Origin of the sequence: uncultured Campylobacter sp., assembly GCF_938030145.1 — a bacterium.
GTDB lineage: Bacteria > Campylobacterota > Campylobacteria > Campylobacterales > Campylobacteraceae > Campylobacter_B.
Genome location: NZ_CALHGM010000040.1, coordinates 57,672 through 114,680 on the forward strand (window position 1 = coordinate 57,672; position 57,009 = coordinate 114,680).

The 57,009-nt window shown below is 44.5% G+C and carries 58 protein-coding genes, 3 tRNA genes, 1 other RNA gene and 2 pseudogenes (2 of these 64 running past the window's edge); 25 read left to right on the forward strand and 39 right to left on the reverse strand.

From position 1 onward, the window contains the following. From ruvB to panB, 3 genes are all read right to left on the reverse strand, one after another. Positions 1–363, reverse strand: the beginning of a protein-coding gene (ruvB, locus tag Q0323_RS08660) for a Holliday junction branch migration DNA helicase RuvB (RefSeq protein ID WP_298053556.1). It extends 654 nt beyond the left edge of the window; 363 of the gene's 1,017 nt are visible here — the first part of the coding sequence; the start codon lies at positions 361–363; its stop codon lies off the left edge, out of view. 973 nt (positions 364–1,336) lie between these two features. Continuing rightward, positions 1,337–2,014 (reverse strand): hypothetical protein, encoded by a 678-nt coding sequence (locus Q0323_RS08665; RefSeq protein WP_298053558.1) that lies wholly within the window; start codon positions 2,012–2,014, stop codon positions 1,337–1,339. Between the two features lie 416 nt (positions 2,015–2,430). Beyond that, entirely contained in the window at positions 2,431–3,228 is a 798-nt protein-coding gene (gene panB / locus Q0323_RS08670) for a 3-methyl-2-oxobutanoate hydroxymethyltransferase (protein ID WP_298053561.1), read from the reverse strand. Between the two features lie 98 nt (positions 3,229–3,326). Between panB and ssrA the strand changes: the two genes are divergently transcribed. The 8 genes from ssrA (at position 3,327) to Q0323_RS08710 (ending at position 6,995) form a co-directional block, all read left to right on the forward strand. Further along, positions 3,327–3,688, forward strand: a transfer-messenger RNA (tmRNA) gene (gene ssrA, locus Q0323_RS08675). 276 nt (positions 3,689–3,964) lie between these two features. Continuing rightward, the gene (locus tag Q0323_RS08680; protein ID WP_298053565.1) at positions 3,965–4,366 is read left to right on the forward strand and encodes a hypothetical protein; all 402 of its coding nucleotides are present in this window, start codon (positions 3,965–3,967) and stop codon (positions 4,364–4,366) included. Between the two features lie 31 nt (positions 4,367–4,397). Then, on the forward strand, positions 4,398–4,721 hold the full coding sequence (locus Q0323_RS08685; protein ID WP_298053567.1) for a hypothetical protein: 324 nt from the start codon (positions 4,398–4,400) through the stop codon (positions 4,719–4,721). A 24-nt stretch (positions 4,722–4,745) separates the two neighbouring features. Continuing rightward, positions 4,746–5,090 carry an Imm40 family immunity protein gene (gene imm40, locus Q0323_RS08690; RefSeq protein ID WP_298053570.1) on the forward strand — a complete coding sequence of 115 codons (345 nt, stop codon included), beginning with the start codon at positions 4,746–4,748 and terminating at the stop codon, positions 5,088–5,090. A gap of 123 nt (positions 5,091–5,213) precedes the next feature. Beyond that, positions 5,214–5,615, forward strand: coding sequence for a hypothetical protein (locus Q0323_RS08695; RefSeq protein WP_298053572.1), 402 nt, complete (start codon positions 5,214–5,216; stop codon positions 5,613–5,615). Further along, positions 5,593–5,928: a DUF3969 family protein gene (locus Q0323_RS08700; protein ID WP_298053575.1), complete on the forward strand. Its 336-nt coding sequence runs from the start codon at positions 5,593–5,595 to the stop codon at positions 5,926–5,928. Before Q0323_RS08695 ends, Q0323_RS08700 begins: the two co-directional genes overlap by 23 nt. Positions 5,929–6,420: 492 nt before the next feature. Beyond that, positions 6,421–6,720, forward strand: a complete 300-nt coding sequence (locus Q0323_RS08705) for a type II toxin-antitoxin system RelE/ParE family toxin (protein ID WP_298053578.1) — start codon at positions 6,421–6,423, stop codon at positions 6,718–6,720. After that, entirely contained in the window at positions 6,717–6,995 is a 279-nt protein-coding gene (locus tag Q0323_RS08710; protein ID WP_297964786.1) for an addiction module antidote protein, read from the forward strand. Before Q0323_RS08705 ends, Q0323_RS08710 begins: the two co-directional genes overlap by 4 nt. Positions 6,996–7,029: 34 nt before the next feature. Here Q0323_RS08710 and Q0323_RS08715 read toward each other — a convergent pair whose 3' ends face one another. Continuing rightward, on the reverse strand, positions 7,030–7,650 hold the full coding sequence (locus Q0323_RS08715; protein WP_298053582.1) for a restriction endonuclease: 621 nt from the start codon (positions 7,648–7,650) through the stop codon (positions 7,030–7,032). After that, positions 7,650–7,895, reverse strand: a complete 246-nt coding sequence (locus tag Q0323_RS08720; protein ID WP_298053584.1) for a hypothetical protein — start codon at positions 7,893–7,895, stop codon at positions 7,650–7,652. Before Q0323_RS08720 ends, Q0323_RS08715 begins: the two co-directional genes overlap by 1 nt. A gap of 207 nt (positions 7,896–8,102) precedes the next feature. Between Q0323_RS08720 and Q0323_RS08725 the strand changes: the two genes are divergently transcribed. The 8 genes from Q0323_RS08725 to Q0323_RS08760 all read left to right on the forward strand — a co-directional run bounded on the left by Q0323_RS08725 (position 8,103) and on the right by Q0323_RS08760 (position 16,094). Beyond that, a complete protein-coding gene (locus Q0323_RS08725) occupies positions 8,103–8,447 on the forward strand; it encodes a hypothetical protein (RefSeq protein ID WP_298053586.1) in 345 nt (114 codons plus the stop codon). Between the two features lie 145 nt (positions 8,448–8,592). Continuing rightward, positions 8,593–8,838, forward strand: coding sequence for a hypothetical protein (locus Q0323_RS08730; RefSeq protein WP_298053588.1), 246 nt, complete (start codon positions 8,593–8,595; stop codon positions 8,836–8,838). Between the two features lie 612 nt (positions 8,839–9,450). Next, positions 9,451–11,199, forward strand: a complete 1,749-nt coding sequence (locus Q0323_RS08735) for a hypothetical protein (protein ID WP_298053591.1) — start codon at positions 9,451–9,453, stop codon at positions 11,197–11,199. A gap of 3 nt (positions 11,200–11,202) precedes the next feature. Then, positions 11,203–11,664, forward strand: a complete 462-nt coding sequence (locus Q0323_RS08740; RefSeq protein WP_298053594.1) for a hypothetical protein — start codon at positions 11,203–11,205, stop codon at positions 11,662–11,664. Further along, the gene (locus tag Q0323_RS08745; RefSeq protein ID WP_298053597.1) at positions 11,661–12,746 is read left to right on the forward strand and encodes a zonular occludens toxin domain-containing protein; all 1,086 of its coding nucleotides are present in this window, start codon (positions 11,661–11,663) and stop codon (positions 12,744–12,746) included. The genes Q0323_RS08740 and Q0323_RS08745 overlap by 4 nt, the downstream gene beginning before the upstream one ends. Continuing rightward, the gene (locus tag Q0323_RS08750) at positions 12,691–13,869 is read left to right on the forward strand and encodes a type II and III secretion system protein (protein ID WP_298053600.1); all 1,179 of its coding nucleotides are present in this window, start codon (positions 12,691–12,693) and stop codon (positions 13,867–13,869) included. Before Q0323_RS08745 ends, Q0323_RS08750 begins: the two co-directional genes overlap by 56 nt. A gap of 105 nt (positions 13,870–13,974) precedes the next feature. Further along, positions 13,975–15,207, forward strand: a complete 1,233-nt coding sequence (locus Q0323_RS08755) for a hypothetical protein (RefSeq protein ID WP_298053603.1) — start codon at positions 13,975–13,977, stop codon at positions 15,205–15,207. An 11-nt stretch (positions 15,208–15,218) separates the two neighbouring features. After that, positions 15,219–16,094, forward strand: a complete 876-nt coding sequence (locus tag Q0323_RS08760; protein WP_298053605.1) for a tyrosine-type recombinase/integrase — start codon at positions 15,219–15,221, stop codon at positions 16,092–16,094. Positions 16,095–16,136: 42 nt separating this feature from the next. On the opposite strand, the gene Q0323_RS08765 is transcribed toward Q0323_RS08760, so the two are convergent. From Q0323_RS08765 to Q0323_RS08795, 7 genes and pseudogenes are all read right to left on the reverse strand, one after another. Next, positions 16,137–16,211 (reverse strand) — tRNA-Met (locus Q0323_RS08765). Between the two features lie 37 nt (positions 16,212–16,248). Continuing rightward, positions 16,249–16,323 (reverse strand) — tRNA-Gln (locus Q0323_RS08770). A 269-nt stretch (positions 16,324–16,592) separates the two neighbouring features. Beyond that, complete coding sequence (locus Q0323_RS08775) at positions 16,593–17,039, reverse strand: type II secretion system protein (protein ID WP_298053606.1); 447 nt, start codon at positions 17,037–17,039, stop codon at positions 16,593–16,595. Between the two features lie 280 nt (positions 17,040–17,319). After that, positions 17,320–17,514 (reverse strand): annotated as a pseudogene (locus Q0323_RS08780) (apolipoprotein acyltransferase); the annotation flags it as partial. 396 nt (positions 17,515–17,910) lie between these two features. Next, positions 17,911–18,570, reverse strand: a pseudogene (locus tag Q0323_RS08785) (nitrilase-related carbon-nitrogen hydrolase); the annotation flags it as partial. A 20-nt stretch (positions 18,571–18,590) separates the two neighbouring features. Next, the gene (locus Q0323_RS08790) at positions 18,591–19,583 is read right to left on the reverse strand and encodes an agmatine deiminase family protein (RefSeq protein WP_298053608.1); all 993 of its coding nucleotides are present in this window, start codon (positions 19,581–19,583) and stop codon (positions 18,591–18,593) included. Positions 19,584–19,636: 53 nt separating this feature from the next. Next, positions 19,637–19,713 (reverse strand) — tRNA-Arg (locus Q0323_RS08795). 326 nt (positions 19,714–20,039) lie between these two features. Between Q0323_RS08795 and Q0323_RS08800 the strand changes: the two genes are divergently transcribed. From Q0323_RS08800 to Q0323_RS08810, 3 genes are all read left to right on the forward strand, one after another. Further along, a complete protein-coding gene (locus tag Q0323_RS08800; RefSeq protein WP_298042383.1) occupies positions 20,040–20,351 on the forward strand; it encodes a hypothetical protein in 312 nt (103 codons plus the stop codon). Between the two features lie 171 nt (positions 20,352–20,522). Beyond that, positions 20,523–21,146, forward strand: coding sequence for a hypothetical protein (locus tag Q0323_RS08805; RefSeq protein ID WP_298053612.1), 624 nt, complete (start codon positions 20,523–20,525; stop codon positions 21,144–21,146). A gap of 159 nt (positions 21,147–21,305) precedes the next feature. Further along, on the forward strand, positions 21,306–21,548 hold the full coding sequence (locus Q0323_RS08810; RefSeq protein ID WP_298053615.1) for a hypothetical protein: 243 nt from the start codon (positions 21,306–21,308) through the stop codon (positions 21,546–21,548). 1,278 nt (positions 21,549–22,826) lie between these two features. Here Q0323_RS08810 and msrB read toward each other — a convergent pair. After that, the gene (gene msrB, locus Q0323_RS08815) at positions 22,827–23,900 is read right to left on the reverse strand and encodes a peptide-methionine (R)-S-oxide reductase MsrB (RefSeq protein ID WP_298053617.1); all 1,074 of its coding nucleotides are present in this window, start codon (positions 23,898–23,900) and stop codon (positions 22,827–22,829) included. A gap of 56 nt (positions 23,901–23,956) precedes the next feature. On the opposite strand from msrB, the gene Q0323_RS08820 reads away from it, so the two are divergent. Continuing rightward, positions 23,957–24,115, forward strand: coding sequence for a hypothetical protein (locus tag Q0323_RS08820; RefSeq protein ID WP_298053618.1), 159 nt, complete (start codon positions 23,957–23,959; stop codon positions 24,113–24,115). Positions 24,116–25,520: 1,405 nt separating this feature from the next. Here the strand turns inward: Q0323_RS08820 and purH are convergent. The 26 genes from purH to Q0323_RS08950 all read right to left on the reverse strand — a co-directional run bounded on the left by purH (position 25,521) and on the right by Q0323_RS08950 (position 52,757). After that, on the reverse strand, positions 25,521–27,059 hold the full coding sequence (gene purH, locus Q0323_RS08825) for a bifunctional phosphoribosylaminoimidazolecarboxamide formyltransferase/IMP cyclohydrolase (protein WP_298053620.1): 1,539 nt from the start codon (positions 27,057–27,059) through the stop codon (positions 25,521–25,523). Positions 27,060–27,075: 16 nt separating this feature from the next. Then, positions 27,076–27,663, reverse strand: a complete 588-nt coding sequence (locus Q0323_RS08830) for a hypothetical protein (protein ID WP_298053621.1) — start codon at positions 27,661–27,663, stop codon at positions 27,076–27,078. A gap of 479 nt (positions 27,664–28,142) precedes the next feature. Continuing rightward, entirely contained in the window at positions 28,143–29,174 is a 1,032-nt protein-coding gene (locus Q0323_RS08835; RefSeq protein ID WP_298053625.1) for a hypothetical protein, read from the reverse strand. A gap of 418 nt (positions 29,175–29,592) precedes the next feature. Beyond that, positions 29,593–30,603, reverse strand: coding sequence for a molecular chaperone DjiA (locus Q0323_RS08840; RefSeq protein WP_298053630.1), 1,011 nt, complete (start codon positions 30,601–30,603; stop codon positions 29,593–29,595). Positions 30,604–30,606: 3 nt separating this feature from the next. Further along, positions 30,607–32,802: a phosphoribosylformylglycinamidine synthase subunit PurL gene (purL, locus tag Q0323_RS08845; RefSeq protein WP_298053632.1), complete on the reverse strand. Its 2,196-nt coding sequence runs from the start codon at positions 32,800–32,802 to the stop codon at positions 30,607–30,609. Between the two features lie 64 nt (positions 32,803–32,866). Then, positions 32,867–33,622, reverse strand: a complete 756-nt coding sequence (locus tag Q0323_RS08850; protein WP_298053635.1) for a glycosyltransferase family 2 protein — start codon at positions 33,620–33,622, stop codon at positions 32,867–32,869. After that, complete coding sequence (locus Q0323_RS08855) at positions 33,619–34,410, reverse strand: polysaccharide deacetylase family protein (RefSeq protein WP_298053638.1); 792 nt, start codon at positions 34,408–34,410, stop codon at positions 33,619–33,621. The genes Q0323_RS08850 and Q0323_RS08855 overlap by 4 nt, the downstream gene beginning before the upstream one ends. Further along, positions 34,407–35,651, reverse strand: a complete 1,245-nt coding sequence (locus Q0323_RS08860; protein WP_298053641.1) for an O-antigen ligase family protein — start codon at positions 35,649–35,651, stop codon at positions 34,407–34,409. The genes Q0323_RS08855 and Q0323_RS08860 overlap by 4 nt, the downstream gene beginning before the upstream one ends. Positions 35,652–35,965: 314 nt before the next feature. Then, positions 35,966–36,199, reverse strand: a complete 234-nt coding sequence (locus Q0323_RS08865) for a hypothetical protein (RefSeq protein ID WP_298053642.1) — start codon at positions 36,197–36,199, stop codon at positions 35,966–35,968. Between the two features lie 118 nt (positions 36,200–36,317). Next, positions 36,318–37,550: a glycosyltransferase gene (locus tag Q0323_RS08870; RefSeq protein WP_298053645.1), complete on the reverse strand. Its 1,233-nt coding sequence runs from the start codon at positions 37,548–37,550 to the stop codon at positions 36,318–36,320. Further along, positions 37,547–38,359, reverse strand: a complete 813-nt coding sequence (locus Q0323_RS08875) for a polysaccharide deacetylase family protein (protein WP_298053648.1) — start codon at positions 38,357–38,359, stop codon at positions 37,547–37,549. The genes Q0323_RS08870 and Q0323_RS08875 overlap by 4 nt, the downstream gene beginning before the upstream one ends. Further along, positions 38,356–38,535, reverse strand: a complete 180-nt coding sequence (locus Q0323_RS08880) for a hypothetical protein (protein WP_298053651.1) — start codon at positions 38,533–38,535, stop codon at positions 38,356–38,358. The genes Q0323_RS08875 and Q0323_RS08880 overlap by 4 nt, the downstream gene beginning before the upstream one ends. Continuing rightward, complete coding sequence (locus Q0323_RS08885) at positions 38,532–39,608, reverse strand: glycosyltransferase family 4 protein (RefSeq protein WP_298053654.1); 1,077 nt, start codon at positions 39,606–39,608, stop codon at positions 38,532–38,534. The genes Q0323_RS08880 and Q0323_RS08885 overlap by 4 nt, the downstream gene beginning before the upstream one ends. Then, positions 39,605–41,038, reverse strand: coding sequence for an ELM1/GtrOC1 family putative glycosyltransferase (locus Q0323_RS08890; protein WP_298053656.1), 1,434 nt, complete (start codon positions 41,036–41,038; stop codon positions 39,605–39,607). The genes Q0323_RS08885 and Q0323_RS08890 overlap by 4 nt, the downstream gene beginning before the upstream one ends. Further along, positions 41,008–41,889: a lysophospholipid acyltransferase family protein gene (locus Q0323_RS08895; protein WP_297883321.1), complete on the reverse strand. Its 882-nt coding sequence runs from the start codon at positions 41,887–41,889 to the stop codon at positions 41,008–41,010. Before Q0323_RS08895 ends, Q0323_RS08890 begins: the two co-directional genes overlap by 31 nt. A 59-nt stretch (positions 41,890–41,948) precedes the next feature. Continuing rightward, on the reverse strand, positions 41,949–43,697 hold the full coding sequence (mnmE, locus tag Q0323_RS08900; protein WP_298053660.1) for a tRNA uridine-5-carboxymethylaminomethyl(34) synthesis GTPase MnmE: 1,749 nt from the start codon (positions 43,695–43,697) through the stop codon (positions 41,949–41,951). Positions 43,698–43,699: 2 nt separating this feature from the next. Then, entirely contained in the window at positions 43,700–44,455 is a 756-nt protein-coding gene (locus Q0323_RS08905; protein WP_298053662.1) for a Jag N-terminal domain-containing protein, read from the reverse strand. Then, positions 44,452–46,095, reverse strand: coding sequence for a membrane protein insertase YidC (yidC, locus tag Q0323_RS08910; RefSeq protein WP_298053665.1), 1,644 nt, complete (start codon positions 46,093–46,095; stop codon positions 44,452–44,454). Before yidC ends, Q0323_RS08905 begins: the two co-directional genes overlap by 4 nt. Continuing rightward, entirely contained in the window at positions 46,095–46,439 is a 345-nt protein-coding gene (gene yidD, locus Q0323_RS08915) for a membrane protein insertion efficiency factor YidD (RefSeq protein WP_298053669.1), read from the reverse strand. Before yidD ends, yidC begins: the two co-directional genes overlap by 1 nt. Further along, the gene (gene rnpA, locus Q0323_RS08920; RefSeq protein ID WP_366939569.1) at positions 46,436–46,771 is read right to left on the reverse strand and encodes a ribonuclease P protein component; all 336 of its coding nucleotides are present in this window, start codon (positions 46,769–46,771) and stop codon (positions 46,436–46,438) included. The genes yidD and rnpA overlap by 4 nt, the downstream gene beginning before the upstream one ends. Next, complete coding sequence (rpmH, locus tag Q0323_RS08925; RefSeq protein ID WP_005873223.1) at positions 46,759–46,893, reverse strand: 50S ribosomal protein L34; 135 nt, start codon at positions 46,891–46,893, stop codon at positions 46,759–46,761. The genes rnpA and rpmH overlap by 13 nt, the downstream gene beginning before the upstream one ends. Positions 46,894–46,968: 75 nt before the next feature. Next, complete coding sequence (locus Q0323_RS08930; protein ID WP_298053672.1) at positions 46,969–47,322, reverse strand: hypothetical protein; 354 nt, start codon at positions 47,320–47,322, stop codon at positions 46,969–46,971. Then, positions 47,319–48,677 (reverse strand): efflux transporter outer membrane subunit, encoded by a 1,359-nt coding sequence (locus tag Q0323_RS08935; protein ID WP_297941932.1) that lies wholly within the window; start codon positions 48,675–48,677, stop codon positions 47,319–47,321. Before Q0323_RS08935 ends, Q0323_RS08930 begins: the two co-directional genes overlap by 4 nt. A gap of 13 nt (positions 48,678–48,690) precedes the next feature. Next, the gene (locus tag Q0323_RS08940; RefSeq protein WP_298053674.1) at positions 48,691–50,619 is read right to left on the reverse strand and encodes a MacB family efflux pump subunit; all 1,929 of its coding nucleotides are present in this window, start codon (positions 50,617–50,619) and stop codon (positions 48,691–48,693) included. Between the two features lie 22 nt (positions 50,620–50,641). Next, positions 50,642–51,823, reverse strand: a complete 1,182-nt coding sequence (locus Q0323_RS08945) for an efflux RND transporter periplasmic adaptor subunit (protein ID WP_298053677.1) — start codon at positions 51,821–51,823, stop codon at positions 50,642–50,644. A gap of 64 nt (positions 51,824–51,887) precedes the next feature. Further along, a complete protein-coding gene (locus tag Q0323_RS08950) occupies positions 51,888–52,757 on the reverse strand; it encodes an EamA family transporter (protein WP_298053680.1) in 870 nt (289 codons plus the stop codon). Positions 52,758–52,908: 151 nt separating this feature from the next. Between Q0323_RS08950 and glmU the strand changes: the two genes are divergently transcribed. From glmU to Q0323_RS08975, 5 genes are all read left to right on the forward strand, one after another. Further along, positions 52,909–54,210 carry a bifunctional UDP-N-acetylglucosamine diphosphorylase/glucosamine-1-phosphate N-acetyltransferase GlmU gene (glmU, locus tag Q0323_RS08955; RefSeq protein ID WP_298053683.1) on the forward strand — a complete coding sequence of 434 codons (1,302 nt, stop codon included), beginning with the start codon at positions 52,909–52,911 and terminating at the stop codon, positions 54,208–54,210. Next, positions 54,203–55,384, forward strand: a complete 1,182-nt coding sequence (gene coaBC, locus Q0323_RS08960) for a bifunctional phosphopantothenoylcysteine decarboxylase/phosphopantothenate--cysteine ligase CoaBC (protein WP_291937896.1) — start codon at positions 54,203–54,205, stop codon at positions 55,382–55,384. The genes glmU and coaBC overlap by 8 nt, the downstream gene beginning before the upstream one ends. 3 nt (positions 55,385–55,387) lie before the next feature. Continuing rightward, complete coding sequence (gene uppS, locus Q0323_RS08965) at positions 55,388–56,065, forward strand: polyprenyl diphosphate synthase (RefSeq protein WP_298053687.1); 678 nt, start codon at positions 55,388–55,390, stop codon at positions 56,063–56,065. A gap of 319 nt (positions 56,066–56,384) precedes the next feature. Next, positions 56,385–56,714 carry a hypothetical protein gene (locus Q0323_RS08970; protein ID WP_298053689.1) on the forward strand — a complete coding sequence of 110 codons (330 nt, stop codon included), beginning with the start codon at positions 56,385–56,387 and terminating at the stop codon, positions 56,712–56,714. A gap of 160 nt (positions 56,715–56,874) precedes the next feature. Beyond that, positions 56,875–57,009: the beginning of an A24 family peptidase gene (locus tag Q0323_RS08975; RefSeq protein ID WP_298053692.1), read on the forward strand. 621 nt of this gene lie beyond the right edge of the window; the window shows 135 of its 756 coding nt (coding positions 1–135); its start codon is at positions 56,875–56,877; its stop codon lies off the right edge, out of view.

Below are 57,009 nucleotides of genomic sequence, written 5' to 3' on the forward strand. Positions count from 1 at the left end.
CTCCTCGATCGCGGGGCTTAGGCGGTGGATCTCGTCTATGAAAAGCACGTCGCCGCTTTGCAGGTTCGTTAAAATCGCCGCCAGATCGCCCGCCTTTTCGATCATCGGCGCGGCGGTGACCTTGATGGCGGCGCCCATCTGAGCAGCGATGATGTGCGCTAGCGTGGTTTTACCGAGCCCGGGCGGCCCGTAGAAAAGCACGTGATCAAGCACGTCGGCGCGCTTTTTCGCCGCGGCGATCGCGATAGCGAGGTTTGATTTGATCTTCTCCTGCCCCACGTAATCCTCGAAGCTCGACGGGCGCAGCGAGCTCTCCACGCTCTCATCGAGCTGCATCTTTTCGATCTCTACAATTCTGTCCATAATCTCTCTTTAATCGTTTTTAAAATTTTAGCAAGTGTAGCGAAAAATGGCTAAATTTTGACAATTTTTAAGGGACGGATCTTTGTGAGCGAAATAAAATTTGCCGCGCAGAATTTTACGGTACGCGCTTAGGGCTGGGGCTAAAAAGCAGAGCACCCGTCGCGAAAGACTGCGGAATTTTAGCGCAACATTTTAAGGCTACGCTCATGCCGTCGCTCGCTATGCTTTTTAAGTGTGAAATTTTGTCGTAGCAGCTCCCAAACAGCGCGCGGGTCACTAACTACGCTAAATTTTACAGCGCGGAATTTTAACTTGCAGAATTTAAAGCTTTGCGCGGAAGCCATTGCCGCAAAGCCCCACTGCGCAGCGTAGAATTTTAACGCATAAAATTCATGAAGTACGCACAAGATGCTGCGAGCGAAATTTTAACGCACAAATTTGAAGCTAGCCGCAGAGTTTGCGAGAGACGGAATAAACTTGGCAGAATCATAGCGCACAGAATTAAAGAGCGAAATTTAGCCAACTGAAAAATACGCGCAGGGTTTTTACGACGTGAAATTTGGCGCTGGAATTTTACGATATTAAATTCGGCGCCTGGAATTTTGCAGCGAAATTTTACCTCATAGAATTTTAATGCGGATTTTGTTTTTGCGGCAGCGAGGGTTAAAATCTGCGCTTCAAGCTTCGCGGTATGCAGCTAGCCAGAATTCCATCTCGTATAGTCAGTTAAAATTTCGCAAGAAATTCTGCGTAGAATTTTATGCAGAATTCTGCTTTACGCGCTTGCGTGGCTAGGTAAAATTTCGCGCGAAATTTCGTTTTTCAAGACGACTTAGAATTTAGCGTGAATTTTAAAATTTGCCGCTAAGCTCAACGCAGGCTCGTGCGATTAAATTTAGCCGCGCAATCTCGCGCCGCCTTATCAATCGCGTCCCAAATTAAGACGCTAAATTTTTCCTGCGCGAGCCTAGTTCTATAAATCATGCTCTTCGATCAAAACGCTCTTATTATCGTCGTCGCCATCGCAGAACGCTCTATATGAGCCGGACGTTGTGCTTTCGAATAAAAATACTACGCCGTCGTTTTGAAATTTTTTCGAGCAGCCCTTGGCGTGCAGCTTGGCGAGCTTCGGGCTATCCGGGGCATAAAACTGATAGCTATCGGTGAAGTGCTCCACGTATCGGTAGGTGATCTCCGCCCAAGGCACCCCGCTATCGCCGCTTCTATTTAGCACGATGGTTCTAGCGTTTATCGCCGCGAGCTTTGATTTTAGCTCTGCAAACGTCTTTTTGTCCCAGCCGATGAGCTTTAACCCCTCGCCGATACCCGGCGCATTACCCCCGAAAATGGAATTTGAATAAAATTTCGTCTTATTGCCGTCCAAATCGATCCAAATATACTCATCGCCGTAGGTGCTCTGGATCGTAACACGCAAATTTTTAGGGAAGTTGCGACCTGCAAAAGCTAACAGGTCTAGGAATTTCTCGCGATTTTGCTCGTAGTTTTGCATTAACGGGGCTTTATCCAGCTCCATATCATCTTTATCAAAGAAAGAATTAAACGCGAAAAATGCCGCCAAAATCGGCAGCATCTTTACGCAAAAAAGCAAACCTAGAACCGCGGCTATGATGATTTTTAAAGCTTTAGCCAAATTTTTTCCTTAAATTTTATGAGCCGTTTAGGTGTGACGGCTAGTTTATGCCAGAATTATACGGCTACGTGCGTAAAATTTAGCGCTCGCAGCGTATTTTAGAGCTAGGGGCGCGAGAGCGTTCATGAAAAGCACTCGCGGTTGCGCTCAGCAACAGAAATAGCGCCCGCATGCAGAAGCGCGCAAACTCTCGCACGGCGCCGCCCATATAAAATACCGCGCAGAGTATCCGCCCAAAGCGCCTACGATCTCTCGCACTTGATAAAGCGCTCGCAATAGCTAGCGCCGAATAAATTTCAGGCGGTGCGAGCTGTTTACATAGCCTGCGGCGTGAAAACAAAGCGTTATTTTAAGGCAAGCGGGGCTTTATGGCTAGAATTTCGGCGCGTAAATTTTAAAATTTAGCCTAAATCCCGCTACTGCTTGTATTCAAACTCCTCGCTCGGAAAGCTCTCATCTTTGACTTCGCGCGCGTATTCGCGCACCGCGCCTTTTACCAATTCGGCGCCGTCTAGATAGCGCTTAACGAATTTTGGCCGAAACTCCGTGAAAAACCCGCACATATCGCTCCACACAAGCACCTGTCCGTCTATACCCGCGCCGGCGCCGATGCCGATAACGGGCACGTCGGTGCCAAGCGCCACTTGATTTGCGACTGCAGAAATCGTCCCCTCGACCAGCAGTAGCACCGCACCCGCCTCGGCAAGCGCTCTGGCGTCGCTTAAGACCTCGCGTGCGCCCTCCTCTCCGCGCCCGCTTACCTTGTAGCCGCCCGTAAAGCGCGAAAACTGCGGCTTTAGCCCGATGTGGCTCATCACGGCGATGCCGTTTCGATTAAGCAGCGCCACGGTATCTGCCATATGCGCACCGCCTTCGATTTTGACGGCGTCGCAGCCGGTGCTCTCATAGACTTTGGCGCAGTTTTGCAGCGCGAGCTCTGGCGTCGCACACGAGCAAAACGGCATGTCCACGACCATATACGCCCGCTTTAGCCCCCGTCTTACGGCGCGCGCGTGATAGATCATCTGGTCTACGCTTGCGCCCAGGGTCTCGGAGTGTCCGCCGAAGCTCATATTTAGGCTGTCGCCTACGAGCACCATATCGACCTCGTCGTCGAAAATTTTAGCAAAAAGCGCGTCGTAGGCAGTGATCATCACGATCTTCTCGCCAGATTTTTTCATCTCGTATAATTTAGAAAGCGTGATTTTTGACATTTTGGCTCCTTGATTTGGTTAAAATTTGAACGCAATTCTAGCATAAGCCGAATTTGACATTTATAAAATTTTAAAGTAAAATGCGCGCTCATTCTTTCGGGGGTGACTTGGCTTCGACGGGAACGGATGGGTCAAGGCGGCATGTCGCTTTGGATACAGCGTATAAAATCCAAACTAAATTTAAACGCAAACAACGTTAAATTTGCTCCTGCTTACGCTAAAGCTGCGTAAGTCCAGTCGAGCCCTGCTCTGCGCCGATACTATCTAAGCGCGGCGGCGGGTAATCTGCGATAGCGTAGCTCTGCGGCGTGACGAGCCGTAGGGTGAAATCCTAGTCTTTGCGCCGGCGGGTCGTTTTGGAAAGTGAGCGAGCCTGCGCGAGAACTTCACTTTTGCTAAACATGTAGAGGCTTTGGTCGTTTGTTTTCGGACTGCGGTTCAATCCCGCACACCTCCACCAATTATCTATTTTTGAATTTTAATCACTTCTTTTAGTTGCATTTGGTTCCTGCGCGCAGGCACCTATCTTAAATTTTAGTCGTTCCAGCCTCTTTCATTTTTATTTTAGATATAATCTTTTCCGAAATATTAGGAGTCTTATTAGGGGCTTTTTCGCATTAGGGGTTTCTCATATGAACAAAGGCGTATATTTTGCTAAAATTCGCCGGCGGGAGCGTCAAAAGCATCAAGAAGTACAAGACGCGATACGCAATATTATAGAAGAAAGGAGAAAGAAATGAATAAATTTGTTATGTTGTCATTGGCATATGTTGCTTTAATGGCGGGGTGCAGCTTAAATAATCGCTTTTTTGCTCGGGGTACAAAATCTGAAAGCGCTTGCGGTTTTATTTTTCATGACTCTATACCTCATGATAAACTTTATGTACCGAGGAACCTTGAGGATTTTTTAGATATATATTCAAGATCTAAAAGCCAAAAAAGCGGTGAATATGAATATAAGCTAGTAGAGACCTTATCTCACTATTATAATGGCACATCAACTATAGTTCCGATAGAATCTTGTGACGATAAGTGGTGTAAAATTTACTATCCTTGCGGCGATACGGAGTATTATGTCAAGAGGGATGAAATAGAGCAGCTTTGGCCTAACGGTCAAAAGACTTGGAGATCCAAATAAAAAATAGAGTGCATTTTAAGTAGGAGGAGAGATGAGAAATTTTGTTATATCTTTTGTCGCGTTATGCCTATATGGGTGCAGCCCTACAATTTTAGGGCATAAAATCACTTTTGCAAAACACGAAGACGGTGCCTTTTACGGCGAATGCGGCGAAAAAATAGATCAAAAAATTATATATAAATTTAAAGACGCCGTTATTCGTAAAATTTTCTATGAAGATAAAGAAGAATTTGCTTATTATGATGAGATAGTCATCCCTATCCAATCCTGCGAAGGCGAATGGTGTAAAATTTACTATCCTTGCGGTCAAAAAGAGTATTTCGTAAAGAAAGACGATATAGAAAAATGGTATTAATTTTATACTTGAAAGGAGCGAATTATGTTATTTACAGATGAGAATTTTGTAAATATCGTGCCGCAGGATCTGCTAGAGCGCGGTATACGCCTAAGAGAGGAGCTCGGTTTTTATGAAATCGCTTGGAGATTTGACGATATAATGGATGTGTTAAAAATCACAAGAGATAAAGGTATGATTATCCTAGGAGGAGAAGTATATCGCCTAAGCGGCAATAAGCCCGTCATCACATGCGACGGCTGGTATACAGACAAGGGAGATGACGATGCATTCGAAGTGGCGATCGAATATATCACTAATTATCGCGCTAGAAATGGAGATAATTTTATATATTATCCAGCCATTGGCCCCGGACGGGTGTCCAAATGAAAATTTTAATTGGATTGCGCAAATAAAATATCGACAACCGATTAAATTTTAAAAGGAAAAACAATATGAAATTTAGAATTTTAGAACCGAGGCTTTATGAAAAATATAAGGATATGGTTATAGATGCGTGAGGACGAAAGGGTAAATACAGCATTGATGGCCAAAATAGATATTTTATTAAATTTAATAAATTTTTCTAAAAATATAAGCGCGATAAAAAGCGACTTGGCAAAGATAGGTTTTAATAGCGAATCGGAGCTTGTAACAATAACTCAAAATACCATTGCAAACATCTTAAATAGGGTCGTCGATAAAGAAATTTCATATGATCTCCTTGAGGAGTGGGCAAATTTAATCGAGTGTCGCGAGGATATAGGATATGAGGATGAAATTTTGCAAGAGATCATATTTGAGCTGGCAAACCCTTGCCTTTATGGGGAGATAGACGAGAGGAAGATTTGTATGATTTTAGATGAAATTAAATACAGGCGGAGCGATTCAAATGATATTAGAGAAAAATATTGACATGGTAAGCGAAAGGGCAATTTTATTGATGGCGCTAGGTTCATTGCAGGCATTGGAGCACCAGGCGATTACCATAGATGAAAGCCAAAGAATTTTGTTTTCGCCCTATATTTCAACGCATTTGGAAAACAATAAAGTTAGCAAGCGTGTCATAGATATAATAACTGAATGTTGCGAACTAGAGGATATTTTCGAGATAATTCCTACAAAATATATACAAACCTTACGAATATTGCAAAATAGAATAATAAAAATTTTAAAGCGATACGATGAAGAATCTGGAAAAAGATGGGTAATTATAGATGAGAAATAGCCTCCATAGCTCCGTTTTGGCGAATAAGTAAATGAAATTTGACTCAAGATAAGTTGAAAACTTTCAAAGGAATTTTTGGCTTATCTTGAACTTTTAAAATTTTAACGTCACGATAGAAACTATGTGCAAATTTAATCCTTTCAATACTTGATAATGCTATTGGCAAGATCGGCGGTACAATATAAATCATAGATTTTAGATAAGTCGGTAAATTTTACAGTTTAAAGAGTTTGATGTATCTTATTTGATGACTTTATGAATTTTAAGCTATTAGTTTAAAAATAAATTTAGTAGATAAAATCCTCTGATTTAGATAAAACACATTTTTCTTATACCGCAATGAAGACAAGAGTAAAATTTTAAAGTCACGATGCTGTGATATAAATTTAAAAATATTGGTTGCAGAGGGTGGATTTGAACCACCGACCTTCGGGTTATGAGGAATTCGTGCGGCTAAGTAGCCATTAAGCTACAAAAATATATAATAGCTTTATGCAAGTAAAATATACTCCATATTTTGAAAAATGGTATAAGAATTTAATGGATTATAAAGCCAAAGCTTCTATTTTGCGTCGTATCGACAAAATAAAAAATGAGAACTATTTTGGCGACTATAAATCCGTAACGAATGCTATCGATATATATGAGCTTAGAATTTTCATTTCAGGAGGCATTAGAATTTATTTTACTTTCAAGGGCGATATGTTGATTATTTTGCTTTGTGGAGGCGACAAATCCACTCAAGCGCGTGATATTGAAAAAGCTAAGGAAATTTTAAAGGAGCTTCGATGAAAGAGTTAAAAACTTTTGAATTATCTGACTTTTTAGATAATGACGATGTAAGAAAAGAATATTTAAATCAAGTTTTAGCTGACGGCGATTTAGAGGAGCTTAAAAGAGCTCTTTTGTATATTTCAAAAAGCTATGGTGTTGAAAAAATAGCTAAAAAGGCTAATCTTAATAGAGAAAGTTTTTATAAAATTTTCAAACCGAACTCTAAGCCTAGATTTGAGACTATTTCTAAAATACTTCGTGCTTTTGATATGAATTTGAGTGTTTCGGCTTAAATATTAAGGCTGCTAGCTTAAAGTTTAATGGGATTTAATCGAACATAGGCATTGTTATATATTCTATTTCGTTTTGATTTTCTTTGACGTATAATTCTACGGCTTTTTTGGTATTTTCATTAGAGGTTATAAACATTTTTCTGATTTTTCTATTTTTTAAAAACATTGCATTTTTATTTACATATATATGACAATCGCCTATAAATGCTCTTATATCTTTTTGTTCTATTGGTTGATTCCAATTTTTACATTGTATTAAAATCGTTTCTTGATTTTTATGGCATATGACGTCTATGCCTCCGTCTTTTTTACCATTATTTAAGCCATTCATATAAATTTTATATCCTTCATTTTTGAAATATTTTGCTATATAAAATTCATAGTCTGCACCTTTTTTATGTTTTGATATCATTTTTGGTTTTGTTATATTTTCAATTTTTATTTGTTTATAAATTTCATAAAGATCGGTTTGCTTATTTTGCTCTACTAAATTTTTATTTTCTTGTATGTATTTATTGTGTTGTTCTTGCTTTTTTGTTTTTTTATAATTTGTAATTGTATAATTTCCTATTTTTGTGTTTTTTTCTATATTTAATGTTGAAAATAATATTAAAATAATAAAAGCGCATATTGCTGCCAAAATTAAAAATATCATTACTTATCGATTTCCTTTTTGAGAATTCTCGCTTTTATATCGCTTAAGTAAAATTCTTTTTCTATTTTACTTAAATTCTTAAAGTATTTTAGTAATTCATCTTCTATTGTTTCTTGTCCTTTATTATCAAAATGTTCTTTTTTATAGTTCATCACAATGCTATATAAATATTCTTTCTCTTTTTTCCAATTATATAAAGTAGGCTCTGAAATTTTTAAAATTTCACAAAAATCTTTGTTATTCATCTTGACAATCTTTTAGTTTTATTGTAAAATACTAAAATAATTTAAGTTATATTGTTTATAATTTAAAATATTAAAGCGATTAATTATATCAATATGTTTCTTAAATTTCAGACCCGAGCACGTCTTTAAACTGTTTGGGGGTGGTTATAAGCTCCGCCCCCGTTAAATCCAAAAGCTTGACGAAATTTTCCTTAAAGGAGCTTTACGATGATTACCTACCTTATCGGGCTTGTTGACGAAGTTCGCCCCGTCAAAAATACAAATCGCCAAACTGGCGAAATTACTCAAACGCTTGAAGTTACCGTTACTTACTCCTCTCACGATCTTGAGGGCTACAAGGTCAAAGATACTGAAATTTTACGTTTGCCTATTACGGAGCGTGAAAAATGGCAAGCTTTCAAAGACAAATTTGTCGGAATTCCCTATCGCTTTATTTCTGCGGGTCAAAGGGGTAATTTTCTTATAGTTGCCGATGATATCCAGATAGAAACTTTCGACAAGTCGCCTTTTGCGGCTCCTGCGGCTGCTACTGCTTCTGTTCCAAAGAAATAAGAGGTTCTGACCTAGGCAAGTCAAAAAACTACTAGGGCGGTTGGGTTTTCACTTCCTTTTCCGCCCGCACTAAAAAGCACATAAAAGCTTCGCTTATAAGTTTTTATGTGTCTTTTAGGCGCAAATTTCAAAAAAGGAGCTTGTTATGGGATTTGCAAGTAAAGTTAAAGCGTTTTTGCAAACTTCAAAAGCTAAGGTTTTAGGTGCCGTTGCTGCGGCTTCGATTGTCTGCGTGGATACTGTTTCTGCGGACGTTACGTTTTCCAAGGACAATGGATTTACTGGAACGTTTGATCTTACGTATTTCTATTCTGCTATCGGCATTATCGTTACCGCGATTGCTATCGTTGCCGCTATCGGTTTGGCTTTACGTCAGTTCCGCAAAATTTAGCGTCTTTGCTCCTACCTCCCGTGTGTTCGGGAGGTATGTTTTTGAATAGAAAAAAAGGTGTCGTATGGTTTCGTTCGATTTGTCCGCGCTAGTTCTAGCTTGTCAGACGTTGCTTGGCGTTTTCGTCGTTGCGCTTTTCGTTGTTAAAGCTGCTCTAGTCGGAATAGAAGCTTTGCGGAGAGTATAGAATGCTTACGATACGATCGGTAGATGTTGGGCTTAGTGACGAAATGCTAAACGTGCTATTTGCTGCGACTGCTATTACGCTTGGCTCTTTGATATTGTTGTTTATTGTATTGACGATTAGCAAAATTTCTGGTTGATAGTATGAATTCTGTTTTGAATATTACGGGCGTTGCGAGTTTTGATTTATTTTTTAGTATTTTTGTTTATGTGATTATCTCTATCGTGCCCGTAATGCTTGCCGTTTCTGTTTTGATGATTAAATTTTTTAAATGATGTCTGAAGTTTCTTTTTTAGCTTGATGCGCGCTTTTCATTTCGTCTTACGAAATGAAATTTAGCGCACGCATCAAGCCCACGCCTCCAAGGCGTGTATCGCGTAGCGTTTGGCGTCTGTCTAGCCGCTTTTATTCATCTGAAAGGAAGTGAAATGCTTAAATTTAAGGCTCTTTTATTATTGTCGCTTTCGTTTTGCTGCCTTTTTGCCGATGATAACCCCCTCGTTCCATTTAAAAATGCTTTCGATTATTTTTCTACTGCCGAGCCCGATATTCCATCTACTAGCCGTTTTTATGAGCCTACTGCCGATAAAGTTTCTCCCGCTACTTTCACTTTCCTAAAATCCGATAATGGTCTTGCCTATTATGATGTCGGCAGCGGTATATATAAACTATCTGACCCCGTAAAAAAAATGATATATACAAATGATGATCGTAAAGATGTCCCTCGTTTTAGTTTTGTTTCTGGCAACTCTTTTTATTCTTATGAGTATGCTTTACCTGCTGTTTATACTTTTAAAAATGGCGTTGATTATTACACACTCGATAAAAGTAAAATTCCCGGTAATGTTAGTTTTAATACTTTTAAAAGTGCTGTTTATACCGTGTATTCGATTGTTACTACTCTTAAATCTTGTCCTGAGGGCAGCAATTTTAATACCTCTTCCGAGCAATGCCAGGTATGTTTAAGCGGCGAAATTTGGAATAAATCTCAAAACAAGTGCATAACTGGTTGTCCTGCGGGTAAAATTTATGATCCTGATCGCAAAACTTGCGATGAAATTATTTGTGCTGCTCCCGAGGTTTTGGACAAGCTAACTAATACCTGCAAGCCTTGCTCTGAAAATACTCAATATGATTCTGAAACAAAATCTTGCGTATGCAAAAGTGGCACTTTCAATTTTGAAAATCGATGTGTTTCTACTTGCGCTGATTTTGAGATATTGCAGCAGCGCTTTAATTGCGTTTGCTCCCACGGCGAGGGCGATAAAAAAATTAAGGTTACTCAATCTAGCGGTAAAATTTCTGGTAAATTTGAGGGATTTTATGACAAAGGTGACACTATTGTCGGTGTAAATCAAGCCCCTGATACTATTGTTGCAAATTATTCTTGTGTCGCAAAATGTACCGTCGGTATTATTCGAGTTAACAAAAGCGCTGCTGGCGATGCTATGTGCTCTGGCTTAAATCTTGATGATTTCACTCAGATTGATTTGGACGCCCTGGATAAAAGTATGTCAAATCCTGATAGTGCTAAGACCGATAAAGAAAAAGAGGAAGATAAAAATAAGGACAAGGATAAAGATAAAGGCGGCGGTTCTGGTAAAGGCGATGGTAAGGGCGATGGTTCTACTACCGGTGATGATAATTCAAAGGGTTCTAGTGGCAATATCACTATAGGTGATAATAACAAAACTAAAAACCCTGATAAGCCGGGCTCTAATCATTCTAAAGATGATCCCAATAATAATGGTAAGGGCAAGGACGATGGTAGTAAAGGCGATAAGGGTCATAGTGGTAGCGGTAATAACAATAGTAGTTCTGGTATTTCTAATGTTGATTTAGGTATTGGCGATAGCGATAATACGGATTATTTTGCTGAGTTCGATGATATTATTAGTAAGGGTGATTCTATTATGAATGATTTTAAAGAGTTATCTAATTTTTTATCTACCGGTAATGCTATAGCAAAACTTAATAGTCCTTCTGTTCCTAAATCTTGCCCTGTTACTCGTAAATTTAGCGGTACTAATATTAAGACTATAAATGTTACTTGGGATTTATGTGCGATTTTAGCGCCTATGCGTGATCCGTTATATTTTATGTTTTATTTAGCCTTTTTTGTTTCTTTTGCCTGGTGTGCTTATAAAATTTTATTAAATACTTTTAAGGGAGTTTGATTTATGCCTGCTTTTATTGGTTTTCTTTTGGGTGGTTTTGCTGATGGTTTAATAAAATTTTTTAATTTATTTTCTAAGAATTGGACTATTTCTAAAGTTCGCGTCTACTTTGTTGTTTATTGGGGGGCTTTTCTTTCCTTTCTTGCTTTAGTTTATAAGCTTATTTCTAATGTTATGTCTTTTACTAATAGTGCTATTAATGAGGTAAATAATGCCATAGTTAATCCAAATGGCGAGCTTTTGAATGTTGCTTTCGCAGTTTTAAAAACTATCGGCTTTTTTGAGGCTCTTGCCTCTACTTTTAATAATTTTGTTCCGTTTCTTGGTATGGTTTTAGAGCTTTATATCGCTAAAATTTCTGTTCAGAAAGCTTGGCAATCTTATTTAGCTTCTTATCATATTGCTACTTTATATACCACTAACTCTGCTTCAAAAAATGGCAAGAGGTTTTTTAAGAAAAAATGAGCTTAACATATATCGTTGGTAATCCTGGTTCTGGTAAAACTTATTTGGCTGTTAATAAGCTATATGAATGTTTTATCAGTGATACTAAAACCAATAAGAAAAATTATCGGTTTGCTTATACGAATATTAATGAATTTGATTTTTCTAAGTCAGATAAAATTAAGAAGCTTGATATCGATGAATTTAAATCTAATCTTTCAGTTCTTTATTCTTACTATAAGTCTAAAGTAACCGATAGTGAGCTTATAAAATATGCAAAGGAGCTAAATTTATGTAATGTTTTAATCGTTATCGATGAATGTCATTCAACTATTTTTAGTCAGAAAGGCGATAAGGTCTTGATTTGGTGGCTTACTTATCATCGTCATCTTTATCAAGATATTTATCTTATTACTCAAAATTTAAGCCTCGTCGATAGTGCTTATAAAAAGATTGCTGAATTTTTTTATAAGGCAGTTGACGGCTCTAAACGTCTTTTTTCTAGTCGTTTACGGTATGTATTGTTTAACAGCCCTACAATGTATCAAAAGCGTGATATAGTCGTGGGTGGCGGTATAAGTCTTAAATTTAACCCTGAAATTTATAAACTTTACCATAGTGGTGATGAAACGAAACATAAAAGCCTTATTAAGTATTATTTTTTAGTATCTTTTTTTCTTATTTTTTTAATTGTTGTATTATTTTTATTTTTCAAAGATTATTTTAATACTAGCGATAAAAGCGCTCGTAAAGTTAGTTCGATTTCTACTTCCCCTGTTGTTGTTAATCAAATTTATGCAAATACTGCGGTTTCGGTTGATAAAAATGTTTCTATGGCTCAAATTCAGTATTCATATTTTGTAAGGTGCATATACACTGATTGCGTGATAGATGGTTATGCTCCTTTCACTTATAAATACTTTTCGCTTATGATCTCTCAAGTTGAGCCTATTTATATCGAATACAAAAGCGATACTAAAGGCTTTTTAGAAATTTATGCTTATTTTGATAAGCCTATTTTTGAAAATTTAAAAAAGGAAGTGAAAAATGAAAAGGATTCTTTTAGCACTAGTTCTGTCGTTAAATCTGCTTTTAGCAAGTGAGGTCAAGTTAAATTTATTAGAATTTGCTAATCTCGCTAGCGTAAATTCAAATACAGATATTCTTATATCTGACGATATTAACCCTAATGATTTCTATTTTTACACCAATAAACAAACTAAAATTTCTATATCTCTTTTTCGTAAAGCGATAGAAGTTAAAGGTTTAAGACTCGTTCGAAGTAGTAATTTTTACTACGTAGAAAATAAAGCTCTTGATAATAACGGCACTTTAACCCCTAAGGCTAAGCTTCGTTATCTTGAACTTAAGAATAATACCTTTGACGATGTATCCAAGATTATTAAATCGACTACCGATTCAAACGATTTTAATTCTACTTCGTCCAAGGTCGAATATATAAAATCTACTAATTCTGTTGTTTTTAAGGCTAATGACGACGATTACAGCGATATTATCGACTTCGCGCAGCGCTCTGATAAAAGGCTTGAGCAGGTAAATTTTAAGCTTACTATTTTAGAAACCAATCTCAATAATGCCGAAAATATAGGCACAAATCTAAATTCTCTTGCCGATGTTGTAACCCGCGCCGACTTTAATTATTTTGTAAATTTGATAACTATGCCTTACACTGCCGAAACTAACGTTGTCAGAGATAAGAAAAAAGGATTTTATGGAGTTTTAAATTTACTTGTTAAAAATGATGTTACTTCTGTTAAACAGTCGCCTTATTTAGTTGCCAAAAATGGCACTCCCGTTTATTTCTCATCTGTTAAGAATATTCCTTATCTTAAAAATACTTCTACCTATTCTAATGCTTCTACTACTACGCAGAACACTTATGATTATCGCGATGTAGGCTTAAAAGTTTCTATTACTCCAACTATATTGAAAGACCATATTGATTTTGATTTAGATCTTGTCGTTGAGGATATTTTAGATGAAACAACTTTGACGCCTCAAACGTCAAAGAAAGAGTTAAAATCTAATTACTCAATCAACAAGGGCGAAATTTTAGTATTAAGTGGGATCAATAAAGAAACAGCTTACGAGTATCGCAATGGTATTCCGCTTTTAAAAGATATCCCGATTATTCAGTATTTGTTTTCAATCAAACAAAAGGTTATCCAGAAGTCCGTTATTACGCTTACAATAGAAGCGTTTTGATGAGGCGAGTGCACGCCTAGCGAGGCGCTTCGCGCCGAGCGAAGGCGTGCCTCTTGACTAAATATAATAGATATGTGTAGCTTTCATATTTTGGGGATTTTGATAATGTATGGTATAACTAAAGAAGATAAAATTTTTCTTTCGGAGCGTTTAAAACTCCAGCAGAAATTTCTCGATGAGAATTTTGTTTCGTTTGATGATGTTGCCTTGCCGTTGTCGTCGTTCTATTTTAGCTCTTGGCATAATCCTGCACGCTATATTGCGGAGCTTAATACTCGTGTTTCATCTATGGAGCGATATGCTTCTGATCGTAATTTAGAGCCTATATTTTGTGTTTTTACGCTTCCTAGCGCCTATCATTGTAAGAGGTCTATAAAGCTTAAGAGTGGTGGATATAGGCTTGTGCGTAATGAAAATTTTGTCGATGATGAGGAGCATAGTGTTTGTGCTGGGGCTCATCGGCTTCAGTTGCTTATTCGTAGTATTATGAATTCTGTTGTGCTTCGCGAAATTCCCGCCGAGGATAGATGTTATATTACTACTAAAGAGCCTCATAAAGACGGCACTTGTCATTTGAATTTATTGCTTTTTGTTCCTGGTAGTTTTAAAGAACGCGTAATACACGCTATAAAAAGGCGTTTTATTTCTGATGAAAATAGGATTGAAACGAATATCCGTAATGCTACAGGTTATATTATGAAGTATATTTTTAAGACTTTGGACGATCTGCGAGATAATCCATCTATCGAAAATTTAAGCGACATTTCGTTTTGGTATTTAAAACACCGTATTCGCCGCGTCACTATGTCAAAGACCTTTATTAGTCTTGAAATTTATCGTAAGGTTGGCGGTAAATTTAGCCTTATTGAGCTTACTAAAAATTATAGTTTGGGTTTGCTTACGGTTCTTTGTGATACCGAAAGCAAAAAGCTTGTTTTAATTTATGATAACGATTTAGGGGATTTATGGGTTAAGAAAAAGACACAAGCTTTTAATCCTTGCGGTAAAATCCAGTCTCACGAGTTAAAATCTATTCAAAGTTTCTATAATAGCGGTATTAAGCCAGTTTATTACAACCCATATAAGATATTTCGCACCGCTTGGAAAGATATGAGCGACGAGCGTTTAAAATTATACTGGCGCGATAACCAAAAAGAGATGACGGACGACATTCTAAGCGTTCAAGATTACGCTATGCTTGAGAATGAGATGATTGATCGCGGATTTCTACAACGATATAAAAATCATATTAGGTATTTTACGGAGCACGCTCTTGAAGATATTAGAGAGTTAGAATTTAAGTATTCCAATAATGGCGTTATGCCGTATCCGTTTTAAAAGGCTTTACGATGCTGCTTAATGAGCTTTTTAATGATTATATAGAATTTTACGAGCTGATACTTCGTAAGCACACTTTAGAAAGTGATATATCAACCTACAAGAAGCATATAGCTTCAAGTTTGGGCGAAAAAGACGTAAGCGATATAAGCTTTTTAGATATTCAAAGGCTCTGTAATAACTTAATCAAAGCTGATTATAAAGTCAAGACCGTTAAGAATATCCTTGCAAAGCTGCACGTAATCTTTAAATTTGCTCAAAAGCTCGAACTTGTAGCTAAAAATCCTTGCGACTTCGTCGAGCTGCCTAAATTTGACAATAAGCGATATTTTGATTATCCGCTATCCGTCCAAAGGCAATTTATAAAAGCTATATGCGAAAATGAAGCTGATAGCGCCGATATATTCTTTTTTCTACTTCATGGCAGGCGTAAAAATGAAGTATTAAGCTTGCGCTGGAGTGACGTAAATTTAAAAACTAAAACCTACGTTATACCTTTTCAAATCAATAAAGCTAAGCGTGATATGGTTTATTCTATGAGCGACGAGCTTTATAAAAGGCTATTAAGGCGCTATATAGCCGCAAAACAGAATAATCAGCTAAATAGCTACGTCTTTATCAATCCTGCTACTAAAACAAAATTTGTCGATCTGCGTAGGAGTTGGAATTCTTTGCTAAAGAGGAATAATCTACCTAAAATCAGGCTTCATGATATACGACACCTTATCGGCACGTATTGCATTAATCATCTAAAGCTATCGATCGAACAAGTAAGTTTTACTCTGGGGCATACTAATATTATTACTACGCAAAAATATATTACTGCAAATATAAAACAATCGAAAAGCACTATCGAAAATTTGATGATTTCTGCTTTGGAAAAATAAGAATATTTTAAGATTTTATCAAATGCCCTTGTAATGGGTATTTGGTTGCAGAGGGTGGATTTGAACCACCGACCTTCGGGTTATGAGCCCGACGAGCTACCACTGCTCTACTCTGCGATACAAGAAGTGCGAATAAATTTTTAAATTCACCAAATGGATGGGGTAGGAGGATTCGAACCTCCGAATGATTGGACCAAAACCAATTGCCTTGCCACTTGGCTATACCCCAACTTTTTAAAATAAAACTATATTATACATAAATTATTCTTATAAGTCAAGTCCTATAATAAATAATATTAAAAATTTATTTTATGATATTACTCGCATCATAATTAACTATATATAAGTCGAAACAGTTATCTAATTTTAAGAATTATATTATTATAAAGAATAGAGAATTTTAAAATTAATAATTATAGAATCAAAAAATAAAGAAATATAAATTAAAAAAGCCCTAGCCGAAGCTAGGGCTAAACAGTAAATCGCTAAAACAATCTACTATTCGTATTGAACACCTTTACCACCAAATTTATAGGTATTTGTAGTTTTATTTCCAGCTGTGCTTTTAATAGCAGCTTCAACCTGTGATACACCAGGCATTTCCCATACTCTCTGACATAGAGCACCAGTCTTAGTTATAGTCATACTAGCCTCACCTTTAGCATTATCATATCCTGTTACCTCTAAGCAAGTTTGGCTTTTTACTTTAATAGGATTTGGGACATTAGTCATACTTGCAGTTGCCGATGATGCAGTACCAGCAAATTCACCTTGTGAAGTATAGTAAGAGCCTAGATCAGTTATAAGCGTCTGAATATTTGTAGCCGCTTTAGAAACCTCAGCATCATCACGTGTAGCTGCAAGTCTTGGAATAGCAACAGCTGCCAAAATACCTAAAATAACGATAACAAAGATCAACTCGATCATAGTAAAACCTTTTTTCATGGTTTACTCCTTAAATAAAATTCATCCCGCATACCTATATGCGAAACTTGGCGGAATTATAGAGAAAAATTTAAAAATTGTCAATAGTTTTTGGCAAATTTTTTACAATTTATTTACAAAGTCCGATTTTGCGGGCATTTCAAAATCAAAATTTTAAACCCATTTGGTCTATTAATGTATTTCGGCGGCACCTCTGCACATTGATACCATAAAAATTATTTGCTTTCATTCCTAGTATGGCGTCCAAATAAACTATATGGCTATTGAAGATACAAAGATACTACAGCCCGTATCTCTTCGTAAGAATTCCATACTCCTCTACGCGTCTATCGCGCAAAAACGGCCACCAGCGGCGCACATTTTCGCATCTTTGCATATCGATGGTTACGACTTCACATAGCTCATCGATGCTATTTGCGCGAAACAGCTGTTCGCCCTGTGCGCCAAAAACAAAGCTATTGCCCCAAAACCTAATCGCATCTTCGCTATCGAGCCCGTCTACGCGCTGTTTGCTAGGCAATACCTCAAAAGTCTCACCGTTAAATTTGACGTCTATCGAGATTTTTAGGCTCTTTTGCGCCGCTTCGCCGCACGTAAGCGGCCCGCGATCCAAATTCGAAGCGCATAAAATTTCACCCTGCGCGCCTCGTCCGCTTGCCGCAAGCGACATTCCGCCCGCACCACCCGTATCTACCGCATGCGCAACCCCGTCGCGTCCGCCTTGTATGCGTAAAATTTCATCTCGGACGGTCGAAATTTTGTCGCAAGCCGCCCTGCGGTCGCTTGCTCGCAAAAACTCTCCGTTTGCTGCCGAAATTTCATTTCCCCCAGATAAAATTTCATCCGGCGAAGCCTCGCTAAGCGCGGCTTTTTCAAAGCCCACGCGATTTACGGCGATTACGGGCAGGGAGTTTGCCACCGCATGCCCGCGCTGTACCGCGACCCAGGCCTCCAGCTGACGCGCCTTTTCGTCCTCGTCGTCGCCGTCAAACCACCCGATCGCAGTCGGATATATGAGCAGCTCGGCACCGCGTAGCGCCATCGCGCGCGCCGCCTCGGGATACCACTGATCCCAGCACACGAGCACGCCGAGCCGTCCCACGCTCGTATCTATGGGCTCAAAGCCCAGATCGCCCGGCGTGAAATAAAATTTTTCGTAAAACTGCGGATCGTCGGGAATATGCATCTTGCGATACTGCCCCGCGATAGAGCCGTCGCGCTCGAAGACCACGGCGGTGTTGTGATACAGCCCCGCAGCGCGACGCTCGAAAAGTGAGCTTACCAGCACTACGCCAAATCTCTTCGCCACCTCGCTCCACAGCCGTAAATCGCGCTCGAAATCCTGCGCATAGTCGAAATTTTCGGTATTTTCGCGCTGGCAAAAATAATGCGTCTGATGAAGCTCTTGCAAAACGATTAATTGCGCGCCATTCGCCGCTGCACGCGCGATGAGCTCGATGCTACGCGCTATCGTGCGCGCCTTAGTGCCTTCAAATTTATGCGAAATCAGCCCAACTTTTAAAATTTTCATATTTTTCCTTCGATCTAAATTTAAAGCTTGAATTTATTCATGCACGAGCAGTGCAGCGAGCCGTTTTGGCGGATGAAAACGCGCGCGTTTACTCCCACTACTCCGCGATCCGCACACGCCGCACGCAGACGCGACAGCGCCAGCTCGTCCGCCGCGCGGTTTGGATCGTGCGGATCTGCGGGGTCCGCGTAGATGGGCACGATGAGCGCGCCGTTTAAAAAGACGAAATTTGCATACGTCGCGGGCAGCCTACGCCCCTGATAAAAGATCGCGCGCGGGATCGGCAGTTCGATCACGTCGTATCCAAGCGATGAAATTTCATCTTTCATCGCGCTAAGCTCCGCATAGTGCAGATCGCTCGGATCGTCGCACGAGCTTATCGCCACGACGCGCGGGTTTAGAAAACGCGCGAGAGTATCGACGTGGCTGTCGGTATCGTCGCCTTTTATGAAACCGTGCTCTAGCCAGATTATCTTTTTTAGCCCGAAAATTTCACACAGCCGCGCGTCCAGTTCGGTCTTGCTTAGGGAGTTGCGATTTTCGTTCAGCAAACACGCGCTCGTAGTCAGCATCGTGCCCGCGCCGTCAAAATCGACGCTACCGCCTTCTAAGATCAGATCTACGTCTCGTAGCGGGCGGGCGCTCGTAGCATAAAGCTTAGAATTTAACGCGTCGTCCTTAGCGCTTGCGAACTTTCCGCCCCAGGCGTTGAAACGAAAATTTAGCCCCGTGATTTTACCGCCCTCCTCTACGTCGATCGCGCCGTAATCGCGGATCCACGTATCGTCGGTATCGATTTGTGCGAAGCTCGCGTTTGCTAAGCCGCCGCAAATTTGCTCAAAGTCCTCGCGGCTAGGCGCGATCGCGACGACCGACTCAAACCTCGCTGCGGCGGCGATAAAGTCGCGGTAAGCCGCCCGTATCTCGCCCAAATACGGCGCCCAGTCGGTACCTGCGTGCGGCAAAGACACTAAAAGCGCCTCTTGCTCTTCCCATTCGGCGAATGCTCTCATTTTTGCTCCAAGATTAAAATTTCACGGATTATAGCGAAAAAAATATTTGTAGATGGTGCGCCCGGAGGAATTCGAATCCCCGACCTTTTGAACCGCAATCAAATGCTCTATCCAGCTGAGCTACGAGCGCACGAAATAAAAGAAAACGGGATTATAGCGTTTTTAGCTTAAATTTAGCCAAAAAGGCGGTTTAAATTTCACTGCACAAAAAAATTATCTTTATTAAATTTCAAAAAATCAACTTTTAAAATTTTATCATTTTTTTAGGGGGGGGGGGTAAAATTATACTACGTTGTTTTATAAAGGAGGGAGAAGGGACTGATTAATTATCACTAAATTTTTAAAATGTTACGTAGATTTTGAAAATCCGCACGTAAAATTTTAAATCACTCGAATTTTAAAGGTGATTCGAAAAATGACGAACCGAGTTTTAAAAAACTAAAACAAGGATAGATGATGAAAAAACTATTTATCACGGCATTAGTGATAATGTTAGGATTAGTTACAACAAATGCTAATGAAGGCGGTAGGAAAGAGATGATAGCCAAAGACGCTAATATATGCGACATTTCTTATGATGATAGCAATGCGTTATTCTCCGTTCAAAAAATATGTATAGACGGAAATGTTATTGCTATCATAGAAGTTGTGACCGACACCGATAAGAGCAAAACTGCTGGAGCTAATTTAAATAAACCCTGCAGATGCGTTAAAGTCACCGAGCCTGGCGAAAGACCGTTTATAGTAGGACGAGAACTTAAAAAATAATCATACTGCGCTTGCGGCTTTGTTTCGATAAAAAGTCTCAAGCGCATAGTCCCCCACCACCACAAATGCCCTAAAATTTTATCGCTTTGCAGCCCAAATCCCACACAAAATAAATAAAATTTATCGCTTTTAGGTATCATAAGCGAATAATAAATGAACGAAGGGGAAAAAATGAAAAAAATCTTTTTAGCGTTTGTGCTGTGGCTCGGTTTTAGCGGGGCTGCTTTTGCGATGCAAGATACGGAGCCAAACGAGGCACAAGGGCAAAATTCGGCGGAAGTTAAAATTTTAAGCGATAAGTTTTTTAAGCTGTCCGCAAGAGAATACGCGAATGCAGTCGGTCGCTGCCTACCTTCCCATATCTATGACTATTGCGATAAAATTTATTCATTGGAAATTTCACGACTTATAAAGGAGTGCGGTTTCGGCGATGGAAAATATAGCGCTTGTCAAAATTTATTAAATATTGCGGATAGGAGTTGCTTTGAAAAGGATCAAATTGAAAATTCCTTGGCGTGCGGTTTATCCAGTGAAATTCTATTTAGAACAAATAGACCGTCAATTGGATTAAAACGATTAATAAGAGCTTGCGAAGTGGGCAAAATAGAAGATTTTTGCTTACTTTGTGCAGGAGCTCATTTTTACTATGATTTAGACATAGAAGAGGTAATAAAATATATGACGATGACGCGAGATTTGGCGCATGACAAAGAGCGCTATAATAAAATTATTACAAAATTGGAAAATTGCAAAGCCGACAAAGAGTGCAATCCCGCAAAATTAGAATTTCAATAAGCAAACGGCGAGAGCAAATACGGCGGGCTAAATTTCTGAATTTAAAAAGCAAAGGAAAGATCGCTATGGCGGATAGACTGATCGACATCGGGCTCATTTTGTTTTTCGGCGGCTTTTACATGCTATATAAACGGCGTATGCGGGATCGGCAAAGACTATATGCAGCGCAATAAAATAGACTTCGTGCGCTGGATGTTTAGTCCAAAGCACATCTTGCGCTCCAATGCGCCGTTTGATTCGAACGAGCCGCTAGAATTAAAATTTAAAGAGCCCAAAAGCAAGCACATAATCTACAATTTTTTCGAGCTCATCATACTTTATGCGATAATCGCGCCGTTTTTAGTGATCTATGCGGGGATTTTTCTATTTTGCGCGGGGCTCGTCATCAAAATTTTATCCTAAATTTAAAATTTGCGACGCGGATGCAGAGCGGGCATTACATAGACGCCGTTATTCGTTGTAGAATTTCAAAATTTTATACTGCGCCTCTTGCTAAGCACGCTACGCTTATTATATTTTAATAGATAAAATTTCAAAATTTTATCGCCGAATCCACGGCTTGTGGAATTTATGCCGTGATTTCCGTTTCTATCGGGGCGGGAGTGGCCCCAATTGCGAGGTCGCATTTCTCGCGGGCGCCGCCTCCGCAGCACCGCATTGCTCTGCTCGCCCGCAAACCCCATCTAAGCCCCTACAACGCTATATGGGTGAGCTGCACTCGCATTAAATTCTTTCTATTACAGCTACGCCGCATGAAATTCTTTAGAGGTAAATTTATCGTATTTGGAATTTTAAAATTCCATCCGTAGCCGCCAAGCCAATTTATCCGCCGATAAATCGTCAAACCGCCGACCGACCGCAAAACCGAAACGGCTTGTGGCGATGAAATTTAAGCAATGCGAGCTCAAATTCCATCCACGGCACGGCTTCTCCGTGGCGCGTTCATTTTGGCAGCGGTGCGACCGCAGCCGCACTCTATTAAAATTCTATTCGGAACCGCCCCCGCCTCGTTTAAATTCTATCGCATAAATTTTGCCGAGCGCTAAGGCGGAGGATGAACCGCCCCCGCTTTGTTTAAATTCCGCTGCACCGACCGATCGCCGACCAACCCCGGGATCGGTTACGAGCTCATTACAGGACCGATCGGCAGCAAGCCGGCCACAAACCAGCAGCCCGCCGAAGCAAACGATCTAGCAAAATCGAAAAGATCAGTCGCAAACAAACCTGTCGTTAAATCAAGGGATCGTCGAAGCGCTAAATCGGTCGTCGGTCCGGTTTCAAAACCGCTTGGTCCACCACAATGAGCGGGCCCGACTAACGAACCGAGGGAACCGAGCCGCAAATCCCCAACTGATTGCAATCCGAGCGGACTGATCCGCAAATAAGCAGACGGGCTAACGAGCTAGACGATCTAACCGCAAATTGCCGACTAATTGCGAGCCGAGCCGCTAAACCGCTCGGTCACAGACCGGCCTCCAAGCCGCCCCGCCACAGACTAGTCCTGAACCTATCCAAGCCGTAAGCATAACCCAAAGCCGTCCGGTCGTAAGCCGGTCCCGAAGCCGCCCAGCAAGCGGGCTAGCCTCGGAATCGCCCAAGCCGCAAGCCGATCCCGAAACTACTCGGTCGCAAGCTAAACTAGAAGCAGCCCGGTAAGAGGCTAGTCCCGAAACCGCCGCTTTACTCTACGTAAATTTTATAATCCCCGTAGCCGCGCGCGTCCATCTCCTCAAGCGGTATAAATTCCAAGCTAGCGCCGTTGATGCAGTATCTCATACCGCCCTTCTCTCTCGGTCCGTCCTCAAAGACGTGCCCCAAATGGCTGCCTCCTACGCGGCTTGAGACCTCGACGCGCTGCATGCCGTGGCTGTCATCTTGCGCGTACGCGATCGCATCGGTCGTTATCGGCTTTGAAAAGCTCGGCCAGCCGCAGCCTGCGTCAAATTTATCGGTGGATGAAAACAGCGGCTTTTTCGACACGATGTCGATGTAGATGCCCTTTTTATAATTTTTGTCGTATTCGCTCGAAAACGGCCGCTCTGTCGCCTTTTCCTGCGTGACTTGATACTGAAGCTCGGTTAAATTTTTCTTCAGCTCCTCCTTGCTTTGCACTTTAAATTTCTCATCGTCCTCAAGCGGCTTTTTGGCTAGGCGCAGATCGATGTGGCAGTATCCGCCGGGATTTTTGCCGAGGTAGTCTTGATGATACTCCTCTGCGCGGACGAAATTCTTTAGCGGCGCCACTTCGACGGCGATCTTTTCTTTAAATTTCGCCTGCTGCGCGGCTATGAAAAAGCGCGCGAGCTCGCCGCTCGCCTCATCGGCGTAGTAGATGCCCGTGCGGTATTGGCGACCGCGGTCGTTACCTTGCTTGTCGATCGAGAACGGATCGATGATGCGGAAATAATGCGCCAAAATTTCAGGCTCGCTGATGACGTTGGCGTCGTATTTTAAGTGTAGCGTCTCGGCATGATCGCTGCTATGTAAGCCCTCGTAGCTTGCTTTATCGCTCTTGCCGTTGGCGTAGCCCACCTGCGTCGCGACTATGCCGTCGAGCTGTTTAAAATACGCCTCCATGCCCCAGAAGCAGCCGCCTGCCAGATAAATTTCTTTTACGTTCGCGTTCACGCCGCCTCCTTTAACTTTAAAATTTGCGTCCGACGCACCGGCGCTACTGCCGCCTGCGGCATTAAGCGCGACTAAATAACCCGCCGCCAAAGCAAAGAGGCAGATTAAAACTTTAGAAATTTTCATTTTGATCCTTTCGTTTTGAATTTTGCGCAATTTTACAATCTCTAAATGAAGCGAGAGTGAAAGAGAGAAATTTTATCGCTTACGGCGGATCGGTACCCAAATTTTATCGCCGCAGGATCGGGGCTTTTGGCTCGCCGTCGCCGCAGAATTGGAATTTTATCGCTGCGGTGACGCGGGATCAAAAATTTTATCTTACCGCGGCGGCGCAAGATTAAAAATTTTATCTTATCCTCGCAGCGCGCTGCAGCATCGGAATTTTACCTCCTCGCAAGCGGTTAAAATTCTACGCTATAACGAGGGCTGAATTTTACCGCCGCCGCCGCCAAGATTAAAATTTTACTGCTTCAGCAGGGGGCGAATTTCGCTAGCGCGGCAAGCGGTTGGATTTGATCGCCGCGGCAAGAATTAAAATTTTGCTACCGCTGAAGGATTAGAATTTCATCGCCCTCACACTATGATGAAATTTATCCCTTTTACGAGCGAGACCCTTGCGCCGTCCATTCGCCTGCGCTACGGCTTGCGTGAAATTTATCCATTCGTCGCAGCTTACGTGGGGATTTTAGAGATTTCGATACGCCCTATTGCGGCGCGAAATTTTATTGTCGCGCCTCGCGGCTAGATTTTACTACCGTCGCGATAATTAGAATTTTGCCGCCGCGCAACCGCGATTTGAGCCCGATTTAGCGCCTTTGCGAATTTTACGACGCGGCCGAATTCTACCGCAGGCGCCGTTTTGCGAGGGCATGGACTGCTCGCGGGTCGGAAACTTTGCGCTGCACCCGCTGCTTTGCCGTATATAAAATTTTATCACGCGCCGCTGCGATCGCAGCACGGCACTTATCCACCGCGCGGCTAAATTTTCTACACGCCGCTTAGGTTGCGGCACGGCGTCCATCTGCTCGCAGCACGATTAAAATTTGTCTATGCGCGCGCCCGATCGCGACGAGGCACCGCCTTAAAAATTTATACTCCGCTCCGTATCTACTGCGAAACGGCGCCGAAATTTCAACGCAAAATGGGCGCCATGAATTTTCGCGCCGCGAGATAAAATTTGTGCGCCGTTATACGACGACGAGGCGCGAACCCATCCGCTGCGTGCGCGATTAAATTTAAAATTTTCGCGTTACGGCCGCTAGATAAAATTTCGCGACCATTCAGGGGGCGGCGAATGATTAAATTTAAACTGCGCCGCACCCGCCACGAAGCGGTATGCCGCGTAGCCAAAAACCCGCGCCGCGAAGTAGTATAACGAAGCGCGAATAGTCGGATTCCGCTGCCTCCGCCACGTAACGGAGCGCAGCCATTTACATCGCGCACGGCTGCGCAGCCCGATCCGCGCCGCGTTGTCGCGCAACAAAGCACCGCGCATTGGATCCGCGCCGCTCCCGCTACGAAACAATATACCGCACAGCTAAATCGTCGCCGCACAGCCGTATGGCAAAGCGCAAGTAGTCCGATTAGCATCACGCTCGCCGCGTATTGGAGCGCAGTCAAATTTATATCACGCCCACTACGCAGCGAGCAATGAGATCTGCTCCGGCGCGGTTTTCAAGATTCGCAACGGCATAAAAAGTTACGAAGCTAGCGCAATAAATCCGCCTCACCGCAGGTAAGTAAAATTTAGTGCAAAAAGTGGCGCACTCCGGTAAAATACATCGCCATGCCAAACTCGTCGGCGCTTGCGATCACCTCATCGTCGCGAATGCTGCCGCCCGGCTGCACCACCGCCGCGACGCCCGCAGCATGGGCGATCTCGATGCTGTCTTTAAACGGGAAAAACGCCTCGCTGGCAAGCGCGCAGCCGCTCAGATCGACGCCCACGTCGCGCGCCTTTGCCACTGCCGCACGCGCGGCATCCACGCGGCTCGTCATACCCATGCCGATCGCGACCATCGCGCGATTTTTGACGTAAACCACGCAGTTGCTCTTCGTAAGTGCGGCGATCTGCCACGCAATTTTTAGATCATCAAGCTCGCTCTGGCTCGCCGCGCGCCCCGTGACGCAGCGGGCATTTGCGACCTCGCCCGCGCCCACGTAGTCGCGCTGCTGATATACGAAGCCGCCGTCGATAAATTTAAAATCATACTTGTCGTTTTCGCGAATTAAAAACTCTCCGCCCTGCTCGAAAATTTTGATGCGCTTTTTCTTTTCAAATACCGCAAGCGCCGCGGGCGTAACGCGAGCGGCAAGGATAACCTCGACAAAAATTTCATTGATCTTATGCGCTAGCTCCTCGTCCAAAACGCCGTTTATCGCCACGATGCCGCCGTATGCCGAGACTGGGTCGCATTTTAGCGCCTCGGTGTAGCTTTCAAGCAGGCTAGATTTCACGGCAAAGCCGCATGGATTGGCATGCTTGCAGATCGCTACCGCAGGCGCCTCCCCGAAGCTACTAGCGAGCATCAGCGCGCCGTGCATATCGGTCATATTGTTAAAGCTCGCCTCGCCCTTTAGTCTCTTAAAATGGTTGCTAAAAAAGTCCTCGAACTCGTACAGCGCGCCCTTTTGGTGCGGATTTTCGCCGTAGCGAGTATCAAAAACCTTGCTGCCCGTGATAAATTTTTTCGCGCCGAAGCCGCCGTTAAAGCGCTCGTTCATATAGTTTGCGATCATTGCGTCGTAGGCTGCGGTGTGCTCATAAGCTTTTATCATTAAATTTTGCCTAAATTTCAGCTTCTCGCTCTCGTCAGAGCTCGCTAAATTTTGCAAAACCGCGTCGTAATCAAGCGGGCTCGTGACGACATAGACACTAGCAAAATTTTTAGCCGCGCTTCGAACCATCGCGGGGCCGCCGATGTCGATATTTTCGATGATCTCTGAAAAATCGTCGGTGCGAGCTACGGTTGCTTTAAAAGGATAGAGATTTACGCACACGAGATCGATGCCGCCGATGCCGTGCTGCGCGGCTTGGCTTACGTGATTTGCGTCGTTTCGCTTATACAAAATTCCGCCGTGGATCTTTGGATGCAGGGTCTTAACCCGCCCCTCAAACATCTCGGGCGAGCCCGAGTACTCGCTAACCTCGAGCGCCGAGGCGCCGTTTTCGCGCAAAAGCTTAAACGTGCCGCCCGTGCTTAAAATTTCAAATCCGAGCCTCTGCAGCCCGCGAGCAAACTCTACGACGCCCTCTTTATCGCTGACGCTGATTAACGCTCTCATCTTTTCTCCTTTTAATTTATTCGCATAATTTTTTAAAAATCAGCTCGCGCATGTCGTTTGCGTTAAGCTGAAAATACAAAATCGCCTCGCGCCGAGCCTTTTGATACTCGCGCCTCGTCTTTTCATCTGCCGCGCCGAGCTTGGCACCTTTAAATTTCGCCATGCGCGCCGAACTCAGCTCTTTAAGCATCTCGCCACTCGGAGAGATGCCACCGCTATAATTAAACCACTCTTTGCTTTGAAAAATATTAAATAAAATTTGAAAATCTACGAAATTTCCCTTATTGTACTCGGCGCAGACCCCGTTTTTGTGGCTTACGGCGTAGATCGCGCCGTATCTGCGCTCGAAAAAATATAGTTTTATGAGCTTCGCGTTTTTATCTAAATTTGCGCCGCCGCCTAAAATCGCAAGCTTCGCATCGCCTCGCGTTTCATAAGGACCTAAAATCGCGCCGTTTTCGTAGAGATTTCCGCCGTAAAAAGCGTATTTCGTATCTCCAAGCTCGCTTGAAAGAACGTAGGTTTTATCGCTTGCAGGCGAGTTTTTGCCAGCGCAGCCGAGCAGCGACAGAGCCAAAAATAGAGACGAGATAAAAAATTTCATCGCAAAAATCCTTTAAATTTTAAAATTTTGCCTGATTTATGAAGCGGAATCGGCAAAGTGAAATTTACTAAATTTACCGCATTTACCGCGTGTAAATTTTAAATTTGCTTCTTAAATATCGCCGCCATGCTCGTGCGAACGTAAATTTTAAAATTCTGCGCCGCTTGCAAAGGCTAAATTAAAAGCCGCGACGCAAAACGTAAATTTAAACCGCAGCGCAAATTTAGCCGCAAGGACCTGCGCAAACCGACTAAATTTAAAATTTCGCGGCGCAGCTTTTATCGCCAAGCTAGGTTGGCGCCTCCTCTTGCCGCTTTTAAAATTTTAAATTTACCTGCACATTTTGTTTCCCAGCTCATCCATAAGCGCGGCTATGTCATCATCAATCGCACCTTGCCGCTGCTGCTCGTTGAAATTTTATACGCCGCTTTAAATTTTACAAGCCGTAAATTTAAAGCGGCACGATATCCAAAACCGTACTAGATATAATAGATGCTGTTTTTGATATTTTTGCCGTCGATCTCGTTTTTGCGCCACGAGCTCTCGTCGTTTAGCACGATCCAGCGCTTCTCCTCCTCGCGGTAAAACCAGTCCTTGTCAATCTGATAATAAATCTGGCATCCCAAAATTTCGATGATATTGGCGATGTTATTGTCGTGGTAGTTGTTCTCGTCGAAGTCGGTGAAAGTGCGCTGCCCCATCTCGGCGTAGAGCTCGTTTAAAATTTGAAGCATCTCGCTTAGGCGTGTATCCATCTTCTCGACCTGAAGCCCAAGCTCGTTAGCTTCTCTGAATAAGATCGGATAGTCGTGCGACGGATAGCCGCTGTTTAGCTTGTCGCTGATAAAGGCGATCTTTTGCTCATCTTCGAAGTGATAGCGCAGAATTTCGCGGCAAATTTTAAGCGACAGGCTGCTTGCGCGATCTACGGCGCCGAAAACGAGCGGATGGATATATTTGTAAAGCTCCTTGTACGGGTTCTCATCGTTCGGGCGCTCGTTGTTTTTCCAAAGCTTCACCACGCGGCTTAGCTCGTCCATCGAGACATTGGCTTGGTCGTTGGTGTTCGTAACCGGCGAAAGCTCGTGTCGCAGCGAAGTATCGACCGACGTGAGGTATCCTAGCGGTCCCATTAAAATTTTATTCGCCCCAAGCGCCATCATTGTAGCCGCCGAAGCGCAGTTTGCAGGCACGAGCGCGATCAGCTCGTCGCAGTGGTTGCGCAAAATCGAGACGATCTTAAGCGATGCGATGCCGCTGCCGCCGTCGCTTTTGATGTAAAGATAGAGCTTTTCGAAATGCTTGCCCTTGAGGTGGTCGTTGATACTGATCGCGTCGTTACCGCAGACGCTGCCCGCGCCCGAGTTAAAATAGGTAAGCAGCGGCGCGCCCAGATATTTCTCGATATTGGTGATCACCTCTTGCGTTTGCTTCATCAAGATCGGCGGTTGCTTCGCCGCCTTTTTAGCGCCCTGCTTCTGCTGCTCCTCGTCTTTGGATAGAAATCCCATGTTTTTCCTTTCGTGTTGGTTTGGTTTTAAAATTTTATTTCATAAATAACAATCAGCCTTAACGCTATTACATATTAAAATTTCAACATTCGCGCATACTACTTGCCGCCTTTATCTTGCACTTAAAATTCTCGTACCGCATGCTAGACTGCCTGCACGATGTGCATCAAGGCTGTATTAAGCGCCCTGCAGGTCTTACGAGCTTGGAATTTTAAAATTTAGATACAAATTTAACTGTGCCGCACGCTTTGACATTTCACTGCCGCGCCGCATCCAATCTCTCGCGACCTGAAATTTTCGCACGCCGCGTATCTTGCGATATCGCGCCTTAAAATTCCTTCGCCACACCTTGTCGCCGTATCACGATCCACCTTAAAATTTCAAGGCGTTTTGCGCCCTCAAATTTTAAAATTTCGCCTTACTTCTCGCCGAAGCGCTCCTTTAAAATTTTATACGCCTCGTTGATCTCCTGAAGCTTCTTCGTGCCCTCCTGGATGATCTCCTCGTCCGCGCCCTTGCCCATCAGGATGTCGGGGTGGTATTTTTTAACGAGTTCGCGATATTTTTTCTTGATCTCGCTAAACGTAGCGTCCTTGGAGAGCCCCAAAATTTCATACGGATCTCTTTTGCTTTTGGCGGAGCCTTGCGAGCTGCCCGAATAGCCGCCGCCATATCCACTCGAATACCCGCCGTATGAGCCGCTAGAACTTTGCGAGCCTCCGTAGCCCGAACCCGTCGTGCCGCCATAACCGTAGCCCGTACCGCCGCCGTAACTGCTGCTTCCGTAGCCGCCGCCGTAACTACTGCTTCCGTAGCCGCCCGTGCTTCTGCCGCCGTATTTGTCCCAATACCCGCCGCTTCTTGTGCTATAGCCGTCGTATTCGTCGTAAGCCGTATCGCTTTGCGCGCCGCCGTTTTCGTAATAGGTTCCGTAAAAACTGCGCTCAAAGGTCGCGAATATCTGGCTTTGAATATGCTCCGCAATGCCCAATCCGTCGCAAATCTGCGAGATTGTGCGCCGCTCTGCCGCGCTAAAACCGCGATCGACGTAGGCTAAATTTAAAAAGAAATAGATTAGCCCCGTTTTGCGGCTCGGGCTCGGGCGGTAGGTTTGATTATATTTTTCGGCGAGCTCGCGCACGTTTGCGAGGCTTTCTTTCTCGAGCTTATAAACTAGCTTCAGCGCCTCGCGTTCGCGTTCGCCGGCGCCCATTTGGCGCACCAAATCATCTAAAATTTCGCTTATCATCGCGGCTTCGGACTCGCTTACGTGCCCGTCGCTTTTGGCGACCTTGGCTAGAAGCGCTACTAAAATTTTAGCCTCTCCTAGCTGCATTTGCGCCTTGCCGCGATAGCCGGAGTTGCCGAGAGCCCCACCGATCTGCGCGAAAATATACAGCGCGATTAAAAGAAATATGATGCTAAGCACGCGCTAGTCTTCGCTCTTTACGATCTTAGCAAACTCGCCGAAGTAAATTTCTTTTAGCACCTTTAGATTTTTACGGACGGAATTTATGCGAAAAACTTCGCCGCCGCTGGTGCCTAGACGCATCAAGCTTAGCCCGTATTTTGCGGCCAGCTCTTTAAATTTCGCCTCGTCGCGTACGCCGAAAATCGCGCGCGAAAAGCTCTCGTCGAAAATATCTCTGCCGTCGTCGCAGCTCATCTCAAACTCGCCGCCGATACCACCTACGCACGCCATCTTCGCTAGCGTGATCGCCACGCCGCCGATTCCTACGGAGTTTGCAAACTCCAAAACCCCGCTCCTGCCCGCCTCGATCGCGAAGTCCCACAGAGCGCGCTCTGCTTTTAAATTTAGCTCCGGCAGGCTGCCTGCGACGCGATTTTCCATCGCTTTCATATAAAGCGAGCCCGCAAAAACGCCCTTCGTATCACCCGCCAGATAGACGCTCACACCGCTAGCGCAAAAATCGCTAGGGATGATCTCGCTCTCGTTTGTGCCCACGCACACGATCGCGGGAGTGGGCTGGATGCTAACGCCGCCCGTTTCGTTATAAAGGCTTACGTTGCCGCTTACGACGGGAGTATTTAGCGCGGCACAAGCTTGCTTGATCCCCTCGCAGCCCTGCGCGAACTGCCACATAACCTCTGGATTTTGTGGATTGCCGTAGTTTAGGCAGTCAGTGATGGCTAGAGGCGTCGCGCCGCTCATAGCGACCTTTCGCCCCGCCGACGCTACCGCGAGCGCCGCGCCTATGCGCGGATGGACGTAATTCATCCGCGTGTTGCAATCCGCAGCCATCGCAAGCTTGACGCCGTTTTGCTTAACTCGCATCACCGCAGCGCCCAGCATACCGGGACGCTTGGCGGAATTTAACCCTACGTTGGCGTCGTATTGATCGTAGATGTAGGATTTATTTAGCACTTCGGGGTCCTCAAAAATTTTATCAAACGCCGCGTCCAGCTCGCGCTCGCTCGCGCCGCAGCCGCATAAATTTTGCCGCGCGATCTGCGCCATATATGCAGGCTCTTTTATCGGGCGATCCAGCACGGGAGCCGCCTCGCTAAGCGGCTCGATCGGGATGACGCCTGCTAGCTCGCCGTGCCAAAAAAGCTCCATCTTGCCGCTATCCGTCACCTCACCGATGACGGCGGCATCAAGATCCCACTTAGCAAAAATTTCTTTGATTTTCTCCTCGCAGCCCTTTTTGGCGCAGATCAGCATGCGTTCCTGGCTCTCGCTTAGCATCAGCTCATACGGGCTCATCCCCTCCTCGCGCATCGGTACGCGGTCTAAATTTAATCTCATGCCGCTGCCGCTGCGCCCCGCCATCTCAAAGCTACTTGAAGTAAGCCCCGCCGCGCCCATATCCTGGATACCAACGACGTAGTTTGTCTTAAAAAGCTCCAAGCACGCCTCCATCAGCAGCTTTTCGGCGAACGGATCGCCCACCTGCACCGTCGGGCGCAGAGATTTGTTCGCGTCGTTAAAGCTATCGCTCGCCATCACGGCTCCGCCGAGCCCGTCGCGCCCGGTCTTAGAGCCCACGTAGATTACGCTATTGCCCACGCCTTCGGCCCTGCCGTAGAAAATTTCATCCTTTTTAACGATACCTAGAGCAAAGGCATTAACCAAAATATTGCCGTCAAAGCTCTTATCAAAGCTCGTCTCGCCGCCGATAGTAGGGATGCCCATGCAGTTGCCGTAGTGCGCAATGCCGGCAACCGCTCCTTTTAGCAGATAGCGCTGCTTGCGCGCATTCTCGCTTCTTCCTCGCACCTCGCCGAAGCGAAGCGAGTTCATATTGGCCTCGACGCGCGCGCCCATCGTAAATATATCGCGCAGTATCCCGCCTACGCCGGTCGCAGCCCCTTGAAACGGCTCTATGAAGCTAGGGTGGTTGTGGCTTTCCATCTTAAAAACCGCCGCCATGCCGCCGCCGATATCGATGACGCCTGCGTTTTCGCCGGGCCCCTGGATAACCCAAGGCGCCTTGGTCGGGAAGCCGCTTAAATATTTTTTGCTCGATTTGTAGCTACAGTGCTCGCTCCACATCGCGCTAAAAATCCCAAGCTCGAGCAGATTCGGCTCGCGACCTAAAATTTTTAAAATTTTTTCATATTCTTCGTCTGAAATTTTATGTGCCGCTATCGTTTTTTTATCCATTTTTTCGCCCTTTTCGCCGTTAAATTTAGGTCGCAATAATAACTAAAATTTTCTATCATTTCGATTAATTTTCGCCCTTTTTAAGATACTTCTCGTAAAGTTTCGCCTCTTTTAAAAACGCGTAAAATGCGTTAATATTTGCCGTGATAAATCCTTTGCGCCCGTCAAAAAGCGATCTGCGCAAAATGTACGATTTAAAAAACGCAAACGGATAGATCAGCAAAAGCTTCGCAAGGCTCGGCTTCTTGCCCTTCTCAAAATCCCCCTGCGCGCGCAGCGTAGAGTAGTTGTTATTTTTCATAACGAGCTCTGCAATCGGCTTTTCGCTAAAGTGATTAATGCAAAATTTGCTCTTTTTCACCGCGCCTTTTATGATCGAAATTTGCGCGTGCACCCCCATATTTTTATACTCGCCGCACTCCTTACGAAAGAAGCGGATGTGAGTATTTTTGCGCACGAGATCCGAGCACTTGCGCCCTAGCGAGTATTCGTGAAATTTAATATCCAGCGCCGAGTAATCGCTCTGGCTCATAAACTCCTCTATCTCGCCCTTTAGCTCAGGACTTACCTCCTCGTCGCCGTCGAGATTTAGCACCCATTCGTTGCTGCAGAGCGAAAATGCGTAGTTTTTCTGCACCCCCTCGCCCTGCCAATCGTGATGGTAAATTTTATCGGTAAATTTACGCGCGATTTGCAGCGTGGCATCGGTGCTGCCGCTATCGACGATTATGATCTCGGCGAAATCCGCCACGCTACGCAGCATACGCTCGATGTGGCGCTCCTCATTCATCACTATCGCATAAACGGATGCTTTAATCATAGTTTGTTCCTTATCCTCGTAAATTTCAGCCAAAAATCAAAAAACCCCTCCGTGCCCAAAATGCCGATACGCTTTACGGCGTGTCTGTCGTCGCCCGCCTCGTAAAGTCCGCGCTTGACAACTACCGCGCCTTTGAAATTTGATCTGGCGATATTTAAAATTTCGTCGTTAAATTTACCGTACGGGTAGGCAAACACCTCGCAAGGCTGAGCGCAAATACTTGCTACGCGAGCCTTGGATGCGATGATCTCATCTACGGCGAGCTGCGGATCGCTCGCGTAGGTAAGGTCTAAATTTACGTGGTGCATCGTATGCGCGCCAAACTCCACCAGCCCGCTTGCTTGCATTTTTAAAATTTGCTCCTCGCTCAGCATCCGCGCGAGATGAGCGGTGTTGACACGCTCCCAGTCGTTTTGCACGGCATCCGGCACCAAAAATATACTCGCTTTAAAATCGTATTTTTTCAAAATTTCAAAGGCGCTAGTAAAATTATTTTCAAACCCGTCGTCGAATGTGATGCAAACAGCCTTTTTAGGCAGCCGCTCTAGCGCGATAAGCTCGCTAAGCTTAAAGCTTTTAAAGCTGTTTTTTGCAAGCCACGCGATCTGTCTTTCAAAATCAGCAGGTCTTAGCCGCCATTTGTCGAATTTATCGCCCTTGTGCTCCTCTATGCTATGATACATCAGCACCCGTGCCTTATGCCAGCTCTGCGGGATCCGCCACCAGTTATACCGCAGCGAAACGCCCGCTACGGCGGCAAAGATCAGAAACATAAAAATATAGTTCATCTTGATTCTTTTACATCATTAACTTTTCTATCACTCGATGAATTTATATACTTATAATAGTTAGCGACAAGCGTAAATATGGTTATAGAAAATATCATAAAAAACGACCAACGGCTCTTAGAAATTACAAAAGTGGAATTTAAAAAGGAAAATGCATAAAAAACACTAAATGCACCGATCAATATAAAAGTTCCTTTTCTATAAACATTATAAAGGATACTAAAAAATAGTGTAATGGCAAACCCAAATCCAACAATTCCTTGCTCTGCAAGTATATCCATCCAAGGGCTATGCGCATGTTCAACCATTTTATTTTGTTCCTTGTCTATTTCGTAACTTTCAAATTCCGGTTTATAGTAATCGAATTGTCTATATTTAAAATTTTTAAAACCTACGCCTAATATAGGATTATCTTTGAACTCTTCTATAGCAGTTTTCCAAATAGCCACCCTAAGGTGCTTTTGATTCTCGAATGGATGTACTAAAGAAATCAACCTATCCTGTAATTTATCGCTATTAAAGGCTATAGAAATCACGCATGCACATAAAACAGCCAACACAATAAAAGCTGTTTTTCTATAAGGGCTAGTCCAAACTATTATAGGGATAAACACGGAAAGCAATAATAAAGGGCCCCTGGAGCCGCTTAGCGGAACAGCTATTAAAATTCCAAAAAGAGCCGAGCCGTATAGAATGTAATGAGATAAAGAGCGATCTTTCAAACTAAGCATAGCCCCAAACACTCCAACATAAAGAGGCAAGATAAAAGGGAAAATTCTACTATTGCTAGAAAAAAATATATCGGTCGCCCTACCATCCAAAATCGGAACGCCAAAAATATTATAGCCTATAAGAAATTGTAGCAGTGCATTGAATGCAACGAATAAAACAATATAAGTTTGAAATTTAAAAAATCTTTCTAATTTATCCTTGGAATCAAGATATGTCTTAATCGCCAAATATAAAAGCACCCATAAGAATAAAACTCCTGCAGCACTAATAATACCATCTTTATGCGTTGCCCAAATTACACTAGACAGCATATATATACACCAAATAGACATAAATATAAAAAATTTATCTTTAAACACGCAAAATAAGCGCTCCTTAAAAGTATGGAATAGAAATATAACTACTATTAAGGCGCTGAAGACATTATAAGACTTACCTACAAAAAGACTTAAAGACAATATATATAATAAATATCCCATAATCTTTTCATAGCCAAATTTTGATAACATTTATTTTCCTTTCTTATATTTCATCTTATTATATTATCAAAATCTTCTAAAAATTGAACTAGAAAATAGTGGCGTTTAACACTTATGATTTTACAATAAACATCAATGCTCATCCAAATTTAATAATAGCAGCATAAAAAATTTAGCAATCCCATACCGCCTTTGCTTAAGCAATTAGCATCGAAAGTAAAAAGTTATAGCATGCTGTTTTTGATTACGCCGCCGTATCGTCAGACTGTGCACCCAAAAAGGCAGCAAAAACAAAGCTACAAATCACCACACAAACTACTATATAACCAACCATCTCTACCCTCCTACTTTTTTAACTCTCGTATTTCTTTATACTTTTTTTCAATTTTCCTATTAACCAGCACTAGAGCAAAACACAAAGCAATCATTCCTAATCCGCTTAAAATCAAAATAAATACTTTTGCCGTTTCGTAGTTATTTAATAACCAACCGCCAAGCGAAATCATTAGCCCGACGATTATGCCCAACCAAAATCTAAGCGTCATCAATCTTTCTTTTGCTTCGTCTAATTTAGACATCTTTATCCTTTATTTCGGGATTATAACATTATTATCAAGCATTTACAAGACTAAATTTATGCCCGAAATACGCCAAACGAATAAATATATCATCCATTAATCGCTACTTTGCCTAAATTTAGGCTTCGCATAACAGCTCCTCGTAGTAATTTTTAAGCGAGCTAATATAATTTTGCAGCGTCAAAGCTTGCTTGAACTTGGCGTGTTTTTGCGCAAAAGCCCGGGCGTATTTGCCGTAAGTGCGGTAAATTTCATCGATCTTGGCGCCCAGATCCGCCGCCTCGCATAAAAACTCCTCGCTTAAAATTTCCGAAATTCCGCCCACGCGGGTAGATATCAGCACGGGCGAATAAAAAATACCTTCGATCAAAATCACCGGAAAGCCCTCCTTGCGCGAGCTGATGACGTGCAGGTGCGATGCGCTCAGAATAGCTGCAACGTCGTCGCAAAAGCCGCACAGCCGCACGTGGTCCTGTAATTTTAGCGAATCGATTAAATTTTGCAAATTTTGCCTCTCGCCGCCCTGCCCGTAAATTTTAAGCTCGAAATCAAATTTCAGCTCGCTTGCGGCGCGGATCAAAAGATCAAAACCCTTGATCTTATCGAGTCTGCCGACCGCGACGATGTTAAATTTAAAATTTTCCGCCGCTGCGCTTGCGCCCTGTTGCGATACGAATACGCCGCTAGTCTTATTTTGCGATGCGTCCGCATCCAAAGCCCTATCCTGCGACATATGCGCCCCGCTAAGCGTATCTTGCGACGCAAATGCAGAGCCAGCCCTATTTTGCGACGTATTCGCAGCGCCAGCCGAGTCGCCGCGCGCATTCTTTATTTCCTTGAGCGCTTCGTTTGCGGCACCCTCCGCGTCCTTGCAGCGCGCGAGAATTTCATGATTTGCAAACTCCCGCCGCGGCTCTATGCCGAAATATATCACCTTCGCGGCGTGATTTATCGTGGTTGCGACCTTGCGCGAGGCTGCGATGACGTTTCGCACGCGATCAAAAACGGGCGCTTTGCGGTCGTTGTGTTTGGTCGCAACAAGCTTAAGATTTAAAAATTTTTCGACTACAAAGCCGATCTGCGCGGCTTTGGCGCCGTGTGAATGTAAAATTTCAAATCCGCCCGAGCGTAAAAACCGATAAATTTCAGCGAACAAAAACGGATTGTAGCGCTTGTCGCGGCTTTTGTACTGATAAATTTGCACGCGAGCATCCAGACGCTGCAAAAACTCGCATCTATCGGGCACGATTAGCGCCGCCTGCTCGCTTTTGCAAAGCTCATTTAGCGAGTCGATCACGATCTTTTCGACGCCGCCGTAAAATCTGGAGCAGCAAAGATAGGCGATTTTCATCTATTTCTGCCCTTCTTCATCTTCAAAATGAAGCTCAAAAGCCCCTGTCTGCCGCTAACCATGATGCGCGGAATTTCAAAATTTGAGTAGTGAGGGCGCAACACGTCGTTTTGGGTCGTAACGGCGCAGCTAAAGCCCGCCTTGCGCGCGCAGCGCACGCTAATCTCGTCATAAAAGCCGAACGGATAGGCAAAGGCGCTGCAAGGGACGTCAAATTTCGCCTCTATTTCGCGCTTTGATTCACTCATCTGACGCAGCTGCTCTGCCGCGTCTAAGCTAGGTAAGTTCGCGTGATCGAGCGTATGCGAGCCGATCTCGATGAGCCCGCTTTGCAAAAGCTCGCGAACCTCATCGTCGCTTAGCATCTCCTCGCGATTTAGCTCATCGCTTGATTTTTTCAGATCCTTATCGGTCGCCCAATTCCCCTCAAAGCGCCGGTTCACGATGAAAATCGTCGCCTTAAAGCCGTATTTTTGCAAAAGAGGCAGGGCGCCCGTAAGATTATCGCGATACCCGTCGTCGAAGGTAATGCAAACCGCCTTTGCGGGCTTTTTATCCAAACTCGCAAGCTCACTTAGAGTGTAGCTCATAAAGCCGTTTCGCTTCAGCCACGCAAGCTGCTTCTCAAACGCGGCGGGCTCTACGCGCAGACGGTTAAATTTAGAGGCGCGCTTTGGCAGATGCTCGCGGATCATATGATACATCAGCACGCGCGGATACTCGTAAGGTTGGTCCTTCGCCCACCACGCAAAGCGCAGGCAAAACCACGCAAAAAGCGCCGCAAAAGCCAAAACCGCCGCGTAGATCATCGCTCGATCCTTACGCGATAAGCCAAAAAGCTCAAAATCGTAGCCAGACTTAGCGCCGCAAAGGAGATCTGATAGACCGCGTTTTTGAAAAACAGCGACGCGCACCAAAGAAGCAGCAGCGTTAAAAATGCGATCCTCCAGCCGCTAGGCGCGTTTTCGTAAAAAAATTTTTTCATATTAAACTCTCATAAACCTTTATCGTTTTTTCTACCATCTGCTTTAGGCTGAAGTTTTGCGAAACGTAGCCGTAGCCGTCAAATTTCAGCTCGCGCGCGGGGGCAAACAGCCCCGCTAACGCCTGCGCGTCGCCCGCGTCAAAAAAATAACCGTTTTCGCCCTCTCTTACGATATCCAGCGCGCCGCCGTGACGGGTCGCTATCACCGGGCAATTCAGCGCGATCGCCTCAGCCATCGAGCGCCCAAAGCTCTCGGGCTTGCTTGAAGCGCTTACCGTGACCGACGAGAGCGAGTAAATCTCGGCCACCTTGCTCTGCGAACCTGCAAAAATTACGCGCTCGTCTAGTCCAAGCCCCTCTACGAGCGATTTTAGCTCGGAAAAATACTCGTTGCGATCCGCTCTCACGCCGCCTACGATCAAAATTTTAAGCTTTTGTTCGCTTGCCAAAGCCGCGGCGCGGATCAGGGTTTTGTAATCCTTAATCTGCGTGATGCGCCCAACGCCCGAGACGATGAAATCATCCTGCGCGAGGTTAAAATTCTGTCTAAATTCCGCGATGAAGCGCTCGTCTAAATTTTTGGGATTAAATTTTTCTAGATCGATGCCGCGCGGAATGATCGTGATCTTGGCCGCATCCACGCCGTAGCTTCGCACCACGTGATCGCGCGCATAGCCGCTAGGGCAGATGATCGCGTCCGCATCCGTCATGATTTTGCTGTAAAAATTTACGGAATTTATCCCATGCACGGTGCTTACGATCTTTGCACGCGGGCGAGCAAACTTAACCAGCCACGCCGGCACGCGTGAGCGGACATGCACGATGTCGGGAGCGATCCTGCTTAAAATTTTACGCAGCTTTAAAACGCGCGCCGCAACGCTTAGGATATTTTTGGAGCAAACGTCGAGCTGTACGTGCACGCCGCCCTCGTTTTCTATCTTTGGCGCCAATTTGCCGCCGTTACTGATAACGAAATTTTCGATGCCGCGCCGCGCAAACTCCCTATTTAGCTCGACTACGCCGCGCTCGACGCCGCCTTCGTTAAGCTCGGGCAGGATTTGCACGACCCTCATATTTTTATCCCCCTCACAAACGCCCCAAGATCGTACTTCGCGGTCTTTTTTGGCTTCGCACCCTCGCTGTAGCGCCTAGCATAGCCCGTAGAAACGAGAGCACTTATAAAATCGTCAAATTTATTATGAGCGTCTTTGCGCTTTAAACTCAAAATAGCTACGCTCGCGCTCCCGTTAGATGCAGCCTCGCTTATCATCGAGACGCTATCCTCGCTGATAAAGACCCACTCGCACTGCGCCAAAAAATCGCCGATCGGATTTACGGGCTCTCGGCTATAAATCACGCTGTAATCCCAGCCAAGCTTTTCTAGCGCGCTCTCGGTAGCCCTCGGCGTGCGCGGAGAGGTCGTTAGCGCAAACTCGCAGTCCGCAAACTGCGCCCTTACGCCCTCTATCTGCTTTAAAATTTCATCCCCCATCTCAAAGCAGGAATTCGGCCCGCCGATGATAAATCCGATGGATTTGCGCTGCGGCCTATACAGCCCCTGCGGGCGCGAAAAACTAAGCGAGACGGGCGAAATTTTTAGATTTGCACGCGGCTTTGGGCGGTCATGCGCGCCTGCGATGATGACGCTAAAATCCTTGCGGTAGCCCTTCGGATACATTAGTGCTATACTCGGCTTTGCATATCTGCGCGCGTAAAATTTCAGCGCGTAATAGGTCGTAGAGCCCGCGCCTACGAACAGATCGAAATCTGCGAAATTTAAATTGCGATCTGATGCAGCATCTAAATTTCTGCCATTCGGTGCGGCATCTAAATTTACGCTATCCGGCGCGGCGGGACTATTTAAAGCAGAATTGTTTAAATTCGATCTGTTTTTGCAGTCTGCCACCGTGTCTCCTCCACTGAGATCGCACTTAAAAATTTTAAAATAAAGCCCGAAAAAATCAAGCACGTAGGAGCAAAGCTTAAGAAGCTTGTTTGCGTAAGCAATCTTGCAAATGCAAAACTCAAGCCCTCTTAGCTCGCAAAATGCGATGCTTTGGTTCTCGTGCCCTTTGCGGCCGTCGCTTAAGATGAGCACTTTTCGATGCGAATTTTTTGCTGCGGGCGGATTTGCGCAGGAGCTTTCGCTGTTTAAATTTAAAGAGCCGCCGCCTGCGTGCCACGCGTAATCTGAGGCACCCGATCTTAAATTTTTATATCTAAAATTTTCGCGGCGTAAAATGTAAGAGGGGCTACCGCAAAACGATATAAAATTTTTGAAATCCGAATTTTTGCTCGCTCGCGTGGCGGCGATCGCCATAGAGCTTTCGCGATTTAAAATTTTACCTTCTCGCGCGGCTCTACTTAAATTTACGACGCTTTGCTCTTTTGCAAAGAGGCGCGAGCCCTGCGGCGCGGATAAATTTCTCGCGATGCCCTGTTTGCTCTCGCCTCTTGAAATTTGCCGCGCCATCAGTCCATTTTCCATCGTTTGTGTATCCAAAACCACTGCTGCGGCGCAGTTCGCACAACCTCTTCGAAAATGTCATTGCACTTTTGCGTGATAAACAGTTCGGCCTCGTCCTTATTTAGCCCCTCAGGTAGCGGCGGGAAATCCTTGATCACGATCTCGTAGCGATCATCCTCTCCGCGGCGCGCAAAAATGGGTATCAGCACGGGGCGAAATTTCAAATAAAGCGACGCGATAGTCTTCGTGGTGTAGCACTGTCGTCCAAAAAAGGTCGTAATCAGGCTGTTTTTAGGGCCTGGCTTTTGATCGGGCAGAATGCCTACGTTGCGTCCTTGTTTTAGTGCCTGTACGAGCCTGCGCATCGCATCGTCTTTATAAATGAGGTCGTTGCCGTAGCGCTCGCGAAAGGGCGCCACGAGCCGCTCTTCGATCAGCTCGTTATCGCTGCGGCGCCCCACTACCGAGACGGGAAAGCCGTTAGCGCCGAAAAAATTGGCTAGAATTTCCCAGTTTCCAAAATGCGCGGTAAAAAATAAAATCCCGTGCGGATTATCACCTTTTAGCTTTCGGACGCGCTCTAGCGCCTGCTCGCCGTTTGAAATCAGATCATCAAATTTTAGTCTACCATTGTAAAATAAAAGCGTGTCGGTAAGCGTCCTAGCGATACTGCGAAAATTCTCGATCGCAAGAGAGTGAAGCTCACTTTCGCTTTTTTGCGGATAGGCGGCGCGAAGGTTATCCTGCGCGACTTTAACGCGCCTGCTAAGCTTCCACGATGCAAAAAGTGCAAGCTTGTCGAAAAATGCGAATATGAAGCTTTTCGGCGCGAATTTTGCAAATTTTATCAGACCCAGCGCCAAAAAATATTGGATTTTTTCCTTCATAAAGACCTCGTTTTAAATGCGAGATTATATTGAATTTTGGCTAATTAGTAGCTAAAACGCTATTTACCGAGGCAAAAATTGCTAAACATTTCGTCTAGAATTTCGTCTCGCTCAAATGGACGCGAAATACGTGCAATCGCCTCAATCGCGCGATTTATCTCAAATGCAAAAAGCTCAAGTTCGCCGCAAGCCAGGCGCTCGCTCGCATTTTTAAGAGCCGCAAGCGCGCTCTCGCAAGATAGAATTTGCCGCTCATTACTCAGCATAAGACCATCGAAATTTTGAGAATTTAAGTAGCTCTCAAGCGCGGTTAAAATTTTATCCACACCCTCGTTTGCAGAAATTTCAAGTGACGTAAAAATGGAATTTGCTTGGGTAGTTTGCTTAGCGGAATTTATTGCAGAGCTACTAGGCGCGATGGAATTTGCAGAATTTTGTTTGAAATCATCTTGAGTAAAATTCCCCGCAGCACAGCTTGCAGTAACGCGCTCGGTATTTGGCGACACTAGTCCCGCTTTTGCGGCGGAATTCTGCCCCACCAGATTTATGGAATTCGCAAGAGCTATTTGGCTTGTAGGCGCGGAATTTGTGGAAGTAGAATTTTGCGCGCTTAAGTCACGCTTTAAATTTTTAGCTTTTAAATTCTGCGCGCAGGAATTTAAAAAAACATCGCAGGTCCGACTTTGCTTTAAATTTTCGGCTGTGAAATTCTCTGATATGGGATTTTTGACTGCGAAATTTTTTTCAGAAAAAGCCTCTAAATCCTCGCCAAGATCCTCCACGCTAGGATGAAATTTACGAGGCAGGTCACATTTATTTAAAACGTAGATGATTTTTTTGTCTTTTTGTTCACGCAATATTTTTAGGATCTGCGCGTCCTCGGAGTCCCATTCGCGACTTGCATCAAACACTGCCAAAATCACGTCCGCCTCGATTGCAGCGCGAAGCGAATATGAAATGCCGATACTTTCGAGCTTTGAGCCGCTGTGTCTGATACCTGCAGTATCGACTATACGGATTAGATGGGTGCCTATTTGCAAGCTTTCTTCGATGAGATCGCGCGTAGTGCCCGCTTCGTCGCTCACGATAGCGCGACTAAAGCTCAGCATAGAATTTAAAATGCTTGATTTACCGACATTGGGCTTACCCACAATCGCTACTTTAAAGCCCTCGATCAACCCCTTTCGGCTGCGGCTGATGCGAGTGATTTTTTCTAGCGAAGCGATATTTTGGCTAAGCATTTCTTGCGAGTTTTGCAGCACATCAGAAGGCAGATCGTCCTCCGCGTAGTCGATGCAAACCTCGACAAAAGCTAGCGTCTTAACCAGAGCCGCGCGCAGATTTGCGACGAAGTCTGCTAGCTCGCCTCGCAGGCTGCGCGATAAAGCTTTAGCCGCACTTTGCGAGCGCGAATTAATCAGATCGCTTATGGCTTCCGCTTTACTAAGATCCATTTTACCGTTTAAAAAAGCTCGCTTACTAAACTCGCCCGGATTTGCTATGCGCGCGCCCAGAGCCAGCACGGCATCTAACGCCAAGGACGAAGCCGTAAAGCCGCCGTGGGTCTGCACTTCTACGACATCCTCACCAGTAAAGCTATGCGGAGCTTTAAAATATATCAAAATCGCCTCGCCGAACGCTTCGCCGCTCGCGTCAAAAAGATTTACAAGCGTAGCATAGCGAGGGCGCAAAGAACTGCGATGTGAAAGGCTTAGGGCGATAGATAGCGCTTCCTCGCCTGAAATTCTAACTATGCAAATTCCGCCGATACCGTGAGCCGTAGCGATAGCGGCGATAGTCTCGCTCACGATTAGCTTTTTTCGTCTACGATGACGATTTTGCCGCTACGCGTGGATTTTATGCCCACGAAACGATCCGGATATGCTTGTTTTAGCTTGTCGGCTACGATTTTGATAAATGCGCCATCAAAAGCTTTCGTGACAATACGCTCATTTCCGGAGCGCTCTACGAGTGCATTTACATAAGAATCGATAAATCGTTCTTGATTTTGTAAAAATTCCGCGATTTCAAAAACCACAGCAAGATCGTATCTGATGCTGATCCAGTTGTAAATCATATACGAAAGTGCCTTGTAGCGGTGTCCTTCTTTGCCTATCAAAAGCGCGCTATCCTCGCCTTGCAGCTTGATATAGACGGTATTTTCGTCGATTTTGCTAACATCGCTAACTTCGATATTAAACTCGCTTGATCTAAAAAGTGCAGATAGCTTCTCTTTGATATCGGATAAAATTTCATCCGTCACAACGCCCTTTTGCTTTTCTTTGCGATGTTTAGAATGCGTGGCGCGCGGACTTTGCGGCTCTGATTTATCGCCCTGCTTTTTCTCTGCTTTGCCGACTTTATTTTGCGGGGCGTTAAATTCCGGATTTTCGCTAAATTTCTCCCCTTCCAAAACCGCTTCTATAATGGCATTTTTCTTAAAAAAGCCCAAAAATCCGCTGCTTGGATGCTGCAGTACGCGCACGTTAAGCTGCGTTACTGAGCATTCCAGCTCAGCTGCTGCTTTATTATATGCGTCTTTTAAATTTTCTGCTTCAATTATCATGATTTTTTCTCCGCTATTTGAGCTTGTTTATGCCTAGCAAAGGCTTTATTGATGACATATTGCTGGATAATGGAGCAGAAGTTATTGACCGTCCAGTATAGCGTAAGACCCGCCGGGAACATCACAAAAAATACCGTAAAAATAAGAGGCAAGAATTTCATCATCTTCTCTTGCATCGGATCGGTAAATGTAGTCGGAGTAATCTTTTGCTGCAAAAACATCAAAATTCCCATCGTAATCGGCAGGATGTAATATGGATCTTTAAGCGACAGATCGTGGATCCACAGCGCCCATTCAGCGCCCTTTAGCTCGATCGCGTTAAGCAAAACGCGGTAGATCGCGAAAAATACCGGTATTTGAAGCAGGATCGGTAAGCAACCGCCCATCGGATTGGCGCCGTTTTTCTTATACAGATCCATCATATGCATCTGCAGCTTCTGCTTATCGTCCTTATATTTCTCCTGAAGTTCCTTCATCTTAGGCGCCAGATCTTTTAGCTTATTCATAGATAGCATTCCCTTGTAACTTAGCGGGAATAAGATTAGGCGGATGATGAGCGTAAGCACTACGATCGACCAGCCCCAGTTACCGATATAGCCGTGCAACCAGTTTAGAAATTTAAACATCGGGCGAGCGATGAAGGTAAACCAGCCGTATTCGATAATGTGCGTAAGAGTAGGATTTATCGAGCTTAGCGTTGCGTGATCTTTCGCGCCGATATAGCCCGTAAGACTAAGATCGCCGTCTGAGCCTATGAAAACCTGCGAAATTTTATCTGCGTCAGTCACGGTCGCATTCAAGCTCTCTCCGTAAAATAGCGTCGTATAATAACGATCCGAGCTCGCAGCGATATTTGCGCCACTTATTCGCTCGTTTTTATCCACGTCGCCATCTTTAAAAATTTCTACGCTTTCGTTTATAGCCTGCGAGCCCGTAAAAAATGAAGTGATTTTATCTGAAATTCCAGCTTCGCCCGGTTTTCCAACGATGACGCCGTGAACCGTATAGCTATCTACTTCTACGTTCGGGCGCGAGCCGGGGCTGATAAAATAATGCGCATTGCCGCTTAACTTCAGATCCAATTTATAACTACCATTTGGATAAAAGGTAAGAATTTTATTTATGCTAACGGCGCCTAAACTTTGACTTAATGTAACACTAGCCTCTCCGTTTCGTACGTCAAGCTCGTTAGATGAGGCGCTGTAAGGAGTATCGAAAGCCATCGCATTCAACGCCGCGTCCTCAAAGCGCATCTCAAGCGGTTTAGAATGTGATTTAGGATCAATTAAATTTATCGCATCGCCGTTTTCGTCACGGAATTTAGCATCATTTAGCACATACGAGCTTATGCGACCGAGCCCGTCGATCGTGAAATTTGCTTCTTTGCCAACCACGCGCACTAACGGTGCAGAGATGGAATTTGTGGTATTTAAATTCGCTCCCTGCGCGCTCACGCCAGCAGCGGTAGTTTGCGGAGCGGACTTGGCGGCATTTTTTTGCGCGATTTGCGCTGCGGTTGCGTTTGCCTCCATAGCGGCGCGAATTTTTGATAAATAAAAATGATCGTAAGCTACGAAAAATATGAGCGCAGTTGCTATTGCGATAGCAAGGCGCTTTGATTGAGGAAGTTTATCTAGCACTATTTTTCTCCTAGTCGTATGACGTAATATCTATTTTTTTTATATGGTATGAACCAAAGCTTAAATTTCTGCGCGCGCGCGTTAAAGCCGCCTTCGCAGGCTTTTGAAAATACGCAAAATTTAAAATTTTGCGCGATTATCGGATAATCTATGCCACCGCTAAAGAGCGGATTGCATCTTAAAATTCTAGCCGTTACAGCGCAGAGCGCGCCAAAGGCGCCGTTAAACTTAAACTCATAAAGCGCATATTCCGAACAGCTCGGATAGTAGCGGCAACAGCGCGGAAACGCGGGCGAAATGAATTTTTGGTAAAACCCGATCGCGGCTATAAAAAATCTCTTCATTTTACTGCGCCGATCTTTTTAAACGCCCATTTTAAATTTCGCTCAATGTCTTCAAAGCTCATATCTACGATCCGCTTTTTTGCGATTAATATAAAAATTCCGCTAACAATGGCGTCTTTTTGATTATAAAACGCGGCGCGCAAACGCCTTTTAGCGTAATTTCGCGTAACTGAATTGCCTATTTTTTTGCTGGCGACCGCGCTAAATCTGCGTTGCTCGCTCGCCAAAAAATACACGACGGCGCATTCGCAATGCCACTTTGCTGCACTTTTATAAACCTCCGAAAAAACCCTGCTATCGCTTATTGCAGCAAATTCGCCTACGCAGCCAATCTTCTTCTGCCTTTAGCGCGTCTTGCACTTAAAACTCTGCGACCGTTTTTTGTTTTCATACGGACGCGAAAGCCGTGAGTACGCTTTTTAGGGGTATTGTGGGGTTGGTACGTTCTTTTCATAACTGTTCCTTTAAGAAAATGTAAAGCGGAGATTTTATAGAAACTTTACTTAAAAACCGATAAACAAAAGCAGCCCTAGCGCCGATAAGCGTCGCCTTGCAGCTTTTTACGGCGCAGTTTTAAGTCTTGCTCATTTTTATTGTTTCGCTCCTTGATATCTTGCATCGGCTGTTTTTTCATCGAAAAATCATCGTGGTCGCCTACGCCTTTTGATTCACGTTGCAAATTATTTTGCAGGCTTTGCCTATCTAGTTCATTTTTTTGACGATTTAGCATAATTTCATTATGGTTTTTCTCAAATTCTGATTGTTTATCGTTCGCAACGTAAGCGCTGGCACCAAAGCTTACTGAGTCATCTTGCGCGCTTAGTGCCGTGGAATCAGCAAATATTGCGCCGCAAAGCAGCCAAAATATCAAAGCCTTTTTCATTTGCGTTTAAATTTGCCTGCCATTGCGCGATAGATCGCTGCCTCGTTTTGAAGCGTCAAATATCTTTGATTTAGCTCGTTTATCTTGGCATTTACGGCGTCGGTGCGGGCTTCTAGCATATCCTTCAGCTCACTTGAGCCAGCTTCGTATTTCGCGGCGTAAAGATCGGCAATGCGCGCCTTTTCATCGTAAGCAGCGCTTAAATTTTTAAGGCTAGCCAGATTGATCTGGTAAATTCTATATAAATTTAGCACCTCATTCGTAGCGTTAGAGAGCGTCTGTTCGTAATTTACGACGTTTTTGCGAAAAGCGATCTCTGAAATTTTAAGGCGGTTTTCAACCCTCGCATAATCCAAAAACGGCAGACTTATGCTTACGTTGCCACTTAAAAAATTTAGCTTGAAGCTATCGTTAGCGCTCACGCCTTGCCCATTAGTAAGCCCTGCGCCCAAATTCACGCTAGGAAAGAAATTTAACTTAGCGGTCTGTTCGTCGTAAAAGCTGGAATTTAGCCTAGCGATCGCAGCTCTAATGTCGGGGCGGTTAGCAAGCGCTGTGTAAGGTACATTTAGATCAACGCCTTGGAATTCTATGGAATTTATTGAATCTGTGTTATCATCAAATTGCAAGCTGGAGGAGATGAGATTTCTCATATATTTATGATTATCCTCAATATTTTTTTGAATGCTTAATACCTTGTTTTCAAGCCCTAGAATAGAATTTTGAATCTGCCTGTAATCAAGCTGTTCGGACTTGCCGTAATCGTATTTTGCCTTGATTATTTTTTCGATCTCGCGGTAATCGCTTAAATTCTGTTTTGTCCATTTTAGCGAATCGTTTAGATAAAGCATCTCAAAGTAGCCGCTTACGACAGAATTTATAAGAGTCAGGCGAGTATTTTCAAGGTCAAACTCGCTGGCTTTAGCGTTCCAGCCCTCGGCATTTACCGCCGAGCGGATCTTGCCGAAAAGATCAAGCTCATAGCTTACGTTAAAGCCCGAACTATAGGTTTTGTTCCAATTCGAGCCGGTGCTTATGTCGCGATTAGCGCCCGCACTCCACGAGCTACTTAGCGTAGGAAAAAGATCAGCCCTGCTTAGCCCTAAATTTGCATAAGCACTCTCAACATTTAAAGCCGCTGTTTTTAGATCGTAGTTATTCGCAAGGGCTTGATCTACAAGCTTATTTAGGTACGATTCGCCATATTTTTTATACCACAGCGTATCGATTTCATAGCTTGCATTTTCGTCCTTGAAATGCTCTACAGGTTTAAATTCGACCTCACTTTGATTTGAGGCGCAACCGCCAATAAAAACAGCTAAAATGCCGCTTAAAATTACTTTGGAATTTATCATTTTCTCTCCTTGTTTATTCTTGTGCTAAAGCATCTATCGGATTTAATCTGCTGGCGTTTCTTGCCGGCAAATAGCCGAAAACTATACCGATCGCGGACGACGCCGCAAAGGCGATCACGAAGGGCGCAGTAGTAAATTTCATCGCAAAATCCGGGCTTATGGTATTAAACGCAAATCCAAGCGCCAAAGCGATTAAAATTCCTAAAGCTCCGCCCAGCGAGCAAAGCAAGATCGCCTCTATCAAAAACTGCTGCAAGATATTGGATTGCTTCGCGCCGATCGCCATTCTGATGCCGATCTCGCGCGTGCGCTCGGTAACGCTTACGAGCATGATATTCATCACGCCGATGCCGCCGACGACGAGCGAGATAACCGCAATCGATGAGATCAAAATCGTCATCGTGCCGGTAGTGCTTTGTATTGTTTGTTTGATAGTATCTGCGTTCATCGTATGAAAATCCCGCGAGCCGTGTCTTTGGATAAGTAGCTGAGTTAGGCTCTCTTCAGCCACTTGAGTATTGACATCGTCTTTTATTTTGATGGTGATAGAGCTGATTTTTCGATTGCCCGTGATTTTATTCATCACAGTTGAGTACGGCGCGTAAATTCTTAAATTTTCGTTGCTTCCGAAGGCGTTCTCATCCTTACCCGAAACTCCTATGATCTTAAGTGGCTTACCCGAAAATAAAATCGTCTTGCCAATAGGATCGGAATTTTTAAAAAACGTTTTTTTAGTGTTTGGATCGATAATCGCGACAGAGGCAGAATTTTTAATATCGTCGTCGCTAAAATTTCTACCATCCTCTATATCTATGCCATTAACTGCCAAAGAATTCACGCCGCCGCCGCGCAGTTGAGCCTTGGAGCTTAAATTAGCATATGTTGCCGTACCGCTTGCAGAAGCATTTGGTGTAGCGTAATCGACGTAGGGCTGGCGCGCCAAAACTTTAGAATCGCTTATCGTAAGGGTGCTCACAAAGCCTGCTCGCACGTCGCCGAAATTTTTACCGGGAAAGATATCGATCGTATTGGTGCCAATTTTACGGATCTCGGATAAAATTTTCTCCTCCGAACCCTTACCAAGAGCTACTACGCAGATAACAGACGCGATGCCGATGATGATGCCTAACATCGTCAAAATCGATCTTAGTTTATGCGAAAATATCGCGCTAATCGACATTTTAAAGCTTTCGATGAGCTGATCTTTGCAAAATATAAAGGAATTTTTCGTTTTAATCTCCTCTTTTTTGCGCTCAAAAACCCGTTCCGCCTTTCTTTTATCGCTTAAAATTCTACCGTCTTTTATCTCGATGATACGATCCGCAAATTCCGCAATATGCGCATCGTGCGTAACTATGATGATGGTGTGGCCCTCTTTGTGTAGCGCCGTTAAAATTTGCATCACCGTCTCACCGCTTTTGCTATCAAGCGCGCCGGTGGGCTCGTCGGCCAAAATCACTTCGCCGCCGTTTATCAGAGCGCGGGCGATACTTACTCGCTGCTGCTGCCCGCCGCTAAGCTTGCTCGGTAAATTTTTAATGCGATCCCCAAGCTCCAGCTTATCCAAAAGCTCCACCGCCCGTTTCGTCCGTTCGCTCGCCCCTACGCCCGCATACACCGCAGGCAGCGAGACGTTTGCGGTCGCATCCATCGTAGCGATGAGATTGTATTTTTGAAAGACGAAGCCGAATTTTTTACTTCTAAGTGCTGCGAGCTCGTCGCCGCTTAAATTCGCGGTCTCGCGACATTCGATCTTGTAGCTTCCGCTGCTTGGCGTATCGATGCAGCCGATTATATTCATCAGCGTCGATTTCCCACTTCCGGATTGCCCGATTATCGATATAAACTCGCCCGCTTCGATATTTAAACTTACGTCTTTTAGGACGTGGATTTCGTTATCGCCGAGAATGAATTTTTTGTTTATATCTTTAAGCTCTAGCATCTTTAACACCATAAAATTTTAACTAAAACACCATCGGAGGTCCGTCCATATTTAACGGTGCGGCTTTTCCGTCAGCGATAAGCACCTCATCTTTTTCATCCAAACCGCTTAAAATTTCAGTATTCAAATCGTCGCTGACGCCCGTTTTTACGTATCGCTGCTCGGGCTCTTTGCCGTTAAGCACCGTGACGTAATCGCCTTTCGCGTCGCGCTTGATAACGGAGGTAGGTAGGTAGCTCGTATTGTTCGCTTCGCTTACGATTATGTTGTTTTCGGTCGTCATTCCGATTTTTAAAAAATCATTTTCATTGTCTACGAGCATCTTTGCGTAAAAATAGATCGCGCTGTCGCTGCTACTGGAGGATGAAGAGCCACTGGAAGTTTTATCGTAAGTTCCGTCGCTAAGCGTAGTAAGACCGGGGTCGATCTTGTAAATTTTAGCCTTTTTGATATTATCCAGATCTGATAATATGGAGTATTCTACGTCCATTCCGACCTTTACTTTGGATATATCGCCCTCTGCGATTTGCATCTTGATCTCCATCTTGCTTAGATCGGCGATCTTTACGATCGTAGGCGTGGTTTGGTTGGAATTTACCGTTTTGCCCTCCTCTACCGGCATTGAAACGATCGTACCGCTTATCGGAGCCGTGATCTTGGTGTAGCCGAAATTCGTCTCCGCGGTGCTTAGCTGAAGTTTGGTCTGCTCGATCTGCGCCTCGATCTGCTTCTGCTCGGCCTCTTTTAAAGCGGCGCTATTTTTAGCATTTTCCACCGCCTCTTTGGAAGCGGCGTTTCTTTTATACAGCTGCAATTCGCGGTTATACTGCGTTTTGGCGTTTGCCGCGACGATCTTTGCAGAAGCCAAATTTGCTTCGTGGATCAGAAGCTGCGCCTTTTGCTGCGCGATCTCGTTTTCTTGAGCAACCGAGTCGATCTGTGCGATCATATCACCTTTTTGAACCTTATCGCCCACTTTGACGTAGAGCTTTTTGATCTGTCCGCTTACCTGCGCGCCCACGTCTACCAAATCCCTGGCATAAACCTCTCCCGCAGCCGTCACCGTGCCTCTGATACTGCCCTTCTCAAGCCTTGTGGTGAGGGCTTTCGGTGCCTCTTCTTGCTTAAAAAATTTACCGTATAAAAAATATATCGCAATAAAGATAAGTACGATAGAGACGATAAATTTCAAGGTTTTTTTCATTTTGCCAACTTCAAATAAAATAAGAGCTAATTCTAATGTAAAAATATAAAATTTTAGTTAAATACTAAATTCTTTGCTCGCGCAGGGCGTAAAATTTCATAATCTTTTTATGCAAAATTAGCGAAACGTAAATCAGCGCCGAGCCCGCAAGCAGGCGCGCTATATCGGCGTCCTTTTGCCAAAATACTAAATTTACGACGATCGCTGCGGGGATGAGCGCGTTATTCATAATCGCAAGCACGCCGCTATCGACTTCGCATGCGCCTTTATTCCACAAAAAATACCCCAAAGCGCTAGCTACCGTACCCAGATACACGATCACCGCGCCCTGCGAGAAGCTGGGATTAAATTTAGAAAAATCCCCGAGCACGATCGCGGCAATCGCCGTAACGGCGGTGGCCCCCATGAAAAAGTAGCCGAAAAGCTCCTTCTGCTCGCTAAAGCCGTGGCGCTCCAGCATAAATTTATACGCGCTCTGCCCGAGCCCGAAGCATAAATTTGCGCCTTGTACGAGCAAGAAACCCGTCAAAAACTCAGAATTTATCGCGCCGAATTTTATCACCAGGGCACCTAGCACCGCGACTGCGACGCTGAAAAGGTATAACGCGCGAAATCTAAGCTTAAGCGCGTCGTAAAGTAACGTCACGTAAAACGGAGTAAATATCGTAAAAAGCGCCACTTCATAGACCTTCAAATACGCAAAGCTGCGGTAGTAGAAGATATACATCACGCCGATCTGCACGGCGCCCACGGCGCAAATTTTAAGCGCTAAAGTGGGATTTACGCCGCGAAATTTCATAAATGGCAAAAAACAAATTAGTGCCAACGATACGCGCGAAAATGCCAAATACGCGCTGTCTATGCCGCGCAAAAACTCGCCTATCAAAGAGAAACTAAAAGCCCAAATACAAGTAACCAAAATCAGTTTTTTCAAAACGTCCGCCTAAGCTTTAAAATTTAGGCGGACATTTTATAAAATTTTAGTTAAATTTGGGATTTAAATTTCGCCCACGCAGCATAAATTTAGGTTTTTATTTATTTTAAATGTGTTAAAATTATCCGATTTTTGAAATTTAAGGGTAAAAATGAACGACGTTTCGGTTATAGTTCTTGCCGCAGGGCTGGGCACTCGGATGAAGTCGCAAAAAGCCAAGGTTCTTTTCGAGCTTTGCGGCGAGCCGATGATAATCCACATCCTAAAGAAAGCTTACGAAATTTCAAACGACGTGAGCGTGATTTTACACTATCAATTTGACGAGGTTAAAAGCGCGGTTCTAGCACACTTCCCAAACGCTAAAATTTACAAACAAGACCACGAGCGCTTCCCAGGCACTGCGGGCGGGTTAAAAGAGGTCGAAATCCGCGGAAAAAAAACGCTCATAATCTGCGGCGATATGCCTTTGGTAAAAAGCGCCGAGCTTCGCAAACTCTGCGAGGGGGACGCAGAAGTAAATTTAAGCGTTTTTAGCGCGCGCGATCCTTTCGGATACGGCCGCGTAATTACCTGCGGCGGCGAAATTTTAAAGATCGTCGAGCAAAAGGACGCAAGCGAGGAAGAAAAGGCGGTAAAAGACGCAAACGCCGGCTGCTACTGCTTCAAAAGCGAGGCATTGAAACAAATTCTGCCGCAGATCAAACCAGATAACGCGCAAAAAGAATACTACCTCACCGACGCGATCAAAATCGCCAAAGATATGGGCTTAAAATGCGCCGCCGTGTGGGTGGACGAGCAAAGCTTCATGGGCATAAACGATAAATTTGCCCTCAGCATCGCCGAAAATTTAATGCAAAACGAGATCAAAGAAAATTTGATGAAGCAGGGCGTTTTGATGCGCCTACCGCAAAGCATCTACATCGATAGCAGGGCAAAATTTATCGGCGAGTGCGAGCTGCAAGAAAACGTAAGTATCATCGGTCCTTGCGTGATCGAAAGCTCGCTCATCAAAAGCGGCTGCGTCATCGAAGATAGCATCGTAAAAAACTCCGATATCGGCCCGATGGCGCATCTGCGCCCAAAATGCGAAGTTATAGGCACTCATATCGGAAATTTCGTCGAGCTTAAAAACGCAAAAGTAAACAAAATCAAGGCGGGGCATTTAAGCTATCTTGGGGATTGCGAGATCGATGAGGGCAGCAATATCGGCTGCGGCACGATTACGTGCAACTATGACGGCAAGAAAAAATACAAAACGATAATCGGCAAAAACGTCTTTATCGGCTCGGACACGCAGCTAGTAGCGCCCGTGCAGATAGCCGACGACGTCATAATCGCTGCGGGCACGACGATAACAAGCGATGTTCCGAGCGGCGCGCTGGCGATCAGCCGAAGTAAACAAATCAACAAAGATGGGTTTTTCCATAAATTTTTTAGGAGCGAAGATGAGTAAGAAAAAGGTTTTACTGGCGGTTTGCGGGAGTATAAGTTTTTACAAAGCGTTTGAAATTTTATCCGCTCTGAAAAAGTCGAATTTCGATGTCTATGTCGCGCTTAGCGACGGCGTGCAGGAGTTTGTCAGCTACAAGGCATTCGAGGCGCTGTGCGATCACCCGGTACTTTGCAAAGCCAACGAAAACTGGCAGGCGGGCATTAACCACATCGCTTATTCTAAGGTGGATTTAGTTTTGATCGCGCCTGCGACGGCAAATACGATAAACAAACTTGCGTGGGGCGTCTGCGACAACGTATTTTTAGAGGTGCTAAACGCGGCTTTCGCCCACGCTAAGGTAGTCATCGCACCGGCCGCGAACCCCGCACTACTTGAAAACAACATCACGAAAAACTGCATTGATATGCTAAAAGCAAGCGTAAATGCGTATTTTGTGGATCCGATAGAAAAAACTCTAGCTTGCGGCGACACCGGCAAGGGCGGGCTAGCGAGCACCGAGGCGATCATGCAGACGCTAAAGCGCGCGCTTTACAACGATAAATTTTGGGAGGATAAAACCGTCATCATTACCGGAGGCGCGACGATCGAAAAGATCGACAGCGTGCGCGGCATTACGAATTTTTCCAGCGGCAAAACCTCCAAAGCGATTGCCGACGCGCTGTTTTACCTAGGCGCGGACGTGACGCTGATCTCTAGCAACGAATATGAAAATTTACCGTACAAGCTCGTTAAATTTGAAAGCACTATCGGGCTAAAATCGGCGCTTGACAGCACAAAATTTCCCGACGGCGCATATTTGATAATGGCTGCCGCGGTAAGCGATTACTCGCCAAAGGTGCGCTACAAAGACAAAGTGAAAAAAGCCGAGATCGGCGAAATTTGGAATTTACGCCTAGGCGAAAACGAGGATATCTTAAGCTCCGTGCGCGGAAATATCAAAAAAGTGGGCTTTAAACTCGAAACCGACCGCGAAAACGCCGTCGGCGAGGCTAAACGCATGCTTAACGAAAAGCATCTCGACGCCGTCTGCCTAAACGTGCTGGACGACATCATCAAGCTCGGCGGCGACGTCCTTAAGGTCACCTTTATCACGAAAAACGATCAGGTCGTAATCGACACCGCGCCGAAGGACGAAGTCGCCCTAAAAATCGCGGCTGAGCTGAAAAAAATCTGATCCGTGAATAGCCTAAATCATCTAGCCCTCGTGATGGACGGCAACGGGCGCTGGGCGAAAAAACGCGGTCTACTGCGCACCGGCGGGCACGAAGCGGGCGCGGAGGTCGTGGAGCAGATCTGCGAGTTTTGTATCGATGAAGGCATCGCAAACCTCACGCTTTACGCCTTTAGCACCGAAAATTGGAAGCGCCCGAAAAGCGAAGTGGAATTTTTGATGAAACTGCTTCAAAAATTCCTAATTTCGCGCCGCGAAAAATTTATCCAAAACGAGATAAAATTTTATCCGATTGGCGATATATCGGCTTTTGAGGGCGATCTGCGAAGCGAGATCAAATATCTTTCAAATTTAACTCAAAACGGGCGAGCGCTAAATTTTAACCTAGCGATCAACTACGGCTCGCGAGACGAGATCGTGCGAGCATGCGAGCGGCTGCTTGCAAGCGGCGAGCGACTAAGCGAAGCGGGCATCGGCGCACATCTAGATACCGCGCACAGCGGCGACGTGGATCTGCTGGTGCGCACGGGCGGCGAGCAGCGGCTGTCTAATTTCTTGCTCTGGCAGGCGAGCTACGCCGAGCTTGCGTTTACGCCGACGCTGTGGCCCGATTTCACGCGCGAGGAGCTTGCGCGCATAGTGGATGATTTCCGCCGCAAACAGCGCCGCTTCGGCGGTCTTTGAGCTGCGTCGCGGTCGCTCTAACGGTCGCTTTAAATTTTAAAATTTTATTTTGCAGAGCCGCTTAGACGCGATAAATTTTAAAATTTAATCCGCGGGCGCTCGCGATACCATGAAATTTTAAAATTTCAGGATTTTAATTTACGGCGCCATAAAATTTAAAATTTTTAATACGCAGGCGCGCGACACCATAGAAATTTTAAATTTCGCCCTTTTAAATTTAAAGCTATAGCGCGAGCCGTGTTACGAGGCGCGGTAAATTTAACGCGGCAGGAATTTTAAAATCACGCCGCCCATTCACGCAAGGACCGAAAGGAAGGCCATGAGCTACTACATACAATGTGGTTGCGGCAAAAAGCTTACGAAAAAGCCGATGAAAACTCTAAGATGCCCAAGATGCGGCAGCGTGTATAAAAAACCAAAGAAATTTATACTGGCGGTCTACATTTGCCTGCTGCTGTTTTTTATGCTAGCGTTTGCCATCATCCCCGATAAAATGGGTATTTTGGCATCCGCAGGCAGCGGGATAGGCGCATATATTATGTTTTTATGGATCGTAGATACTTTGAACTTCGATCTTTTGGACGCCGTGATACTGGTGGCGGGATTTTTAATTTTAGCGGATTATATGGGGTATACGACAAGCCGCTAATCGCAGGGCTCATAGCCATTTTATTTTGCGTAGGCGCAGCGGCGATTTTCGTAAAATTTTTCCCTTACGAGAGGCAAAAAATCAATGAAAACTAAGAAATTTCTCGCTACCATAAAGCGTTTGATTAAATTTTAAAAAGTTAAAGCTCCAAAGGAAAAAGATGGATTTAAATATCGTTTACGGCGTGATTTTTGCGGTATTCGGCACCTGCGTGGGTTCGTTTTGCAACGTCCTGATCTACCGCCTGCCGCGCGGACAGAGCGTAAATTTTCCCGCTTCGCACTGCCCCAAATGC

Bases quoted from the DNA above. Each gene is read 5' to 3' on its own strand.
- Q0323_RS08810 (WP_298053615.1), top strand. From the start codon at position 21,306: ATGCAGCGCAATAAAATAGACTTCGTGCGCTGGATGTTTAGTCCAAAG.
- Q0323_RS08855 (WP_298053638.1), bottom strand. From the start codon at position 34,410: ATGAACTATATTTTTATGTTTCTGATCTTTGCCGCCGTAGCGGGCGTT.
- panB (WP_298053561.1), bottom strand. From the start codon at position 3,228: ATGTCAAAAATCACGCTTTCTAAATTATACGAGATGAAAAAATCTGGC.
- Q0323_RS08725 (WP_298053586.1), top strand. From the start codon at position 8,103: ATGATTACCTACCTTATCGGGCTTGTTGACGAAGTTCGCCCCGTCAAA.
- Q0323_RS08710 (WP_297964786.1), top strand. From the start codon at position 6,717: ATGAAAGAGTTAAAAACTTTTGAATTATCTGACTTTTTAGATAATGAC.
- msrB (WP_298053617.1), bottom strand. From the start codon at position 23,900: ATGAAAATTTCTAAAGTTTTAATCTGCCTCTTTGCTTTGGCGGCGGGT.
- Q0323_RS08805 (WP_298053612.1), top strand. From the start codon at position 20,523: ATGAAAAAAATCTTTTTAGCGTTTGTGCTGTGGCTCGGTTTTAGCGGG.
- Q0323_RS08755 (WP_298053603.1), top strand. From the start codon at position 13,975: ATGTATGGTATAACTAAAGAAGATAAAATTTTTCTTTCGGAGCGTTTA.
- Q0323_RS08850 (WP_298053635.1), bottom strand. From the start codon at position 33,622: ATGATTAAAGCATCCGTTTATGCGATAGTGATGAATGAGGAGCGCCAC.
- Q0323_RS08935 (WP_297941932.1), bottom strand. From the start codon at position 48,677: ATGATAAATTCCAAAGTAATTTTAAGCGGCATTTTAGCTGTTTTTATT.
- Q0323_RS08865 (WP_298053642.1), bottom strand. From the start codon at position 36,199: ATGTCTAAATTAGACGAAGCAAAAGAAAGATTGATGACGCTTAGATTT.
- Q0323_RS08730 (WP_298053588.1), top strand. From the start codon at position 8,593: ATGGGATTTGCAAGTAAAGTTAAAGCGTTTTTGCAAACTTCAAAAGCT.
- Q0323_RS08870 (WP_298053645.1), bottom strand. From the start codon at position 37,550: ATGAAAATCGCCTATCTTTGCTGCTCCAGATTTTACGGCGGCGTCGAA.
- Q0323_RS08970 (WP_298053689.1), top strand. From the start codon at position 56,385: ATGAGCTACTACATACAATGTGGTTGCGGCAAAAAGCTTACGAAAAAG.
- purH (WP_298053620.1), bottom strand. From the start codon at position 27,059: ATGAGAGCGTTAATCAGCGTCAGCGATAAAGAGGGCGTCGTAGAGTTT.
- Q0323_RS08905 (WP_298053662.1), bottom strand. From the start codon at position 44,455: ATGATAATTGAAGCAGAAAATTTAAAAGACGCATATAATAAAGCAGCA.
- Q0323_RS08680 (WP_298053565.1), top strand. From the start codon at position 3,965: ATGAATAAATTTGTTATGTTGTCATTGGCATATGTTGCTTTAATGGCG.
- Q0323_RS08720 (WP_298053584.1), bottom strand. From the start codon at position 7,895: ATGAATAACAAAGATTTTTGTGAAATTTTAAAAATTTCAGAGCCTACT.
- Q0323_RS08835 (WP_298053625.1), bottom strand. From the start codon at position 29,174: ATGGGATTTCTATCCAAAGACGAGGAGCAGCAGAAGCAGGGCGCTAAA.
- Q0323_RS08945 (WP_298053677.1), bottom strand. From the start codon at position 51,823: ATGAAAAAAACCTTGAAATTTATCGTCTCTATCGTACTTATCTTTATT.
- yidD (WP_298053669.1), bottom strand. From the start codon at position 46,439: ATGAAGAGATTTTTTATAGCCGCGATCGGGTTTTACCAAAAATTCATT.
- purL (WP_298053632.1), bottom strand. From the start codon at position 32,802: ATGGATAAAAAAACGATAGCGGCACATAAAATTTCAGACGAAGAATAT.
- Q0323_RS08800 (WP_298042383.1), top strand. From the start codon at position 20,040: ATGAAAAAACTATTTATCACGGCATTAGTGATAATGTTAGGATTAGTT.
- Q0323_RS08750 (WP_298053600.1), top strand. From the start codon at position 12,691: ATGAAAAGGATTCTTTTAGCACTAGTTCTGTCGTTAAATCTGCTTTTA.
- imm40 (WP_298053570.1), top strand. From the start codon at position 4,746: ATGTTATTTACAGATGAGAATTTTGTAAATATCGTGCCGCAGGATCTG.
- Q0323_RS08760 (WP_298053605.1), top strand. From the start codon at position 15,219: ATGCTGCTTAATGAGCTTTTTAATGATTATATAGAATTTTACGAGCTG.
- Q0323_RS08830 (WP_298053621.1), bottom strand. From the start codon at position 27,663: ATGAAATTTTTTATCTCGTCTCTATTTTTGGCTCTGTCGCTGCTCGGC.
- Q0323_RS08790 (WP_298053608.1), bottom strand. From the start codon at position 19,583: ATGAGAGCATTCGCCGAATGGGAAGAGCAAGAGGCGCTTTTAGTGTCT.
- Q0323_RS08695 (WP_298053572.1), top strand. From the start codon at position 5,214: ATGCGTGAGGACGAAAGGGTAAATACAGCATTGATGGCCAAAATAGAT.
- Q0323_RS08685 (WP_298053567.1), top strand. From the start codon at position 4,398: ATGAGAAATTTTGTTATATCTTTTGTCGCGTTATGCCTATATGGGTGC.
- Q0323_RS08880 (WP_298053651.1), bottom strand. From the start codon at position 38,535: ATGAAAAAATTTTTTTACGAAAACGCGCCTAGCGGCTGGAGGATCGCA.
- Q0323_RS08940 (WP_298053674.1), bottom strand. From the start codon at position 50,619: ATGCTAGAGCTTAAAGATATAAACAAAAAATTCATTCTCGGCGATAAC.
- Q0323_RS08930 (WP_298053672.1), bottom strand. From the start codon at position 47,322: ATGAAAAAGGCTTTGATATTTTGGCTGCTTTGCGGCGCAATATTTGCT.
- Q0323_RS08895 (WP_297883321.1), bottom strand. From the start codon at position 41,889: ATGAAGGAAAAAATCCAATATTTTTTGGCGCTGGGTCTGATAAAATTT.
- Q0323_RS08715 (WP_298053582.1), bottom strand. From the start codon at position 7,650: ATGATATTTTTAATTTTGGCAGCAATATGCGCTTTTATTATTTTAATA.
- Q0323_RS08700 (WP_298053575.1), top strand. From the start codon at position 5,593: ATGATATTAGAGAAAAATATTGACATGGTAAGCGAAAGGGCAATTTTA.
- Q0323_RS08705 (WP_298053578.1), top strand. From the start codon at position 6,421: ATGCAAGTAAAATATACTCCATATTTTGAAAAATGGTATAAGAATTTA.
- Q0323_RS08745 (WP_298053597.1), top strand. From the start codon at position 11,661: ATGAGCTTAACATATATCGTTGGTAATCCTGGTTCTGGTAAAACTTAT.
- Q0323_RS08875 (WP_298053648.1), bottom strand. From the start codon at position 38,359: ATGATCTACGCGGCGGTTTTGGCTTTTGCGGCGCTTTTTGCGTGGTTT.
- Q0323_RS08885 (WP_298053654.1), bottom strand. From the start codon at position 39,608: ATGAGGGTCGTGCAAATCCTGCCCGAGCTTAACGAAGGCGGCGTCGAG.
- coaBC (WP_291937896.1), top strand. From the start codon at position 54,203: ATGAGTAAGAAAAAGGTTTTACTGGCGGTTTGCGGGAGTATAAGTTTT.
- Q0323_RS08735 (WP_298053591.1), top strand. From the start codon at position 9,451: ATGCTTAAATTTAAGGCTCTTTTATTATTGTCGCTTTCGTTTTGCTGC.
- Q0323_RS08860 (WP_298053641.1), bottom strand. From the start codon at position 35,651: ATGTTATCAAAATTTGGCTATGAAAAGATTATGGGATATTTATTATAT.
- rpmH (WP_005873223.1), bottom strand. From the start codon at position 46,893: ATGAAAAGAACGTACCAACCCCACAATACCCCTAAAAAGCGTACTCAC.
- Q0323_RS08775 (WP_298053606.1), bottom strand. From the start codon at position 17,039: ATGAAAAAAGGTTTTACTATGATCGAGTTGATCTTTGTTATCGTTATT.
- Q0323_RS08740 (WP_298053594.1), top strand. From the start codon at position 11,203: ATGCCTGCTTTTATTGGTTTTCTTTTGGGTGGTTTTGCTGATGGTTTA.
- glmU (WP_298053683.1), top strand. From the start codon at position 52,909: ATGAACGACGTTTCGGTTATAGTTCTTGCCGCAGGGCTGGGCACTCGG.